The sequence below is a fragment of the Pseudarthrobacter quantipunctorum genome, from assembly GCF_045291495.1.
Lineage (GTDB): Bacteria > Actinomycetota > Actinomycetes > Actinomycetales > Micrococcaceae > Arthrobacter > Arthrobacter quantipunctorum.
This window is the reverse complement of record NZ_CP148033.1, coordinates 3,480,589-3,534,699: the sequence shown is the minus strand read 5'-3', so window position 1 is coordinate 3,534,699 and position 54,111 is coordinate 3,480,589. Positions and strand designations below refer to the sequence as shown.

Annotated in this window: 59 protein-coding genes, 1 tRNA gene, 1 other RNA gene and 2 pseudogenes (2 of these 63 cut by a window edge); 33 read left to right on the top strand and 30 right to left on the bottom strand. The window is 65.8% G+C overall.

Annotation, left to right across the window (positions count from 1 at the left end; genetic code table 11):
* The 5 genes from WHH00_RS16055 to WHH00_RS16035 all read right to left on the bottom strand — a co-directional run.
* Positions 1-458 carry the 5' portion of a MerR family transcriptional regulator gene (locus WHH00_RS16055; protein ID WP_406634309.1) on the bottom strand. Its footprint begins 328 nt before the window's first position, so 458 of the gene's 786 nt are visible here — the first part of the coding sequence; the start codon lies at positions 456-458; its stop codon lies off the left edge, out of view.
* Positions 459-491: 33 nt separating this feature from the next.
* Positions 492-845 carry a hypothetical protein gene (locus tag WHH00_RS16050; RefSeq protein ID WP_406634307.1) on the bottom strand — a complete coding sequence of 118 codons (354 nt, stop codon included), beginning with the start codon at positions 843-845 and terminating at the stop codon, positions 492-494.
* A gap of 144 nt (positions 846-989) precedes the next feature.
* The gene (locus WHH00_RS16045) at positions 990-1,193 is read right to left on the bottom strand and encodes a cold-shock protein (protein WP_013599688.1); all 204 of its coding nucleotides are present in this window, start codon (positions 1,191-1,193) and stop codon (positions 990-992) included.
* Between the two features lie 133 nt (positions 1,194-1,326).
* Complete coding sequence (locus tag WHH00_RS16040; RefSeq protein ID WP_406634304.1) at positions 1,327-1,953, bottom strand: response regulator; 627 nt, start codon at positions 1,951-1,953, stop codon at positions 1,327-1,329.
* Positions 1,950-3,206: a sensor histidine kinase gene (locus WHH00_RS16035; RefSeq protein WP_406634302.1), complete on the bottom strand. Its 1,257-nt coding sequence runs from the start codon at positions 3,204-3,206 to the stop codon at positions 1,950-1,952. The genes WHH00_RS16040 and WHH00_RS16035 overlap by 4 nt, the downstream gene beginning before the upstream one ends.
* A gap of 195 nt (positions 3,207-3,401) precedes the next feature.
* Between WHH00_RS16035 and WHH00_RS16030 the strand changes: the two genes are divergently transcribed.
* Both WHH00_RS16030 and WHH00_RS16025 read left to right on the top strand, forming a co-directional pair.
* Positions 3,402-3,971: a GlcG/HbpS family heme-binding protein gene (locus WHH00_RS16030; protein WP_406634300.1), complete on the top strand. Its 570-nt coding sequence runs from the start codon at positions 3,402-3,404 to the stop codon at positions 3,969-3,971.
* Positions 3,972-3,980: 9 nt separating this feature from the next.
* Positions 3,981-4,673, top strand: a complete 693-nt coding sequence (locus WHH00_RS16025; RefSeq protein WP_406634298.1) for an ankyrin repeat domain-containing protein — start codon at positions 3,981-3,983, stop codon at positions 4,671-4,673.
* A gap of 135 nt (positions 4,674-4,808) precedes the next feature.
* Here WHH00_RS16025 and WHH00_RS16020 read toward each other — a convergent pair whose 3' ends face one another.
* Genes WHH00_RS16020 through WHH00_RS16010 form a run of 3 tightly spaced genes read right to left on the bottom strand, consistent with a single transcriptional unit; the run spans position 4,809 to position 7,457 of the window.
* Positions 4,809-5,999, bottom strand: a complete 1,191-nt coding sequence (locus WHH00_RS16020; protein WP_406634296.1) for an acetyl-CoA acetyltransferase — start codon at positions 5,997-5,999, stop codon at positions 4,809-4,811.
* A complete protein-coding gene (locus WHH00_RS16015; protein WP_406634294.1) occupies positions 5,996-6,694 on the bottom strand; it encodes a CoA transferase subunit B in 699 nt (232 codons plus the stop codon). Before WHH00_RS16015 ends, WHH00_RS16020 begins: the two co-directional genes overlap by 4 nt.
* Before the next feature lie 31 nt (positions 6,695-6,725).
* Positions 6,726-7,457: a CoA transferase subunit A gene (locus WHH00_RS16010; protein ID WP_406634292.1), complete on the bottom strand. Its 732-nt coding sequence runs from the start codon at positions 7,455-7,457 to the stop codon at positions 6,726-6,728.
* A gap of 176 nt (positions 7,458-7,633) precedes the next feature.
* On the opposite strand from WHH00_RS16010, the gene WHH00_RS16005 reads away from it, so the two are divergent.
* Entirely contained in the window at positions 7,634-8,428 is a 795-nt protein-coding gene (locus WHH00_RS16005; RefSeq protein WP_406634290.1) for an IclR family transcriptional regulator, read from the top strand.
* 108 nt (positions 8,429-8,536) lie between these two features.
* On the opposite strand, the gene nadE is transcribed toward WHH00_RS16005, so the two are convergent.
* A complete protein-coding gene (gene nadE, locus WHH00_RS16000; RefSeq protein WP_231456935.1) occupies positions 8,537-9,391 on the bottom strand; it encodes an ammonia-dependent NAD(+) synthetase in 855 nt (284 codons plus the stop codon).
* Positions 9,392-9,465: 74 nt separating this feature from the next.
* Here nadE and pyrE point away from each other — a divergent pair, with 74 nt between their 5' ends.
* The 4 genes from pyrE to WHH00_RS15980 all read left to right on the top strand — a co-directional run bounded on the left by pyrE (position 9,466) and on the right by WHH00_RS15980 (position 12,802).
* Positions 9,466-10,050 (top strand): orotate phosphoribosyltransferase, encoded by a 585-nt coding sequence (pyrE, locus tag WHH00_RS15995; RefSeq protein WP_406634288.1) that lies wholly within the window; start codon positions 9,466-9,468, stop codon positions 10,048-10,050.
* 127 nt (positions 10,051-10,177) lie between these two features.
* Positions 10,178-10,945: a GAF and ANTAR domain-containing protein gene (locus tag WHH00_RS15990; protein ID WP_231456933.1), complete on the top strand. Its 768-nt coding sequence runs from the start codon at positions 10,178-10,180 to the stop codon at positions 10,943-10,945.
* Between the two features lie 111 nt (positions 10,946-11,056).
* Positions 11,057-11,677 (top strand): hypothetical protein, encoded by a 621-nt coding sequence (locus WHH00_RS15985; RefSeq protein ID WP_406634286.1) that lies wholly within the window; start codon positions 11,057-11,059, stop codon positions 11,675-11,677.
* An 84-nt stretch (positions 11,678-11,761) separates the two neighbouring features.
* A complete protein-coding gene (locus tag WHH00_RS15980; protein ID WP_406634284.1) occupies positions 11,762-12,802 on the top strand; it encodes an alpha/beta fold hydrolase in 1,041 nt (346 codons plus the stop codon).
* A 9-nt stretch (positions 12,803-12,811) separates the two neighbouring features.
* Here the strand turns inward: WHH00_RS15980 and WHH00_RS15975 are convergent, their stop codons facing one another.
* The gene (locus WHH00_RS15975; RefSeq protein WP_400517048.1) at positions 12,812-13,642 is read right to left on the bottom strand and encodes an HAD-IIA family hydrolase; all 831 of its coding nucleotides are present in this window, start codon (positions 13,640-13,642) and stop codon (positions 12,812-12,814) included.
* 52 nt (positions 13,643-13,694) lie between these two features.
* On the opposite strand from WHH00_RS15975, the gene WHH00_RS15970 reads away from it, so the two are divergent.
* The 4 genes from WHH00_RS15970 (at position 13,695) to WHH00_RS15955 (ending at position 17,094) form a co-directional block, all read left to right on the top strand.
* Positions 13,695-14,369: a TrmH family RNA methyltransferase gene (locus tag WHH00_RS15970; protein WP_406634281.1), complete on the top strand. Its 675-nt coding sequence runs from the start codon at positions 13,695-13,697 to the stop codon at positions 14,367-14,369.
* A 129-nt stretch (positions 14,370-14,498) separates the two neighbouring features.
* Entirely contained in the window at positions 14,499-15,446 is a 948-nt protein-coding gene (locus tag WHH00_RS15965) for a hypothetical protein (protein ID WP_406634279.1), read from the top strand.
* A gap of 205 nt (positions 15,447-15,651) precedes the next feature.
* Positions 15,652-16,671, top strand: a complete 1,020-nt coding sequence (gene fbaA, locus WHH00_RS15960; RefSeq protein WP_066273592.1) for a class II fructose-bisphosphate aldolase — start codon at positions 15,652-15,654, stop codon at positions 16,669-16,671.
* Positions 16,672-17,094: a DUF3151 domain-containing protein gene (locus WHH00_RS15955; protein WP_350000844.1), complete on the top strand. Its 423-nt coding sequence runs from the start codon at positions 16,672-16,674 to the stop codon at positions 17,092-17,094.
* Positions 17,095-17,246: 152 nt separating this feature from the next.
* On the opposite strand, the gene WHH00_RS15950 is transcribed toward WHH00_RS15955, so the two are convergent.
* Complete coding sequence (locus WHH00_RS15950) at positions 17,247-17,879, bottom strand: uracil-DNA glycosylase (protein ID WP_406634277.1); 633 nt, start codon at positions 17,877-17,879, stop codon at positions 17,247-17,249.
* Between the two features lie 329 nt (positions 17,880-18,208).
* Here WHH00_RS15950 and WHH00_RS15945 point away from each other — a divergent pair, with 329 nt between their 5' ends.
* The 6 genes from WHH00_RS15945 to WHH00_RS15920 all read left to right on the top strand — a co-directional run bounded on the left by WHH00_RS15945 (position 18,209) and on the right by WHH00_RS15920 (position 23,595).
* Complete coding sequence (locus tag WHH00_RS15945; protein WP_406634275.1) at positions 18,209-19,270, top strand: M14 family zinc carboxypeptidase; 1,062 nt, start codon at positions 18,209-18,211, stop codon at positions 19,268-19,270.
* 260 nt (positions 19,271-19,530) lie between these two features.
* Positions 19,531-20,820 (top strand): adenylosuccinate synthase, encoded by a 1,290-nt coding sequence (locus WHH00_RS15940; RefSeq protein WP_406634273.1) that lies wholly within the window; start codon positions 19,531-19,533, stop codon positions 20,818-20,820.
* A gap of 204 nt (positions 20,821-21,024) precedes the next feature.
* On the top strand, positions 21,025-21,387 hold the full coding sequence (locus tag WHH00_RS15935) for a YegP family protein (RefSeq protein ID WP_406634271.1): 363 nt from the start codon (positions 21,025-21,027) through the stop codon (positions 21,385-21,387).
* Between the two features lie 292 nt (positions 21,388-21,679).
* Entirely contained in the window at positions 21,680-22,228 is a 549-nt protein-coding gene (locus WHH00_RS15930; RefSeq protein WP_406634269.1) for an RNA polymerase sigma factor, read from the top strand.
* Positions 22,225-23,100, top strand: coding sequence for a hypothetical protein (locus tag WHH00_RS15925; protein WP_406634267.1), 876 nt, complete (start codon positions 22,225-22,227; stop codon positions 23,098-23,100). Before WHH00_RS15930 ends, WHH00_RS15925 begins: the two co-directional genes overlap by 4 nt.
* A 69-nt stretch (positions 23,101-23,169) precedes the next feature.
* The gene (locus WHH00_RS15920; protein WP_066273609.1) at positions 23,170-23,595 is read left to right on the top strand and encodes a CoA-binding protein; all 426 of its coding nucleotides are present in this window, start codon (positions 23,170-23,172) and stop codon (positions 23,593-23,595) included.
* A 13-nt stretch (positions 23,596-23,608) separates the two neighbouring features.
* Here WHH00_RS15920 and WHH00_RS15915 read toward each other — a convergent pair whose 3' ends face one another.
* The gene (locus WHH00_RS15915) at positions 23,609-24,637 is read right to left on the bottom strand and encodes an isopenicillin N synthase family dioxygenase (protein ID WP_406634264.1); all 1,029 of its coding nucleotides are present in this window, start codon (positions 24,635-24,637) and stop codon (positions 23,609-23,611) included.
* 45 nt (positions 24,638-24,682) lie between these two features.
* Between WHH00_RS15915 and WHH00_RS15910 the strand changes: the two genes are divergently transcribed.
* The 5 genes and pseudogenes from WHH00_RS15910 (at position 24,683) to WHH00_RS15890 (ending at position 27,380) form a co-directional block, all read left to right on the top strand.
* Positions 24,683-25,090, top strand: a complete 408-nt coding sequence (locus tag WHH00_RS15910) for an MmcQ/YjbR family DNA-binding protein (RefSeq protein WP_350000833.1) — start codon at positions 24,683-24,685, stop codon at positions 25,088-25,090.
* Entirely contained in the window at positions 25,083-25,637 is a 555-nt protein-coding gene (locus WHH00_RS15905; RefSeq protein ID WP_406634262.1) for a DUF1990 family protein, read from the top strand. Before WHH00_RS15910 ends, WHH00_RS15905 begins: the two co-directional genes overlap by 8 nt.
* Positions 25,634-25,951 (top strand): putative quinol monooxygenase, encoded by a 318-nt coding sequence (locus tag WHH00_RS15900; protein WP_231455482.1) that lies wholly within the window; start codon positions 25,634-25,636, stop codon positions 25,949-25,951. Before WHH00_RS15905 ends, WHH00_RS15900 begins: the two co-directional genes overlap by 4 nt.
* Before the next feature lie 75 nt (positions 25,952-26,026).
* Positions 26,027-26,319, top strand: a pseudogene (locus WHH00_RS15895) (DUF503 domain-containing protein).
* A 458-nt stretch (positions 26,320-26,777) separates the two neighbouring features.
* Positions 26,778-27,380 carry a hypothetical protein gene (locus tag WHH00_RS15890; RefSeq protein WP_406634260.1) on the top strand — a complete coding sequence of 201 codons (603 nt, stop codon included), beginning with the start codon at positions 26,778-26,780 and terminating at the stop codon, positions 27,378-27,380.
* Between the two features lie 124 nt (positions 27,381-27,504).
* On the opposite strand, the gene purL is transcribed toward WHH00_RS15890, so the two are convergent.
* Genes purL through purS form a run of 3 tightly spaced genes read right to left on the bottom strand, consistent with a single transcriptional unit; the run spans position 27,505 to position 30,840 of the window.
* Positions 27,505-29,814: a phosphoribosylformylglycinamidine synthase subunit PurL gene (purL, locus tag WHH00_RS15885; RefSeq protein WP_406634258.1), complete on the bottom strand. Its 2,310-nt coding sequence runs from the start codon at positions 29,812-29,814 to the stop codon at positions 27,505-27,507.
* A complete protein-coding gene (gene purQ, locus WHH00_RS15880; RefSeq protein WP_406634256.1) occupies positions 29,811-30,587 on the bottom strand; it encodes a phosphoribosylformylglycinamidine synthase subunit PurQ in 777 nt (258 codons plus the stop codon). Before purQ ends, purL begins: the two co-directional genes overlap by 4 nt.
* Before the next feature lies 1 nt (position 30,588).
* Entirely contained in the window at positions 30,589-30,840 is a 252-nt protein-coding gene (gene purS, locus WHH00_RS15875; RefSeq protein ID WP_045730009.1) for a phosphoribosylformylglycinamidine synthase subunit PurS, read from the bottom strand.
* Positions 30,841-31,142: 302 nt separating this feature from the next.
* Between purS and WHH00_RS15870 the strand changes: the two genes are divergently transcribed.
* Together WHH00_RS15870 and WHH00_RS15865 are read left to right on the top strand one after the other, a co-directional pair.
* Positions 31,143-31,328, top strand: coding sequence for a hypothetical protein (locus WHH00_RS15870; protein ID WP_231455478.1), 186 nt, complete (start codon positions 31,143-31,145; stop codon positions 31,326-31,328).
* Positions 31,329-31,695: 367 nt separating this feature from the next.
* Positions 31,696-34,740, top strand: coding sequence for a S8 family serine peptidase (locus tag WHH00_RS15865; protein ID WP_406638642.1), 3,045 nt, complete (start codon positions 31,696-31,698; stop codon positions 34,738-34,740).
* A 76-nt stretch (positions 34,741-34,816) separates the two neighbouring features.
* Here the strand turns inward: WHH00_RS15865 and WHH00_RS15860 are convergent, their stop codons facing one another.
* The 4 genes from WHH00_RS15860 to WHH00_RS15845 are packed head-to-tail and all read right to left on the bottom strand — an operon-like array spanning position 34,817 to position 37,136.
* Positions 34,817-35,164: a serine protease inhibitor gene (locus WHH00_RS15860; protein WP_350000823.1), complete on the bottom strand. Its 348-nt coding sequence runs from the start codon at positions 35,162-35,164 to the stop codon at positions 34,817-34,819.
* Entirely contained in the window at positions 35,161-36,099 is a 939-nt protein-coding gene (locus tag WHH00_RS15855; protein ID WP_406634253.1) for a 3-methyladenine DNA glycosylase, read from the bottom strand. Before WHH00_RS15855 ends, WHH00_RS15860 begins: the two co-directional genes overlap by 4 nt.
* Positions 36,071-36,643 (bottom strand): SSI family serine proteinase inhibitor, encoded by a 573-nt coding sequence (locus WHH00_RS15850; protein ID WP_406634251.1) that lies wholly within the window; start codon positions 36,641-36,643, stop codon positions 36,071-36,073. The genes WHH00_RS15855 and WHH00_RS15850 overlap by 29 nt, the downstream gene beginning before the upstream one ends.
* Positions 36,644-36,647: 4 nt before the next feature.
* On the bottom strand, positions 36,648-37,136 hold the full coding sequence (locus tag WHH00_RS15845; protein ID WP_406634249.1) for a MarR family winged helix-turn-helix transcriptional regulator: 489 nt from the start codon (positions 37,134-37,136) through the stop codon (positions 36,648-36,650).
* Positions 37,137-37,213: 77 nt separating this feature from the next.
* Between WHH00_RS15845 and WHH00_RS15840 the strand changes: the two genes are divergently transcribed.
* A complete protein-coding gene (locus WHH00_RS15840; protein ID WP_350000817.1) occupies positions 37,214-37,456 on the top strand; it encodes a hypothetical protein in 243 nt (80 codons plus the stop codon).
* A gap of 121 nt (positions 37,457-37,577) precedes the next feature.
* Positions 37,578-37,793 (top strand): hypothetical protein, encoded by a 216-nt coding sequence (locus WHH00_RS15835; protein ID WP_350000815.1) that lies wholly within the window; start codon positions 37,578-37,580, stop codon positions 37,791-37,793.
* A 96-nt stretch (positions 37,794-37,889) separates the two neighbouring features.
* On the opposite strand, the gene WHH00_RS15830 is transcribed toward WHH00_RS15835, so the two are convergent.
* The 5 genes from WHH00_RS15830 to WHH00_RS15810 all read right to left on the bottom strand — a co-directional run bounded on the left by WHH00_RS15830 (position 37,890) and on the right by WHH00_RS15810 (position 44,320).
* Positions 37,890-39,248 (bottom strand): aspartate kinase, encoded by a 1,359-nt coding sequence (locus WHH00_RS15830; protein ID WP_231455472.1) that lies wholly within the window; start codon positions 39,246-39,248, stop codon positions 37,890-37,892.
* A 257-nt stretch (positions 39,249-39,505) separates the two neighbouring features.
* Positions 39,506-40,105, bottom strand: a complete 600-nt coding sequence (gene recR, locus WHH00_RS15825; protein WP_231455471.1) for a recombination mediator RecR — start codon at positions 40,103-40,105, stop codon at positions 39,506-39,508.
* 103 nt (positions 40,106-40,208) lie between these two features.
* Positions 40,209-43,802, bottom strand: a complete 3,594-nt coding sequence (locus WHH00_RS15820) for a DNA polymerase III subunit gamma and tau (protein ID WP_406634245.1) — start codon at positions 43,800-43,802, stop codon at positions 40,209-40,211.
* A gap of 51 nt (positions 43,803-43,853) precedes the next feature.
* Positions 43,854-43,950, bottom strand: an RNA gene (gene ffs / locus WHH00_RS15815) — signal recognition particle sRNA small type.
* Between the two features lie 40 nt (positions 43,951-43,990).
* Entirely contained in the window at positions 43,991-44,320 is a 330-nt protein-coding gene (locus WHH00_RS15810; protein ID WP_406634243.1) for a hypothetical protein, read from the bottom strand.
* Positions 44,321-44,655: 335 nt separating this feature from the next.
* On the opposite strand from WHH00_RS15810, the gene WHH00_RS15805 reads away from it, so the two are divergent.
* Positions 44,656-44,740 (top strand) — tRNA-Ser (locus WHH00_RS15805).
* 61 nt (positions 44,741-44,801) lie between these two features.
* Here WHH00_RS15805 and WHH00_RS15800 read toward each other — a convergent pair.
* Positions 44,802-45,722: an oxygenase MpaB family protein gene (locus WHH00_RS15800; protein ID WP_406634241.1), complete on the bottom strand. Its 921-nt coding sequence runs from the start codon at positions 45,720-45,722 to the stop codon at positions 44,802-44,804.
* Between the two features lie 231 nt (positions 45,723-45,953).
* Complete coding sequence (locus tag WHH00_RS15795) at positions 45,954-46,094, bottom strand: hypothetical protein (RefSeq protein WP_406638715.1); 141 nt, start codon at positions 46,092-46,094, stop codon at positions 45,954-45,956.
* On the opposite strand from WHH00_RS15795, the pseudogene WHH00_RS15790 reads away from it, so the two are divergent.
* The 4 genes and pseudogenes from WHH00_RS15790 to WHH00_RS15775 all read left to right on the top strand — a co-directional run.
* Positions 46,042-46,725 (top strand): annotated as a pseudogene (locus WHH00_RS15790) (M23 family metallopeptidase); the annotation flags it as partial. The gene WHH00_RS15795 and the pseudogene WHH00_RS15790 sit on opposite strands and share 53 nt — an antisense overlap.
* Before the next feature lie 113 nt (positions 46,726-46,838).
* Complete coding sequence (locus tag WHH00_RS15785; protein ID WP_406638713.1) at positions 46,839-47,393, top strand: hypothetical protein; 555 nt, start codon at positions 46,839-46,841, stop codon at positions 47,391-47,393.
* Positions 47,394-47,687: 294 nt separating this feature from the next.
* Positions 47,688-48,200, top strand: coding sequence for a glutathione peroxidase (locus WHH00_RS15780; RefSeq protein WP_406634239.1), 513 nt, complete (start codon positions 47,688-47,690; stop codon positions 48,198-48,200).
* 164 nt (positions 48,201-48,364) lie between these two features.
* Entirely contained in the window at positions 48,365-49,294 is a 930-nt protein-coding gene (locus tag WHH00_RS15775; protein WP_231455467.1) for a phosphodiesterase, read from the top strand.
* Between the two features lie 85 nt (positions 49,295-49,379).
* Here the strand turns inward: WHH00_RS15775 and WHH00_RS15770 are convergent, their stop codons facing one another.
* Together WHH00_RS15770 and WHH00_RS15765 are read right to left on the bottom strand one after the other, a co-directional pair.
* Positions 49,380-51,017: a stealth family protein gene (locus WHH00_RS15770; protein WP_406634236.1), complete on the bottom strand. Its 1,638-nt coding sequence runs from the start codon at positions 51,015-51,017 to the stop codon at positions 49,380-49,382.
* Between the two features lie 62 nt (positions 51,018-51,079).
* A complete protein-coding gene (locus WHH00_RS15765) occupies positions 51,080-52,009 on the bottom strand; it encodes a hypothetical protein (RefSeq protein WP_406634234.1) in 930 nt (309 codons plus the stop codon).
* A gap of 158 nt (positions 52,010-52,167) precedes the next feature.
* Between WHH00_RS15765 and WHH00_RS15760 the strand changes: the two genes are divergently transcribed.
* Positions 52,168-52,467: a type II toxin-antitoxin system VapB family antitoxin gene (locus tag WHH00_RS15760; protein WP_102976783.1), complete on the top strand. Its 300-nt coding sequence runs from the start codon at positions 52,168-52,170 to the stop codon at positions 52,465-52,467.
* Positions 52,460-53,131 carry a LytR C-terminal domain-containing protein gene (locus tag WHH00_RS15755; RefSeq protein ID WP_406634232.1) on the top strand — a complete coding sequence of 224 codons (672 nt, stop codon included), beginning with the start codon at positions 52,460-52,462 and terminating at the stop codon, positions 53,129-53,131. Before WHH00_RS15760 ends, WHH00_RS15755 begins: the two co-directional genes overlap by 8 nt.
* A gap of 15 nt (positions 53,132-53,146) precedes the next feature.
* Here the strand turns inward: WHH00_RS15755 and WHH00_RS15750 are convergent, their stop codons facing one another.
* Together WHH00_RS15750 and WHH00_RS15745 are read right to left on the bottom strand one after the other, a co-directional pair.
* A complete protein-coding gene (locus WHH00_RS15750; RefSeq protein ID WP_350000793.1) occupies positions 53,147-53,797 on the bottom strand; it encodes a TetR/AcrR family transcriptional regulator in 651 nt (216 codons plus the stop codon).
* A 57-nt stretch (positions 53,798-53,854) separates the two neighbouring features.
* A protein-coding gene (locus WHH00_RS15745; RefSeq protein WP_406634230.1) for a DsbA family oxidoreductase crosses the window boundary here: on the bottom strand, positions 53,855-54,111 show its 3' end. The gene runs 442 nt beyond the window's last position; the window shows 257 of its 699 coding nt (coding positions 443-699); its start codon lies off the right edge, out of view; it ends in the stop codon at positions 53,855-53,857.

Here is a 54,111-nt window from a genome sequence, read left to right as displayed (position 1 = left end):
TCGCTTTTCGCGTAGGCGTCCTTGCCCCAGCGCCCTTCCACCTCGTCTTTGTACTGCGTGTGGTCGAACCCGTCGAACATCTTTTCCGCCACCATGTCGCCTCCGCCTTTCACTGTTTCGATTGTTTGCCGGACGGATGCCATTTGCCGCGTGAGCCGTTCCTGCTCCTGCGCCAGCCACTCCAGGTGCCGGGTCAAGGCCTGCACTGCATCTGTCTGCTGGCGGAAGACCTCGGCAATCGCCGGCAGGCCCAGGCCAAGCTCCCGAAGCAGGAGGATTCGCTGCAGCTGCAGGAGGGTGGCGCCGTCGTAATAGCGGTAGCCGTTGCTGCCCACACGGCTGGGCTTCAGCAGCCCAATCTCGTCGTAATGCCGCAGCGTGCGGCTCGTGGTGCCGGCAAATCGTGCCACGTCCTGGATGGACCAGTCAGGGGCCGGCGTCGCATCTGTTGCATCCATGATCCGAGCGTAGGGGTTGACGCTGCGTCAAGGTCAAGCAGGTTTTTCCGGGAAGCCGTGACCCCGTGGACGGCGGTGTCCGGAGCGGTTCCGGGCCTGTGCCACGAGGCGCCTGAAGGCGAAAATGAACACTGCCTCAATGGCCAGCATCAGGCCCACGAGCAGCCACTGCCCCCGGGCAGCGAAGACAATGCATCCGGTCACCGCCAGGACAGTTCCCAGCGCAAGCGTGTAAACGGCAAAGCCAACGGCGACGCGCGCGCTGCGGACGCCGGTCCGGAACCCGAAGCCCAGGGGTTCACCGCCGGGGTGCCCGGGAACCCGGTCGGGCGCGCCCGGCCCCAGTCTGTCGAACTCTTCCCAAGGGTCCTGGTCCTGTCCCGTCACTCTCCAATTGTCCCAAATCCGGAACCGCACGGGTGGGTGGTCAGGGGAGGCGGGCAACAAAACAGCGGCCCCTCCAGCAAAATGCTGGAGAAGCCGCTGCAGGATACGGGGTTCCGCCGGCGCGGGCCGGCGGTCACCTAAGCCTTAGAGCGGGCGGATGTTCTCCGCCTGCGGGCCCTTGGGGCCCTGCGTCACATCGAATTCAACCTTCTGGTTCTCATCGAGTGAGCGGTATCCGCTGCTGGCGATTGCGGAGTAGTGGGCGAAAACGTCAGCGGACCCGTCATCGGGGGCAATGAAGCCAAAACCCTTTTCGGCGTTGAACCATTTAACTGTGCCTGTTGCCATGGCTGCATTCCTTCGTGTGACTCTGATTCTCTCCCCGTGCCATCGGCCCGGAGTGCGAGGAGAACGTCCCCCGCAGTCCCCAACGTACGGGGCGCAGGCCGTGCTTGCAAGGGTTAGGCAACATTTGGCGAGGTCAGCGCATCCCTTCACGGCGGATTGCGGTGGCTATTGCGGCCGCCCTGGTCTCAACCCCGAGCTTGGCGTAGATGTGGGCAAGATGCGTTTTTACCGTGGCTTCGGAGATGAAAAGGCGCCGGCCCAGTTCGCGGTTGCTCAGCCCTTCGGTGAGGAGGCTCAACAGTTCTGCCTCTCGCGGAGTGAGGATTTCTTCGGGATTGCGCAGTTGCTGGAACAACCGCGATGCCACCGGCGGGCTCATGACGCTCTTGCCTTGTACGGCACCGCGGACGGCGGAAAAAATTTCCTCGGGCGCGGCATCCTTCAAGAGGTATCCCATGGCGCCGGCATCCACCGCCCGCACGATGTCCGCGTCCGAGTCGTACGTTGTGAAGACCAGGATCGCCTGGCCCCGGTTGCGCTCGCGGATTCTGCGGATTGCCTCAATTCCGTCCATCCCGGCACCCATGGCGAGGTCCATGACCACCACGTCGGGGGAATGCTCCTGGACCCGGTCCATGGCTTCTTCCCCGGATGCGGCCTCGGCAATGACGTGGAGGTCCTTCTGCGTTCCCAGCAGGGCCCGCAACCCACTCCTCACCACCAGATGGTCGTCCACCAGCAGCACCGTGATCGGGCTCATGCCGGTGTTCCCTGCCCGCGGTGCCCGTCGGAGGGCACCGGCAGCTGTGCTGCAACGATGGTCCCTTCCCCGGGTGCGCTTTGCACGGAGAAGGTGCCGCCCAGCTGCTCCACGCGCTGCCGCATGGCGCGCAGCCCATAGCCGCCGGCGTCCGACGGCGCTGCTGCCGCCGCCGTATCAAAGCCCGCGCCGTCGTCGTAAATGTCCAGAGTGACCGCCTCCGGAAGGAATCCGATTGTCACGGTGGCGGCGCCGGCAGAGGCGTGCAGACGGATGTTGGAGGCAGCGCTCTGCACCACCCGCAGCAGGGCGTGCCGGAGTTCGGCGGGGACGGGCCGGGGCTCCCCGGTCACCAGGAGCCGGGCTTCGGGGACGTACTGCCGGGCCGCGAGGAGCAGCGCGTCAGGAAGCGGGGAGCCCTCCAGCCCGGGAGAGGCAAGCTCGTGCACCAGGGCGCGGGTTTCGGCCAGGTTGTTCCGCAACAGCGCAGTGGCTTCAAGGAGGCCGGCCCGGGCTGAATCGTGCGGCCACGACCGCCCTGACGCTTCGAGCAGCAGCAGGCTGCTGGCCAGTCCCTGGGTCACGGTGTCGTGGATTTCCCGGGAAACCCGCTCCCGTTCGGCAATGGTGCCGGCGCGGCGTTCACTGGCTGCCAGCTGTCCCTGCGCCAGGGAGACCACGGCGTGCAGGTGGCGCTGCTCCTCGGCGTCGTGCTGGATCCGGTCATAAATCAGCGTCAGCATGACGCCCACTGCCAGGGGCCCGAGGAGCATCGCCAGGTCCGTGCCGTTGCTCAGCCGGAACAGCCCGGCAGCAGTGGCTGCGGCTGTGACCCCGGCTGCGGTGTAGGCCGCCGCGCCTGCCAGGGCACTCCGGCTGAGGAAGAAGAGCGCAAACGAGCACCAGGCAAAGCTCGGCGCTGCGACCACCAGGACAGCCCAGACTGCCACCAGGGCAACCATCCACGGCACCCCGGGCCGCGCCCGCCGGGCCAGCACTGCAACGACGGCGTACAGCAGGCAGGCGGCTGCGGCCAGGCCGAGGACCATGAGGTTGTCAGCGGGGCTGTGCCGCATGACGTACCGGACCAGCGAGGCCACCAGGAGCACGGCGAACCCAAGATGTACGGCCATATCGATGCCGGCCAAGGGGGAACGGCCCGGAGCCGTAGGGGCGGAGTCCGTGCCCGGGGACGGGGCTGGGCCCTCCACGACGGCGTCGTCAGGGGTACGGGCGGAGGCTCGGGTAGGCATGGGATTTCCGGTTCGGGTGGGGGAAGGCTATCCCCAATGCTATTGCTCCCGCCTTCCCGCGTCTCTCAGCCTTTTGGCTGATACGGCTGGCCTTGTGGCGCAGGACGTAACAGCCAAACGCCCGATGGCAGGGCCGGCCGGCGCCGGAAGGATGGAACCGTACCCGAACCGAACATTGCCCATGAAGGAAACACCATGAAGAAGTCCACAAAAGCCCTTGCCGCCGCAGCTGCCGGTGCGCTTGCCCTCACCGCCGGCGTGACGGCCGCCGCGAATGCCGGGCCCGGTCCAGCTCCGGCAGCAGTCCCTGCGGCAGACATCCAGCCCGTGCCGGAAAACGTCGTGCAGCAAAACCGCATATCGGCAGGCGCTTCTGCCCGGGCCGTGCAGGCGGCCCTTGCCAAATGCCAGGCGGACAAGCTGCCGTTCGTCACGGTTGCGCTGGTGGACCGTTTCGGGACAGTGCAGGCGCTGCTGCGCGGGGACAACGCCGCCGAACACACTATCGAGGCCGCCCGGCAGAAGGCCTACACTGCTGCGGCCTTCGGAACCCCCACCAGTGAACTCGCCAAGCGGATCAACGGAACTGGCCCCAGCATTGCCGACCTTCCCGGCACGCTCTTCCTTGCGGGCGGCGTCCCCCTCAAGGTCAACGGGGCCTCGGTGGCCGGCATCGGCGTCGGCGGCGCTCCCGATGGGGCCTTGGATGAGGCCTGTGCTGCGGCCGGCGCGGATGCCATCGCGGTGCCCGGCGCAGCCCAGTAGGCTGGGCACATGCGGTGGTTCGGGGCCCTGTGTTCGGTCCTTGTCCTTGCCATCTCGGTGACAGCGTGCCAGGCGGGAAGCGGGGGACCGCAGCCTCCGGCGGCTTCTCCGCCGTCGGCCCTGGCCTCAGGTGATGCGCACGCGTCCAGCGGGTCCACAAACCCGATGCCGCCGCCAGCCACTCCGCCGAGGCTTTCCTCTGAAGCCCAGGCGCAGCTCGACCAGGAGCTGATTGCCGCCGCCAAGGCCAACAATGAACTTCTGGTTGGTGAGCTGATAGGCCGCGGGGGCAACGTGAACTCCAAGGACGCAATCCAGGACTCGGCGTTCCTCTACGCGGGCGCCGAAGGGTTCAACGGGGTGCTCCGGCTGACGTTGGCCGCGGGGGCGGACGTCGCCAGCACCAACCGGTACGGCGGCACCGCGCTGATACCTGCCAGTGAACACGGCCACGTAGAGACGGTGCGGATCCTGATCGACGCCGGAGTGCCGGTCAACCACGTCAACAACCTGGGCTGGACGGCCATGCAGGAAGCCGTTGTGCTCAATAACGGCGGCCCACGGCAGCAGGAAGTGGTCCGGCTGCTCCTCGACGCCGGTGCCGATCCAAACATCCCGGACCGGGAGGGCAGGACGGCATTGGAGAACGCCGAACGGCTGGGCTTCGCTGGGATTGCTGCCCTGATCCGGTCCCGCGGCTAGGGGGCCGCCTGCCGCAGGCTGTAGCAATCCCCGCCGTCGTGGGGCACATCGGCGCGGAAACGCCGGTGCTAAGGCTCGTTCCAGCCGAAACCGGCCTCAAAGCAGCCCACGACGGCCGTGCACGGCCGCGTGCCCCTAGACGGCTTCGAGGATGCTCACGTAGTTGGCGATGCCCACGCCGCCCATGTTCTGGACGGCGGCACGGCGGGGGGTGGCAAGCTGCATTTCACCGGCGGTTCCGGTGAGTTGCATCGCGGAGATGACGTGCTGCGATACTCCCGTGGCGCCAACCGGGTGGCCCTTGGCCTTCAGCCCGCCTGAGACGTTGACGGGCAGCTTGCCGTCTTTGTACACCCAGCCTTCTTCAATGGCTTGGGCGCCCTGGCCTGGCCCGGTCAGGCCCATGGCCTCGTACATGAGCAGTTCCGCGATGGTGAAGCAGTCATGGACCTCGGCGAAGTCCAGGTCCGCCAGGCCGACGCCGGCCATCGCCAGCGCGCGCTGCCAGGAGACGCGGGTAGCTTCGAACGCCACCGGGTCGCGGCGGGAGGCCGGGAAGAAGTCGTTTGCCTGGCCGAACCCGGCGAGCCGGACAGGCGCAACGGCACTTCCGGCCGGGGACGTGGACAGCACGACGGCGGCCGCCCCGTCCGAGACGGGGGAACAGTCCGTGCGGCGTAGGGGATCGGCCACCATGGGGTTCTTGTCCGAGACCGTGCGGCAGAACTCCTCGCCGAGGTCCTTGCGGAGCTGGGCGTACGGGTTGTCCACGCCGTTGCGGTGGTTCTTGGCGGCGATGGAACCCAGGACATCCCCCAGGTTTGTATCGCCGTACCGCTTTCCGTAGTGCTTGGCCACGTCGGCGAAGAGCCCGGTGAAGCCCGTGGTGGAGGACTTGCCGGCCATGTCGTAGTCGGCGCCCAGCAGGCCGGCGCCCACCACGTCGGCCCCGGCGTGCGTCATCTTCTCCGCACCGATCACCAGCACCGTTTTCGCCGTTCCCGCGAGCAGGGATTTGGTGCCCTGCTGGAACGCGGCGGAGCCTGAGGCGCAGGCGTTCTCCACGCGCGTTGCTGGAACGTTGGCAAGGTCCGCAGAGACCTGCAGTGCCAGCGACGACGGGAACGCCAGCGGCATCATGCCGGAGTTGAACTGCCCCAGGTAGATTTCGTCGATCTGGCCTGGCTCGATCCCGGCATTCGCAATGGCCTCGGTGGCAACCTGGACGATCAGGGACTCGAGGGTCTCCTCTGCCAGCTTGCCGAACCGGCTGTGCCCCCAGCCGGTGAGCAGGACATCCTTGCCAAACTGGTCCTGCAGGCTCATGCCGTAGCTCCTTCCAGGGCTGGTTCCGCCAGCGCCACCGTGAATTCCGCCTCCGTCTTCTCGCGGATTTCTTCTACGGTGACTCCGGGTGCAAGGCGGGTGAGCGTGAGCTGCCGCCCGGCCGTTTCCTGGCCGCTGTCCACTTCGTCCTTGACCAGGTCAAACACCGCGAGGTCGCTGATGATCCGGTCCACCACCCCGAGCCCGGTCAAGGGAAGCGTGCATTCCCGCACGATCTTGGCGCTGCCGTCCTTGGCGTTGTGCTCGGTGAGGACCACCACGCGCGGCGTCCCGGCCACAAGGTCCATGGCTCCGCCCATGCCCTTGACCATTTTGCCGGGGATGGTCCAGTTGGCCAGGTCCCCGCTGCCGGAGACCTGCATGGCCCCGAGGATGGCTACTTTGACGTGCCCGCCCCGGATCATGCCGAAGGACGTGGCCGAATCGAAGATGCTTCCGCCGGGCAGCACGGTGACGGTCTGCTTGCCGGCGTTGATCAGGTCGGCGTCCTCCTCGCCCTCATAGGGGAAGGGCCCCATGCCCAGCAGGCCGTTCTCGCTCTGCAGCACCACCCGCACGCCGTCCGGCAGGTTATTGGCCACCAGCGTGGGAATGCCGATCCCCAGGTTCACGTAGTCGCCGTCGTTCAGTTCTTCGGCCGCAATCGCAGCCATTTCATCCCTGGTCCAGGCCATGGGGTTCTCCTTCGGGTAAGTAGGGTAGCGGTCAGGCCGGTACGGCTTCGGACGCGGGCAGGTTTGAAGCCGGGCGCACCGTGCGCTGCTCGATGTCCTTGACCCGGTCCCTGGCCTGCACGAGGCGCTGCACGTACACGCCGGGGGTGACGATGTGGTTGGGATCCAGTTGGCCCGGTTCCACAATCACTTCCGCTTCGGCGATGGTCAGGACGCCGGCGGTGGCAACAACGGGGTTGAAGTTCCGGGCGGTGTAGCGGTAAATGAGGTTTCCGTCCGTGTCCGCGGTGTGCGCGTGCACAAGCGCGACGTCGGCACGGATGGCGCGCTCGCGGACGTACGTTTCGCCGTCGAACACCTCGTGCGGCTTGCCTTCGGCAACCAGCGTGCCCACCCCGGTCCTGGTGTAGAAGGCGGGGATGCCGGCACCACCGGCACGGAGCCGCTCGGCCAGGGTGCCCTGCGGGGTGAACTCCACCTCCAGCTTGCCGGCCAGGTACTGCTCGGCGAACAGCTTGTTCTCGCCAACATAGCTGGCAATGACCTTCCGCACCCGGCCCGCGTCGATCAGGATGCCCAGGCCTTTGCCGTCCACGCCCATGTTGTTCGAGACCACCGTCAGGTCCTTTACCCCCGAGTCGCGGACGGCCTCAATCAGGTCCGCGGGGATTCCGCTCAGGCCGAACCCGCCCACCGCGAGTGTCATGCCGTCCTGCAGCACGCCTTCCAGCGCAGCGGCGGCAGTCGCTTGAAGCTTTGTCATGAAGTCTCCTCATCGAGCATCCGGGGTAATCCACTTTGTGGACTCATGTTCTGGAAATGGACACTATGAGGGATCCCTAGGCATGTCAAGGAGCCTTTTTATTGCCCAAAACCGCGCATTTCATACTGTGGACGGTAGTATAGGCGCAATCCATAATGTGGACATAAGGGGAGAATATGAACACTTCACCGGTGCAGGGAGCCCAAGTGGTGAGCCGGATTGCAGGTTTGTTACGGCTCGTGGGCCGGAGCGCAGAGGGCATGGCCCTCGCCGGCCTCGTCAAGGAATCCGGCCTTACCCGGCCAACCGTTCACCGCCTCCTGTCGTCACTGGCGTCGGAGGGGCTGCTGGACCACGACCCCGTTTCCGGCAACTGGGTGCTGGGTCCGGAGATCCTCCTGATGGGGTCGGTTGCATCGGCGCGGTTTCCCCTTGAGGACATCGCCCGGCCCAGCCTCCGCCGGCTTGCCGAAGCTACCGGCGAGAGTGCCTTCTTTTCCATCCGCCGTGGTTCCGAAACCGTGTGCCTGCTGCGCGAAGAGGGGAGCTTCCCGGTCCGGTCCTTTGTCCTGCACGAGGGGGTGCGGTTCCCGCTGGGTGTCGCCTCGGCGGGCACCGCGATCCTGGCCTTCCTGCCGGAGGCAGAGCAGGAAGAGCTGCTGGGGAACTGGGCAGGGCACGCGGGGGCTTTCGCTGCGTCACACACCAGGGAGCTGGTCCGGGCCAACCTCGCCCGAACCCGGTTGTCCGGCTACTCAGTGAATCCAGGCCTCGTCCTGGAAGGGAGCTGGGGGATGGGCGCGGCGGTGTTCGATGCCGCCGGCAGGCCCGCCTGGGCGCTTTCCCTGACCGGCATCGAGCCGCGTTTCAAGCCCGAACGGCAGGAGGAACTGGGCGGCCTGCTGATGGCCGAGGCGCACCGCATCACCCAGCAGCTCGGCGGGGAAGGAAAGGCGACGCGGCCCCGCTGAGCCGCCCCGCCTGTGCCGGGAAAGCACGACGGCGCGCCCACCTTCCAGGTGCGGCGCGCCGTCGTGCGTCCCCAAAGGCGGGGAATTCAGCGGTGCATCAGCTGGTTCCTACAGCCCGGTCCGCGGTTCCTCCGGGCCTTCATGCTTCCACCAGGTGTCGAAAATGCTGACAGGGACGGTGCGCTTGTGGCGCGTCCGCAGGTATTTCTCCTCGATTGACGCAGCCACGGATTCAGGCACGTCCCGGCCTTCGAGGTAATCGTCGATCTGGTCGTAGCTCAGGCCCAGCTCGTCCTCGTCGGTGCGTCCCGGCCTGTCGTCCAGGAGGTCCGCCGTGGGCACCTTCTCCCACACGCGGGCGGGCGCTCCCAGTTCGGCCAGCAGCGCCCGGTTCTGCCGCTTGTTCAGGCCGAACAGCGGAAGGATGTCCGCGCCGCCGTCGCCGTACTTTGTGAAGAAGCCCGTCACCGACTCTGCGCCATGATCCGTGCCGATCACCAGGTAGTTGTGTTCTCCCGCCAGCGCATACTGGGCGATCATGCGGGTCCGTGCCTTGGTGTTGCCTTTGTGGAAGTCGGAGATTTCAGTGCCCACGGTCTTCTCGAACTCATCCTCGAAACCGTCCACGGCGGCGGAGATGTTGAAAGTCCACTCGGTCTTGGGCTTGATGAAGTCGAGGGCTGCCTGGGCGTCTTCCTCGTCATGCTGGACGCCGTAGGGCAGGCGCACCGCCACGAAATTGGCTTCCACTCCTTCGGCTTCAAGCTCCTCGACAGCCAACTGGGCCAGCTTTCCGGCGAGGGACGAGTCGAGGCCTCCCGAAATGCCCAGGACGAAGCCCTTGGTGTGGGTGGCCTTGAGGTAGTCCTTCAGGAATGTGACGCGCTTGCGCACCTCCCCGGCGGGGTCGATCCGGGGCTGAACGCCCATTTCTTCAATGATCTTTGCCTGGAGTTCGCGCATGAGGTCCAGACTAGCCAGCTGCGGCGACAGGCCTCAAGCATCCACACCGGCCCGCCCGCACTAAACTGGAAACCATGACTTCCCCCAGTGACACTGCAATGGATACTGCAGCCGCCCGCGCCCGACTGCTGGAACTGATCAAGGAACTCGCCGTGGTCCGCGGCAAGGTAATCCTCTCCAGCGGAGCCGAGGCTGACTACTACATCGACCTCCGCCGGATCACGCTGCACCACGAGGCTTCAAAGCTGGTGGGCCAGGTGATGCTGGCCCTGGCGGACGACGCCGGCATCGACTTTGAGTGCGCCGGCGGGCTCACCATGGGCGCTGACCCGGTAGGTACCGCGGTCATGCACGCCGCCGTGGATGCCGGGCGGACCGTCGATGCGTTTGTGGTCCGCAAGGCCCAGAAGTCCTACGGCATGGGCCGCCAGGTGGAGGGCCCGTCCGTGGAAGGCCGCAACGTCCTGGTCCTGGAGGACACATCCACCACCGGAGGCTCTGCGCTGACGGCAGTGGAAGGCGTCCGGAAAGCCGGAGGCAACGTGGTGGCTGTAGCCGTCATCGTGGACCGCGACACCGGAGCAAAGGAAAAAATCGAAGCAGAAACCGGTGTGCCCTACCTGTTCGCGTTCGGCAAGGACGAGCTCGGCTTGTCCTGAGCCGCTTTCGCCGCCACGCCACGCAGGTCCAACAGGCCGGCTGCCCCGCAGCGGCCTGTTGGACCGCAACGCGGGGCTGTTCTATCATGTGCGATAACCCCTTTTTCCCGTACGGAGAACGTGCACCATGCTCCCCCCTGAACAACCCCTGAGCACAACCGACCAGGTCCAGAACCTCATTTTGGAAAGTGCCGACTTCGAGGACTTCCTTAACGAACTGGCACGTTTTTCCGCGCACCAGATGGCCGGCGACGGCGACGACGCCCTGTGCGGCATCACCCTGCTCCGCGACCGCAAGGCCGCCACCATCGGCTGGAGCAGCGATTCGGCCCGGGAAGTGGACGAGATCCAGTACTCCCTTTCGCAAGGACCTTGCCTCACGGCGGCCAAGGAGGAACGCGAAGTCAACGTTCCGGACCTGTTTGACGAGAACCGCTGGGGCCCTGACTACGCTGCAGCCGTGGCCTCCCACGGGCTGCGCTCGGTACTGTCCCTGCCCTTCAACCTCCAAGGGGAGGCAAAGGCGGCGCTCAACCTGTACTCCGACGCTCCGCACAAATTCGATGAGCGTGCCGTTGCCCGTGCCCGTGAATTCACCCGCGAGATCTCACAGGCGCTCCGCCTGGCGGTGCGCTTCTCGCTCCACACCGACAGCGCCGCCAACCTCCGCGCCACCCTGGAGTCCCGGACCATCATCGACCTCGCCATAGGCATCGTGATGGCCCAGAACAGGTGCAGCCAGGAGGCGGCAGTTGCCATCCTCACCGAGGCCTCAAGCAACACCAACACCAAGCTCAGGGACATCGCCAAGTCCCTGGTGGACTCGGTGGGAGGCACCGGTAGCCGCACCCACTTCCAGGAGCCGGGAAAGCGGCAGGCTGACCAAAGCGCCTAGCCGGCAACCGGCACACCTCGTTGTTACTGGCGGGTTGTGCCCGGCTTCCGTGGGGGGTTACGCTTACGGAGGTTGAGCCGTCGGCCATAGACACCCTCTTTTGGAGTACCTATGGACCGCGCGTTAAATGCATTTGTTAACCTTGATGTCCCCGCCGACGTCGTCCGCGTTGATATCAGGGGCACCTTAAACCAAAGCTCCCGCCCTGAACTCGTGCACATCGTCCGGCGCGTCCGGCGGATGGGCATCCGCTCCCACATCCGTGTTGACCTCTCCGATGCTGGGAAGGTGGAGTCTTCTGCCCTTGCCGGCCTTCGGAGCGACCTCAACGCCATCGACAGCGATACGCTGCCAGGAATCTATGGCAACGGCGTTTCATTGGCCTTTTCCCCAAGCGCCGATGGATGGGCCGCCAAGCCGGATCCGGCCCAGCCGCCGCTGGCACTCATCGACGTCCTCACCGACCTGACGGAGGACGGAGAAGACTTTGCCGATGGCTACCCGCTGGTTCCGACCGGACGCCTGGAAGAGTTGTGCGGCCGTCCGCTGGAGGAATACTCGGATGCGGAACTGCTGACTGCAAGCGACTGGATTTTCGGCCTGCTGGACACCCCCAGTACCTTCGCCGGCCCGGACCTGCTGGGACGGTACAACGACATTGGACTGGAGTTCCGGAGGCGCCGGCAGCAGGCAGCGCCCCTTCCCGCCTCGGAGGACCAGGCCGCCAGTTGAGAGGGCCCTGCTGGCCCCGGCGTCACCCAATGGTTACACCGGGATTCTTGCGGCGGCGTCTTCGGGTGTGCCTACGGTAGAGCCGTGCCGTATGAGGGGGAGGTAAGTCCACAGGGCCGGCCCGGGGTCCCGGGGGCCCGGCTGCTGGCAGAAGGTGCTGCCCTTAAACAGTTCTCGCGGCGGGGATTCCTGGCGGGGACCGGTGCGGCCGGCCTGCTCGCGGCAGACATGCTGCTGACCCGGCAGGTGCAGGCCCAGCGCCGCACGGACCGGATCCTCCCCGTTGCCGACGATTTCGCCGATGCCTACTATCCGGATGCCAGCTGGTTCCTGTTCCCCGGATACAAGACCAGCTGGGAGGAAGCGCAATGGATCCTCAACTCCCTCCGGGGGGCCCTCAACAAGCGGGCGCGGCTGGCTGCCGTGGGGTACTCCAACCAGGGCCTGGACATTGACGACATCGTTATTGCCGTCATCGAATACGTCAGGGCCCAGAAACTCACCAAGCTGTTTTTCTACGGCCACAGTTTCGGCGGGATGGTGGCCACCCAGGTTGCTGCGCGCCTCCTGGAAATCCACGGTGTGGAGGTCCAGTTCATCGTGCTGGACTCAAGCCCCTACAGCAAGCACGATGTCCTGGACCAGAGCTGGTTCGACGGCGTGGTGTTCCTCTACGAGCGGGGCTTCCGGTTCCCGTCCACACTGCGCGGAGGGTACGAACTGGGGGAGCGGGTCATCCACAAGGACGAACGGAGCTGGCGCCAGATCCTCGACCAGACCCTCGAGCAGCTTTCCCCGATTGCCCCCTCAAGCCTGCTGATCCAGTCCGAATCTGCCTATATCTACTACTTCGACGGCAGCAGGTTCGCCGGGAAGCTGGGGGGTGCCAAAATGGCCTACATCGGCAACCCCCGGGACCGCACCGTCCGGTACCAGACGGCCGTGGAGGCGTGGGCCGTGGCGTTCAAGGCCAATATGGTCGCGAGCAGCCTCCACACCGAAGGCGCCAGGCCGGCCCACGCAAGCCCCGGATGGAACCCCAACGTGTACCGGCCGGTCCTTGAACAGCTGCTGGACGAGCACTTCCCGCTTCCGCGCGGCGGATCCCGGGTAACGGTTTTCTAAAGGCTCCTGTTAAATCTGGTTCTTCAGGTCGGCCACAGAGTTCAGGACCTGGTTGGGCCGGAACGGGTACGAGGCAATCTCCTCGCGCTGGGTGATGCCGGTCAGGACCAGGACGGTGTGCAGGCCGGCTTCCATGCCCGCGATAATGTCCGTGTCCATCCGGTCCCCGATCATCGCCGTGGTTTCGGAATGGGCGTCAATCTGGTTCATGGCCGAGCGGAACATCATCGGGTTGGGCTTTCCCACAATGTAGGGCTCGCGTCCGGTTGCCTTGGTAATGAGCGCGGCAATGGCCCCGGTGGCCGGCATGGGGCCGTCCTTGGACGGCCCGGTGGCGTCCGGGTTGGTGGCGATGAACCGGGCGCCTGCCAGGATGAGGCGGATGGCCATGGTGATCGCCTCGAAGGAATAGGTGCGGGTTTCGCCGAGCACCACGAAGTCCGGATCCTGGTCGGTGAGGATGAAGCCTGCCTCGTGCAGCGCCGTCGTAAGTCCCGCCTCACCGATGGTGTACGCGCGGTTCCCGGACCCCGAACCTTCCACCTGGTTCTTCAGGAACTGGGCGGTGGCCAGGGCCGAGGTCCAGATGTTCTCCTCCGGGACCTCCAGCCCGGAAGCGCGCAGCCTGGCAGCCAGGTCCCGCGGGGTGAAGATGGAGTTGTTGGTAAGCACCAGGAAGCGCTTGGAAGTGTCCACCCAGCGCTGGATGAGCTCGGCGGCGCCTGGGACTGCCTGGTTCTCGTGGACCAGGACACCGTCCATGTCCGTAAGCCAGCACTCGATCTCCTGGCCGCTGCGGTATACCGCCGGGTTTCCTGCTACCTGGTCTGCTTCTGCCACGACTACCTCCACGGGTGATGAATGCTCCAGTGGTCCAGTCTAGTGTTGAGGGGTGAACCAAGCGCCCGGCCTCCCAGACGAACCCGACCCCCAGCCTGAGGGGGCCGGCCCGCACACGGTGGAGGTCGGCGTCGGGCCCTGGGAAGGCGAACTTCCGGAAGGGGACCACTGGGATCCGGATCTCCTCGCCGACGGCGACCGCCGCAACGTCCTGGACAAGTACCGGTACTGGAAGCACGAGGCGATCGTGGCGGAACTCGACTCGCGGCGCCACACCTTCCACGTCGCCATCGAAAACTGGCAGCACGACCTGAACATCGGCACGGTGGTGCGGACCGCCAACGCGTTCCTCGCCAAGGAAGTCCACATCATCGGACGACGCCGTTGGAACCGGCGGGGCGCCATGGTCACCGACCGCTACCAGCACGTCCGCCACCACCCCACGGTTGAGGACTTCGTGGCCTGGGCGAAGGGGGAAGGGCTGGCGATCATCGGGATCGATATCTTCCCCGATTCGGTTCCGTTGGAAACCTACGAGCTGCCCAGGGACTGCGTCCTGGTGTTTGGCCAGGAAGGGCCCGGGCTGACGCCGGAAGTCCACGAGGCCGCCGTGGCCACCCTGTCCATCGAACAGTTCGGCTCCACCCGGTCCATCAATGCGGCTTCCGCCGCCGCCATCGCCATGCATGCCTGGGTGCGCCGGCACGTGTTCAACCAGCACGTCTAGCTCCGCGAGATGGCACTTGACGGCAGTCCGAGCGGCCCGCACTGCCGTTAAGTGCCATCTCGCGCGGGGTGAGGAGGCCCAGGCTGTGGATAACTCAGATCGTGCACCACTAACGAGCCAGAATGAGGGATGCGCAGGGCCATCCTTCCCGACCATTTGAACAGTGGTTCGTTCTCCCTCCGGGCCTCGGACAAGGCGGGAGTCACCCGGACCCGGACGGCGGCAAAGGACCTGGTGACCGTCTCGCGCGGGATCCGGGTGCCGGTGCATTCCGGCGCCACGGGATCAGCAGCTTTGCGTGCGTACACGGACCTTGACGACACCTCCATCCTCACGTCATTATCGGCGGCGCATGTCTGGGGCGCGCCCCTATCGGCCCGATGGAGCGGCGACTGGAGGATCCACCTTGCCCGGCGCCGTGGCTTCAGCTTCCCGCGACGGGCCAACGTCATAGGCCACCTGCTGACCTTCCTCCCGGGCGAGGTGGTGGAGTACGACGGCGTCCGGCTCACTTCGCCCGCGCGGACGTGGCTGGACCTTGCCGGCCTGCTGACGGTGGAGGAGTTGGTAGCCGTTGGTGACCATCTGGTCTGCTGCCATGGGCCCGTGTTCCCCCTGCCCAGGCAGGCCATGTGCGGAATTGATGAATTGCGGGACATCATCGGCCGGCACCGGGGAATGCGGGGCGTCCGAACAGCGCGGGAGGCAGTTGAGTTGATCCGCGTGGGCAGCGACTCGGCCCCTGAAACCAGGATGCGTCTTGCGCTCGTTGATGCGGGGCTGCCCGAGCCGGTGCTGAACCACGTGCTGTTCGACGGCCGCGGCGTCCCGGTCCTGTGGCCGGATGCGGCTTATCCGCGCTGGGGCATTGCGTTGCAGTATGACGGCGGACATCATGCAGGCGAGGAGCAGCACTTGCGGGATATTGACCGGCAGGATCGGACCGACGTATACGGCTGGCTGGAGGTCAGGGTTGACAAACATCACCTCGAAGGTGACCGTCCCGCCGTCGTATCCAAGGTCCGGAGGGCATTGCAGAGCCGGGGATGGACGCGAGATGACACATCACAGCAATAGATGGCAGCAACACTGCTGTGAAGTGCCATCTCGGGTGTGGGCCGCCCACGCCTGCCGGGTCCCCTGGGCGCATGCCCGCCAAGTCGGGGTGCGGGCGGGGCGTAACCCAGAACACGCCCGGCCCGGAAATGACTAGGATGGTGCTAGCCGTAAGCGGTACTCCAGGGTTACCAGCCCACAGACGAACCTCAGCATAGGAGTCAGCATGCCCATTGCAACCCCAGAGATCTACTCCGAGATGATCGACCGCGCAAAGGCGGGCGGCTTCGCATTCCCGGCCGTGAACGTGACGTCCTCCCAGACGCTGAACGCGGCCCTGCGCGGCTTCGCCGAAGCCGAGTCCGATGGCATCGTCCAGGTCTCCACCGGCGGTGCAGCCTACTGGTCAGGCGCCTCCACCAAGGACATGGTTGCCGGTTCCCTGGGCTTCGCCGCGTTCGCCCGCGAAGTTGCCAAGAACTACGGCGTCAACATCGCCCTGCACACGGACCACTGCCCCAAGGACAAGCTGGACGGTTTCGTCCTGCCCCTGCTGGCTGCTTCCGAGGCTGAGGTCAAGGCCGGGCGCAACCCGATCTTCAACTCGCACATGTGGGACGGCTCCGCCGAGACCCTGCAGGAAAACCTGCGCATCGCCCGCGAACTGCTGGAGCGCACCGCTGCCGCCAAGATGATCCTCGAGGTCGAAATCGGCACCGTGGGCGGCGAGGAAGACGGCGTTGAGAACGAAATCAACGAGAAGCTCTACACCACCGTGGAGGACGCCCTGGCCACCATCGACGCACTGGGCGCCGGCGAGAACGGCCGGTACATCACGGCCCTCACCTTCGGCAACGTCCACGGCGTTTACAAGCCCGGCGGCGTGAAGCTGCGCCCGGAGATCCTCAAGGACATCCAGGCCCAGGTGGGAGCGAAGATCGGCAAGGACAGCCCGTTCGACCTCGTGTTCCACGGCGGCTCCGGCTCTTCGGACCAGGAAATCGCGGACGCAGTCTCCTACGGCACCATTAAGATGAACATCGACACCGACACCCAGTACGCCTACACGCGCCCGGTTGCGGACCACATGTTCAAGAACTACGACGGCGTCCTGAAGGTCGACGGCGAAGTGGGCAACAAGAAGACCTACGATCCCCGCGTCTGGGGCGCCTCCGCCGAAGCCGGCCTGGCAGCCCGCGTGGTGGAAGCCACCAAGCAGCTCGGTTCGGCCGGAAAGACTTTCTAGATGTCGGACGAGTTCCGCCGGAACCTGATGGGCCCGGAGCCCACGCTCCTGCCTGCCGAGACCGAGGTCTACCAGCAGCTGGACGCGGGCCAGGAAGCCCTGGACCTCGTGGCCAAGCACCCCACTTCATCGCTGTTGTGGGCCGTGCTGGCCGAGGAGGCCTGGGCTGAGGGCCGCACCATCGATTCCTACGCCTACTCCCGGGTGGGCTACCACCGGGGGCTGGACTCGCTCCGCCGCAACGGCTGGCGAGGCGTGGGGCCCATCCCCTGGGAGCATGAGCCCAACCGGGGGTTCCTGAGGGCCCTTTACTCGCTGGGCCGGGCTTCCGCCGCGATTGGCGAGGCAGAGGAACCGGAGCGGATCGAGAAGTTCCTCAACGATTCCGATCCCTTGGCCAAGGCTGCGATCGAGGCGAAGTAACAAGCGCAGGTTAAAGCGCGACGGCGGGTGGTCACCTTTTTGAAAAAGGTGACCACCCGCCGTCGTTCTCCCGGTAGTTTTTGTCCAGATATGCAGCCTGGGACGCCATTTTGGGCTGCGTATCTGGACAAAAACTCAGAGCGGTGGGGGAGTTAGCTGGCTTTCTGCAGGCCCGTCCGTGCCATGGCGTCGGCGTAGGCCACGCGCATGTCCTCGAGGTACTCCTCCTGGCGGGCGGGCGAACCGGCGAACGCGCGGCCGCTGAGGGAACGCACCTTGTAGGTCTTCAGGCCACGGCGCCACAACAGCGGCACTTCGGTCTTCAGCAGCAGGTTGGCGAGGCGGTTGGCCTCTGTGCCATGCGCCACAATGACTGAGGCGCGGGGGACAAGCGCAAGGAACTTGAGCAGCGGCTTGAGGCCGGCAGAGATCTGGTCCGGAGTGAACTTGCCGTTGGGCTCGCCGGGCAGGTGCCACGGGTGGACGTTCCACGGCATCACGAACTCGGGGCGCAGGCCCAGCTTCCACTGGATACCCAGCATCCGGGTGGCGGCGTCGTGGTCCCCGGGGGTGATGAAGCCGGACTTGTCCGCCTCCCCGATGTTCGAATACAGGCTGATGATGCGGCACTCGTCCACATCGTGCATCGGGTCGACGTAGGGCACCTCGGTGCCGGGCTTGGCGTCCCGCAGGGAATCGCACAGTTCATTGACGGCCGCGACGTTGGGCTCGTAGCGGCGGCTCAGGAGTTGCTCATGGAAAGATTCGGGTGCCAGGGCTGTCATGTAGTGCTTGATCTCCTGCGGGGATTGTTGTTGCTTCCGCCGGTGAAAATGGGCGCACGATGGCACAGCTCATCAACGGCGGTTAATTGGGGTGGGCCGATTCCTGGTCGACCTCTTTCAGTTTAGCAAGCCCCGCAAAACGAAACGCCGGGCCGGGCCACCCAATAAGAGCGCGGGCGCATAGTTTCGCAACGTAATAACTGACTGCAGATTACTGTCACGTCCATTGACAGCAAACGTTGAGGTTGGTTGGCTTTTGTCACAGCCTGCACATGGGGGATCACCGCCGGCTGGACACACCCCAATGCACTCGAAAGAGGTACCGCACCGTGAGAAAAACCCTGGCAACCTTCAGGACCCTGGCACTAACGGGAGCCCTGGCACTGGCAGCAGTGACCGTCCCGGCACCGGCCCTCGCCGTGGGCGAAGGCCCCAACTATGACGGCAACGGCCAGATCACCACGTCGAAGCTTGCCACGTACGACCAGATGGTTGAGTTCCTCAAGGACCAGGACGCCCGCCAGCCCGCCATGGAGCTGGAAGTCATCGGCCAGACGGTCAAGGGCCGCGACATTCACCTGGTCAAGTACATTTCGGACCCGGCCAAGCCCACCATCCTCTACCTGACGCAGCAGCACGGCAACGAACAGCTCACCACCGAAGGCGCCCTGGAATTCGTCAAGCACCTCGGCACGGGCAAGTCAGGGGGCATCCTTGGCGGAGTTAACATCCTGGTTGTTCCCATGCTCAACGCCGACGGTGCCATGGGGGACGTGAACTTCTCCCTGGACGATTACCTGGCCAAAGGCGACCGCAACATGACCCGCTACAACGCCGAAGGCGTGGACCTCAACCGGGACCACGTGGCCAAGGTCCAGCCCGAAACCCAGGCCCTGCACAACAACGTGATGCGCAAGTACCAGGTGGACTACATGATTGACCTCCACCACCAGGGCACGCGCAGCGAACGCGACGGAAAGCTGGTTTCCGGCTCCATCCTGTACCCCACCACGCCCAACGCCGATCCGGCAGTGGTGGAGAAGTCCAAGCAACTGGGTGCCGTGGTCTTCGACAATGTCGACTCCACCGGCTGGGGCCACCTGGGCAAGTACGTGGGCGGCAGCGCCGAAACCATCAGCCGCAACGGCATTGCCGTGGAGTACGGCATTGCGACGCTGCTCTTTGAGATGCGCGGCATGTCCGACCACTACCTTGACGGCTATGCGCTGGGGCTGCGGAGCAACGGCTACCTGATCAAGCAGACGGTCACCACCCTGACCGCCACCGCCGCCGCCATCGCTGACGGTTCAATCGCCGACGCCGACACCTCCTTCTGGGACAGTCTTGCCACCCAGACGTCCCGGCCGGGAGAGGAAGCCGACGACGAGTAGCAGCACCCGCTGACGGCCCGCCGCGGTTCCGTCCTGCACCAGCCCCCGGGCTGCAGGAAGGGGCCGCGGCGGACCAACGAGTGGACAAAGTCGCCCATCGGCTAAACTTGGGTGGTAAGGGCCCCGGAACTCTTGCGTCGCTGTGCCTCCTTCGGACCAGTGGCAGCCGGTACATTCGGGGCATTCTCATGAACGGCGCTGCGCAGGACCGCCACAGTGTGGCCGGAACCGGGCAGCCCGAACGAATGGGGGAGGATCCCATGCCAGCAATCGTGATCGTAGGAGCCCAGTGGGGCGACGAAGGAAAAGGCAAGGCCACCGACCTGCTCGGCGGCCGTGTTGACTACGTCGTCAAGCCGAACGGCGGCAACAACGCCGGGCACACCGTCGTCGTAGGCGGTGAAAAGTACGAACTCAAACTGCTGCCGGCAGGTATTCTCAGCCCCAACGCGGTGCCCATCATCGGCAACGGCTGCGTGGTCAACCTAGAGGCCCTCTTCCAGGAAATTGAGGGCCTGCAGGCCCGCGGCGCCGACACCTCAAAGCTCCGTGTCTCCGCCAACGCCCACCTGGTGGCCCCGTACCACCAGGTCCTGGACAAGGTCACCGAGCGCTTCCTGGGCAGCCGCGCCATCGGCACCACCGGCCGCGGCATCGGCCCGGCCTACATGGACAAGGTGGCCAGGCTGGGCATCCGCGTGCAGGACGTCTTTGACGAATCCATCCTGCGGCAGAAGGTGGAAGGCTCCCTCCGCCAGAAGAACGAACTCCTGGTCAAGGTCTACAACCGCCGCAGCGTGGTGGTGGACGAGATCGTGGACTACTTCCTGTCCTTCGCCGACCGGCTCCGCCCGCTGGTCATCGACAGCACCCTGGTACTGAACACTGCCCTGGACGAGGGCAAGGTGGTCCTGATGGAAGGCGGCCAGGCAACGTTCCTGGACGTGGACCACGGCACTTACCCGTTCGTGACCTCCTCCAACCCCACCGCCGGCGGCGCGTCCGTTGGCTCGGGCATCGGGCCCACCCGCATTTCGCGCTCCATCGGCATCATCAAGGCCTACACCACCCGCGTTGGTGCCGGGCCGTTTCCCACGGAACTCTTTGACGAGATGGGCATGTACCTGCAGAAGACCGGCGGCGAGTTCGGCGTCAACACCGGCCGGCCGCGCCGCTGCGGCTGGTACGACGCCGTCCTGGCACGGCACGCCTCGCGGGTCAACGGCTTCACGGACTACTTCGTCACCAAGCTGGACGTGCTCACCGGCATCGAGCAGATCCCGGTCTGCGTGGCCTACGACGTGGACGGCGTCCGGCACGACGAAATGCCCATGACGCAGACCGAATTCCACCACGCCGTACCGATTTTCGAGTACTTCGAAGGCTGGACCGAGGACATCACAGGCGCCCGCGCACTTGCGGATCTCCCGGAGAACGCACGCAACTACGTCCTGGCACTCGAGAAGCTGTCCGGGACACGCTTCTCCGCCATTGGCGTGGGCCCGGACCGGGACCAGACCATCGTGGTGAACGACCTCATCAACGACTGACCGGTCCGCAACCGGCGGCCAAAAAAGGCCAAGCATTTTCGACGGCGGCGGGGCACCCTTGCAAGAGTGTCCCGCCGCTTTTGTGCGCCCGGTGGAAGCGCCTTGCGGCAATTTACACAGGGTTAACGTGGGTGGTCTTGTGAGGCTGCCGGGAAGCCAGCAAGACTCGTCTGTACACCCTGTGACTGCGAGGAAGGACTTGCCATGGCCGGGAAATTCGAGGCATTTGTGGACTCTGATTCGTCTTTCAGGTTCCGGCTCCTGGCCCCTGACGGCGCAGTCATGGCTGTCTCCGGCCCCTACCCGAACAAGGCCGCCCTTGCTGCCGGCATAGCCGCCGTCCGGGAGTGCGCCGGCACCGGCCTGGTCACCGATCTTTGTCCTGCCGGTGTTGCCGCCCGGCCGGCCCCTGCCCACGTCCCTGCGCCGGCGGAGGAACCGGCCACGGCCGCCGCACGAACGGAATGTGAGGACCAGCGCGTCCCCGCCGGAGGGCACACGTTCGTTTTCGCCAAGGGACTGCGCCGCCAAGGCACCCGGCCCCGCTGGACTGCCGCCGCCCGCTGAGCCGGGCAAAAAGTTTTCAAAAGTTTTTCCGTCCAGGCGTAACCCTTTGCGTGCCCCCAGCGATTACCCCTATGTAGCGCCGGCCTGGAACTTGTCCCCCATCACGTTCCAGGCCGGCTCTTTCACTTTCCGACGGCAGGGGCAGCTGCCAGGTCGGACCGGCAGCAAACGCGTGGCGGTCCCGGGCGGTGGTTACTGGGCGGTAAAGTGATGCACGGAAAAGGCGTTCCGCAGGCCGGGCGGCTTTCCTCTTCGCAGACACCCCCAATCTTTGACCGAAAGCCCCACGTCCGTGACTGATGCCCTGACAGACGAGGCCCTGGATGGCCCCGCCGGGACAGCAGCGTTCAGCGTTGTCTACCGGACGTATGCAGCACAAGTCCTGGGCTATTTGACGGCCCGGGGAGTCGAGGATCCGGAGGCGGCCATGCAGGAAGTGTTCCTCTCCGTCCTGCCGCGTCTTGGATCGGTGCACGGGGGAGACGCCGGGCTCCGCACTTTCATTTTTTCGGTGGCGCACGCCCGCATGGTGGACGACCACCGCCGCCAAAGCCGCTCTCCCGCCAGGCTCCCGTTTGAACCCGAACTGGACCAGCGCGAAGATTCGTCGGCTGAAACGGAAGCGCTGGAACGGATAGCGCCGCAGGAGGTCCTTGGCCTGCTGGATGCGCTGCCGCAGGACCAGCGCGAGGTACTGGCCCTTCGCCTCGTGGCCGGGCTTACCGTGGAGCAGTCTGCCGAAGCCATGGGCAAGAGCGAGGGCGCCGTGAAGCAGCTGCAGCGCCGGGCGCTCCTGAAACTGCGCGAACTTGCGGACGTGAAGGAATACCTGAAGCCATGACACCACAAACGCACCACACAGCGGTCGCGGTGGAGGAGATGCTCCTCGATGCCGGCATGGGCCGGGACGCGGACCTGCGCCGGGACCTCCTGGCCGTGGGCTCTTTGGCGGACCTGCCCGTGCCGGAACCCACGGGTCAGCTCGCTGCCCTGCTGGCCGCCGGTACCCGCGGGGTGCCCGCGAACGTCCCGCACAGCAGCGCCACGGAGAGCGCCCCGGGCGACGAACTCGGACGGCGCCGCCGGCTGCGTACGCACCGGCCTACCGTCGTCGGGCTTGCCCTGGTGGCGGGCATGGGGATGGGTGTGGGCACCGTGGCGGCCAGCTCCACCGGTCCTGCCCACACCGGCACCACCTCCGTCCAGCAGCTGCTCGAAGACTGGTCGCCGTCCTGGACCATCCGCACGCCCCAGGCCGCCGCACCCGGACCACTTCAGGACGGCATCGACGACGCTGCCGTCCGGCAGGATCGCAGCGGGCCGGCAGGCGGCAGCGATACCCCCGGCGGCGAACCGCCGGTGACGCAGCAGACCGTGGAGGGGTCCGGGCAGGCACCAGCCTTCCAGCCCCCCGGCCGGGGCCGGGAAGAACCCGGAGACGTTCCTGCGGCTGACGGACGGGACCGGACGGGTGAACCGGAAAGTCACGGCCACGCACCTGAGCAGGAGGTGGAGGCAATGATGGAACGGACAGGCGTGCCCGACTCCGGGACCAGCAACGCCGCCGATGCGGAAAAGCCAGGGCAAGGGCCAGGCGACGATTCTGGCTTGCCGAAAGAAACCGCACAGGGAGCAAAAGGGCAGGGAGCCGGCCCTGCCGCCGGAGGAAAACCGGTCCCCGGTGCCAAGTGGCTGGACAAGTTCGTCCGCTAGGTGTTTCGCCCAAGTGCCCTGCCTGGCGGGGTTCACGCTGACGGCGTTCCCTCCGCGTAGGCTGAACCCATGGGCCACACGAACGATCCTGCAGTCATAGAACGCCTGATGCGCACCAAGGGACGCTGGGCCATCGTCGGCCTGAGCACCAACGAATGGCGTGCAGCCTACGACACCTCGCTGTTCATCCGGGACCGGATGGGCATGGAAATCATCCCCGTCAACCTGCCCGGTGACCCCGTCCACGGCGAACCCGGTTACCGCAGCCTCCTGGACATCCCGGCCGCCAAGCAGCCCATCGACGTCGTGGACTGCTTTGTGAATTCCCACAAAGTGGGGGACGTCGTGGACCAGGCGATCGCGGTGGGCGCGAAAGCCGTATGGATGCAGCTGGGAGTCGTTGATGAGGCTGCGGCCAAGCGGGCCAAAGAAGCGGGACTGGACGTGGTGATGGACAGCTGTCCCGCCCAGCAGGCCTGGAAGTTCAACCTCTGACAGGCTTTCAGCCTCAGCGCTTCAGCAGCTCCGGATAGTGCCGCTCGGTGACATCCGGGTGGGCCCGCATCCTGCCTTTGAGCATGTTCATCCCAAATGAGGCCAGCAGGGGGTTGGCCGGGTCATCCGTGATTCCCCTCGCCGCTGCCTTCAGCTCCGGCGGCAGCGGCACCGGCTCGATCACCGCATCCAGCCTTGGGGACCAGAAAAACGGAACGGAGTACCGGTCCACCCCCGGCGGCGGTGCCTGCACCCGGTGGATGGTTGCCGCCAGGTAGCCTTCCGTGGCCACTTCAAGCATTTCACCCAGGTTCACCACCAGTGCCCCCGGGATGGGTTCCACCGGAACCCATCCCGCCGCTCCGGGCGGCAGGACCTCCAGGCCGCCTACGTCGTCCTGAAGCAGCAGCGTGACGAATCCGTAGTCCGCGTGCGATCCCACCCCCTGGTCTCCGGCGGCCTCCACCACGCCGCCTACGTAGTGAACCAGCTTGCCCATCCATGCCGGTGACCCCCGGAACGGCTCGTCGAAGTAGTCCTCTGGCAGCTGAAGGGAAACAGCAATGCCCCTGAGCAGCTCCATCCCCACCCTGGACATCAGTTCGGCCCAGGCCATGGCCACCGGGCGAAGCTCGGGGAACGATGCGTCAGGCCAGAGGTTGGGGCCCTGCAGCAGCCAGAACGGCTGGTCCTCCGGATAATCCGTGACAGGCTGCCGCTCCGGCGAGTAGTCGATCTGTTCCCGGGCGTCCGCCCTTCCCTGGGTAACCTCGGTGCCCATCCGGGTGTAGCCGCGGAAATGCGGCGACAACCGGTTATCCAGCTTCAGCCGTTCCTCGAGTGGAAGGCTGAAGAAGCGCCTGATGGTGTCCAAAAGCTGTTCCGGTTGGCCTGGGGCCGCACCGTAACCGGTCACTTGGAAGAAGCCCACGTTGTGCGTGGCGTACCGCAACTGCCCGATGAAATCCGGGCTGAAGGACCCGTCAGCCTGCCGGGCCGTGCCCAGGTCCAGAACAGGTATGGACCCCTGATCGCGTGCCATCCTCGCAGACTAGCACCGGAGGCGATGGCTTTATAGGCTTCGTGGATGGACCCAGACGCACTGCGGAAAGTTTGCCTCTCCTTCCCCGGCGCGTACGAGGATTATCCCTTCGGGCCGGAGACCGCCGTCTTCAAGGTAAGCGCCGGCGGTTCCCAGAACCAGGGCAAGGTTTTTGCCTTGTCATCGATGAGCCCGGACGGATACGTGAACCTCAAGTGCGAGCCGGGCCTGGCGGTGCAGCTCCGCGCCGCGCACCCTGAAATCACGGGGGCGTGGCACATGAACAAGACCCATTGGAACGGTGTCCGGCTGGATGGGGGACTTCCCGACGACATGGTCAGGGACATGGTGGAGGACTCCTACGACCTCGTGGTGGCAGGCCTGGGCAGGAAACAGCAGGAGCAGCTGGGATGGGCGCGGCTGAGCGGATCGGCAGGTGGAGCACGTGGCTGAGAAAAGGCTGGCCGCGAGCGGGCTCAACTATCCCGGGATTGGCAGCACCGAACGGGGCACCGCCCCGGCAGGGTACCCGCGTGTCCTGGAGGAAACGTTTCTGGGCACGGGCATGGAGGTGTACCGGCGGGTGGCTGCAGGCATCCTGGGTTGGGAACTGCAGCGGCGGGCAGGGCTCCGCGTCGGTGCCGATTCACCCGTGGCGGTGCCGGGAGCGCGGGTGGTCAGCGGCTTCGGCGCGGGGCCTTTCCGGCTGAACGCACCCTGCGAGGTCGTGTGGGTCCGCGAACCTGCGCCCGGGGGGATGCCGCAGTCAGCAGGATTCGGCTACGGCACGCTGCCCGGGCATCCGGCCCGGGGCGAGGAATCCTTCGAAGTGGAGATCAACGGCCGCGGGGAAGTGTTCCTGCGGATCCAGGCGTTCAGCAAACCAGCCAACTGGTTCTACGCTGCCGGCGGACTGGTCACCCGTGCCGCGCAGCGCCACGTGACGTCCCGGTACATTGAAGGGGCACGCACTCTCGCCTCGGAAGGAATGCCCACGTGATCTTCATTGTCGTCAAGTTCAAGGTCAAGCCCGACTGGTCGGAGCGTTGGCTCGACCTGGTGGCCGACTTCACCCAGGCCACGCGGCAGGAACCGGGAAACCTGTGGTTCGACTGGTCCCGCAGCGTGGACGATCCCAACGAGTTCGTCCTGGTTGAAGCTTTCAAGGACGACGCCGCCGGCGACCACGTCAACAGCGCCCACTTCAAGCAGGCCATGGCGGACATGCCCCAGGCCCTGGCCGAGACACCCAGGATCATCAGCCGCCAGCTCGACGGCGAAGGCTGGGACCGGATGGGCGAACTGACCATCTGAGCCCATCGATTGCTCCGTACCTGCCGTTTTGAACGCCCTAAACGACAGTTACGGAGCACTCGATAGCATGAAGGCATGTGGATCGGCTGGATCGAATTCGACATCCTCCTGGGCGACGTTCAAAGCCTGAAGGAAAAGCGCTCCGTGGTCAGGCCGCTGCTCGCCGAGATCAGGCGGCGGTTCGACGTCTCCGTTGCCGAGGTGGGGGACCACGACCAGTACCGGCGTTCGCAGGTGGGTGCGGCCTGGTGGCGGCCGACCGAGCCCACCTCGTGGAGGTGCTGGACGCCGTCGAGCGTTTTGTGGCAGCCAGGCCGGAGTTCGAACTCCTCAGTGCCCGGCAGCGTGACCACCACAGCGAGGACTAACCGCTCATCCATTGCTCCGTACTTGTCGTTTTCACCCGCGAAAACGACAAGTACGGAGCAATCGATGATGGGTGTGGATAACTTCTGCGGTCTTTGCCCGATTCTGGTCTCATGGACCGATGAAGACGCCTCGCCCGTTGCCGGACGAACTCCGGACCCGCCCCTTCACCATTGCAGATGCGGCCCTAGCCGGGGTCTCCCCACGGCGCTGGCGGCACGGTTCGTTGGAACGCCATGGCAGGGGCGTCCGCATGGAATATACGACGGCGGACCTCCCTTTGAGTGCCAGGGTGCGGCCTTTCATTGAGGTCAACGAGCGATGCGCCGCATCGCACCTCACTGCGGCGGAGCTCCTTGTCCTGCCGCGACGCCAGCAGAAAGGGGGCCCGGAAATGTTCCATATCATCAGGCCCGAGGGTGCGGCCCACCTCAACAGGCCCCATGTCATAGTGCACAGAATGAAGCTCTACAGCGACGAAGTCACCACGGTCGATGGAATTCCTGTCACCACCCCGGAGCGCACGTGGCTTGATATGGCAGAGATGCTGACCCTGGACGAGCTCGTGGTCATGGGGGACAGCTGCGTCCGGGTGCCGCGGGAGGCTTTTGAGGAAAGGGACGTGCCCCTGTGCAGCATTGCTGACCTTCAGCGCATGATCGACAGGCACAAGGGAAAGCGCGGACTGCGGAAAGCCAAGGAAGCCATCAAGCTGGTCCGCATTGGCTCCGACTCGCCCCAGGAAACGCTGCTCCGTCTGGCAATAGTACGGGCCGCGATGCCGGAGCCCGAGCTGAACGTTTCCATCATCTCTGAAGACGGGACACGGCACCACGAGCCGGACCTCTCCTACCGCAAGTACCGGATCGGGATCGAATACGAAGGCGAACACCACGGTGAAGCAGGACAGATTGTGCGGGACATAGACCGGTCGGAGCGCTACGCCGCCCTGGGCTGGACCGAAGTCCGGATATCCAAACGCCATATGCTCAACGACGCCAAGTCTGCTGTCATGAAGGTGCGCAGTGCGCTGGTCCAGGCCGGCTGGCGGCGGGGTGGTTAATAATCGATTGCTCCGCACTTGTCGTTCTGAGAGGTCAAAACGACCGGTACGGAGCAATCGATGGGTGGGCCCACGCCGCCAGGGTTCCCTGGCCGAGCTTGCGAGGCGAGGGTGGTGGTGGGGACTAGCCGAAGTACTTCGGCAGGGTCCCTTCGTGTGCTGCGCGGAGGGCGTCCAGGGACAGGCTCTCCACGCCGTTGATCTCCAGGGTGCCGCTGGCCGCATCCACCACGCCAATGCGGGTGTGGGCGAAGCCGCGGGCGGTGCACATGTCCGTGAAGCGGATTTCCTCGGAGCGGGGCACGCCAACAATGGCACGGCCCTGGGACTCGGAGAAGAGCGCCGTGAACAGGTCCACACCGTCCCGGTCCAGGACATCCTGCAGTGCGATCCGGGCACCCACGCCGTACCGCAGCGAGGACTCTACCAGCGCTGCGGCGAGGCCACCCTCGGAGAGGTCGTGCGCCGAGTCGATCATGCCGTCGCGTGAGGCGTTGATCAGGATCTCGCCCAGCGCGCGCTCGGCCTCAAGGTCAACCTTGGGCGGCTGCCCGCCGAGGTGGCCGCGCATGTTGGCCCATTCGGAACCGTCCAGTTCAGCGCCGGTGGTGCCCAGCAGGTAGATCGCCTGGCCGTCCTCGCGCCAGCCCGACGGCGTGCGGCGGGCAACGTCGTCGAGCTTGCCCAGAACTGCCACCACAGGGGAGGGGTGGATGGGCGTGGTGCCCGTCTGGTTGTACAGCGAGACGTTGCCGCCGGTGACCGGAATGCCCAGCACCATGCACGCGTCGGACAGGCCGCGGATGGCTTCGGCGAGCTGCCACATGACGTCCGGATCCTCGGGGGAACCGAAGTTCAGGCAGTCGCTGACGGCCATGGGCACGGCGCCGGAGCTGGCCACGTTGCGGTAGGCCTCGGCCAGGGCCAGCTGCGCGCCGTGGTACGGGTCCAGGTAGGTGTAGCGGCCGTTGGCGTCGGTGGCCAGGGCAACGCCGAGGCCGGTTTCCTCGTCGACGCGGACCACGCCGGCGTCGTCGGGGAAGGCCATGGCGGTGTTGCCGCCCACGTAGCGGTCGTACTGGTTGGTGATCCAGTCCTTGGAGCACATGTTCGGCGATGCCACCAGTTCGGTGACGGCCTTGGCCAGTTCCCCGGGCGCGGCCGGGCGGCCCGCGTCCTGGACGGAACCGGTGAAGGTGTCGGCCTGGACGGCGTCCTGCCACTCGGGCCGGGCGTACGGACGGTCATAGACGGGGCCGTCGTGTGCCACGGTGCGGGGATCGACGTCGACAATCACGTCGCCTTCCCAGGTGATGATCAGGCGGCCGGTGTCCGTCACCTCGCCCAGCCACGAGTACTCCACAGCCCACTTGTCCATGACGGCCTCGAACTCCTTGACGTTCTCCGGCGTGACAACGGCCATCATGCGTTCCTGCGACTCGGACATCAGGATCTCGCCCGGGGTGAGGGTGGGGTCGCGCAGCAGGACGGACGTCAGCTCAACCTGCATGCCGCCGTCGCCGTTGGAGGCCAGCTCAGACGTGGCGCAGGAGATGCCGGCGGCGCCCAGGTCCTGGATGCCTTCCACCAGTGAACCCTTGAACAGTTCCAGGCAGCACTCGATCAGGACCTTCTCGGCGAAGGGATCGCCTACCTGCACAGCGGGGCGCTTGGAGGGCTTGGTGTCGTCGAAGGACTCGGATGCGAGCACGGAGGCGCCGCCGATGCCGTCGCCGCCGGTGCGGGCACCGAAGAGGACCACCTTGTTGCCCTTGCCGGAGGCGTTGGCCAGGCGGATGTCCTCATGGCGCATGACGCCCACGGCCAGGGCGTTGACCAGCGGATTGCCCTGGTAGACGGAGTCGAACACCATTTCGCCGCCGATGTTCGGCAGGCCAAGGGAGTTGCCGTAGCCGCCGATGCCCGCGACGGCGCCGTGCATGACGCGTGCGGTGTCCGGGTGGTCGATGGCGCCGAAACGCAATGGATCCATCACGGCAACGGGGCGGGCGCCCATGGAGATGATGTCGCGGACAATGCCGCCGATGCCGGTCGCGGCGCCCTGGTAGGGCTCAACGAACGACGGCGAGTTGTGCGATTCGATCTTGAAGGTCACGGCCCAGCCGTCCCCGAGGTTGGTCACGCCGGCGTTTTCGCCGATGCCCACCAGCATGTCCTTCTTCATTTCCTCAGTGACCTTCTGGCCGAACTGGCGCAGGTGGTTCTTGGAGGACTTGTAGGAGCAGTGCTCGCTCCACATGACGGAGTACATGGCCAGCTCGGCGCCGGTGGGGCGCCGGCCCAGGACCTTGACGATCTCGTCGAATTCGTTCTGCTTCAGGCCCAGTTCAGCCCAGGGAAGCTCCGTGTCCGGAGTCTTCGCAGCATGCTCGACGGTGTCGATGTTGAACTTCTTGGTGGTTTCCGTGGTCACTTGGCGCCTCCCACAATCTTGTTCAGGACGGAGGTGAAGAAGCCCAGGCCGTCGGTGTCGGACCCGCCGATGCCATCGAGCGATTCGGGGCCGAAGCCAACTTCCACGGCATGCTCGGGGTGCGGCATGAGGCCCACCACGTTGCCGGCGGCGTTGGAGATGCCGGCGATGTCCCGGCGGGAGCCGTTCGGGTTGAAGCCCACGTAGCGGAACACCACGCGGCCCTCGGCCTCAAGGGCGTCCAGGGTCTTGTCGTCGGCGATGTACTGGCCGTCCTGGTTCTTCAGCGGGATGGTGATCTCCTGTCCCGCCTCGTAGTCCAGGGTCCAGGCGGTGTTGCTGTTCTCAACGCGCAGGACCTGGTCGCGGCACATGAACTTCAAGTGGTCGTTCTTGATCATGGACCCAGGCAGCAGGTGCGACTCGGTGAGGATCTGGAAGCCGTTGCAGATACCGAGCACCGGCAGCCTGGCGTCCGAGTTGGCGGCGTCGATGATTTTGGTCATCAGCGGGGCGAAGCGTGCGATGGCACCGGCGCGGAGGTAGTCACCGTAGGAGAACCCGCCGGGAATCACCACGGCGTCCACGTCGCCGAGCTCGGTGTCTGCGTGCCAGAGTTCGACGGCGGTGCCGCCGGCGAGGCGGACGGCGCGGGCGGCGTCGCGGTCATCAAGGGTGCCGGGGAACGTGACGACGCCGATCCGGGCGCCGGCGAGCCTCCGGGCGCCGGAGGCGTCGGCGGGTGCTTCGCCGATCAGGGGAAGTTCAGTCATGTCAGGCCTCGACGACCTCGACGTTGACGACGTCCTCGATCACCGGGTTGGACAGGAGGGTTTCCGCGGCATTCCGGGCCTGGGCCAGGATTTCCTCGGTCACCTCGCCATCGACCGTCAGTTCGAAACGCTTGCCCTGGCGGACAGAGCTGAAGCTGGTGAAGCCCAGGCGGGGGAGAGCGCCGACGATCGCCTTCCCCTGCGGGTCCAGAATCTCGGGCTTGGGCATGACGTCAACAACGATCCGGGGCATCCGGTAACTCCTGTGCGTGAGCTTGGGTAAGGGCGCAGCGGAGTGGTGCCGTCTCACGCCGTTCCGGGCCTGGGACACGTTGACTTGAACAGTTCAGGCCGTGAGTTCAGACAATGCGTTCAGACATGAGGACGGGCGCTCCGCGAGCTTGCTCGTCCATTCTACCGGCCGAAGGGCCGCAGCCTGTATTCGGCTGGTTCCGGCAGGACAGCCGCAGGAAGCCGGCTTGCCGTACGCCTGGCGGAGGAGCTTTCCGGCCCGGTGCTGTGGAGTTGGACGGGCGGCTTCACTAGGATTGCTGGATGGCTGAAAATTCGAAATCCGTGCTGTTGCCCATGGTCGCCGCCGCAGTGTTCGCGGGGCTGGGCCGCATGGTGTTCCAAAAGATCAAAGCCGACCGTTTCGCCCGGGAGAACAGGGTGGCGGGGCCGGTGGACGAAAAGACCCGGCAGTGGATCAGCGACGTCGTCCGCACACCACGCCAGTAGCGGCGGGCGCTGGCCTTCCCGCGTTTCAAGGGCGTCTTCCCGGGCGCCCTTTTTCGTGCCCATTTTCCCTGCCTTTCAGCTGCAGGCGGCGCCAGGGTGCCCGGTGTATGACTGGCGGAAATTTCCATTTTGTGTCCTATGTCATATTCAGCTATCAGTCTGTACTCTGTGAATCGGCTGGTCTCACGAAATGACAAGATCTGTAACTTCGCGTGCCATGCCGAGTCGTTTCGGGCCCCCACCCTGGCTGGGCCGGTACATCGTGAAAGGTTTGCATGTGAGATCTACTGGAAAGAGCCCCACGCGGGGCGGGGGATTCCGGAAGGCAGCGGCGCTTGCCGTGGGCTTGCCGCTCATCCTCACCTCGATGGCCATCACCCCCGCCACCGCGGCGCCGGCTGGACAGGACAAGGCAGTGACTGCCGCGGAAAACGCAGCCGCCGAGTTCAAGGACGGCCGCTACATTGTTGTCCTGGCGGGGGCGGCAGCGGCCGCCTATGAAGGGGAAACGCCCGGACTGGGGGCGACAAAACCCAACAATGGGCGGAAGCTGGATGCCGGCAGCGCCAACTACAGGGCCTACGATGCACACCTCCGCAAGCAGCAGCGGGAGGTTGCTGCCAGCCAGGGCGTAACCCCGGCCAAGCAGTACACCGCCGCCCTGAACGGCTTCGCGGCAGAACTCACTGCCGCCCAGGCCATGGAGCTGTCCAAAGACGACCGCGTGCTGGTTGTAGCCCCGGACGTGGAGAACGCCCCGGATTACACCACCACCGACTTCCTGAAGCTGACCGGCCCCGACGGGGTCTGGGCCACGCAGTTCGGCGGCGAAGCGAACGCCGGCAAGGGCGTGGTGGTGGGCGTCATCGACTCCGGCTACGCCCCGGACAACCCGTTCCTGCAGGGCGAGCCGGTCCAGCCGCTAAGCGGGCCTGCCCAGGTAGGCGTTCCCTACCGCACCGCCGAGGGCCGGATTGCCATGCTCAAGGCTGACGGCACCACCTTCGAAGGTGAATGCCAGAAGGGCCAGGGAACGGGGGCCTCCTTCGACGGCTCCCTGTGCAACTCCAAGGTCATCGGAGCCCGGTACTTCGCCGATACCTTCCTGCAGTATGTTGCCCCCGGGAACCGGGCGCCCGAGGAACTCATCTCGCCGGTCGACGTCGGAAGCCACGGAACACACACCGCCACCACGGCCGCCGGCAACGCCAACGTGGAGCAGGTGATCGACGGCTCAAGCTTCGGCAAGAGCTCCGGCGTTGCCCCCGCCGCCAAGGTCTCGGTGTACAAAGTCTGCTGGGAAGACACCAACCCCGATACCGGAGGCTGCTACTCCTCGGCGTCCGTCGAGGCAGTGGAAGCCGCCATCAAAGACGGCGTGGACGTCCTGAACTACTCCATCTCGGGCAATAACAACAACACCACCGACCCCGTAGCGCTGGCGTTCCTCAACGCCGCAGCTGCAGGCGTGTTCGTCTCCGCATCAGCCGGCAACTCCGGCCCCACCGCGTCCACTGTCAACCATGCCTCGCCGTGGCTGACCACGGTTGCCGCATCGACGTTCCCCAGCGACCTACTGGGCACCGTCAAGGTTTCGGACGGATCGCTGTACCGCGGAGCCTCCATCATGAAGTCGGAAGTGGCTGATACGCCTGTTGTGGTTGTGGTTGCGGCTGCGGCCGCAGCGGCGGGAGTAACCAATGCCAACCTTTGCGGCCCCGGCAGCCTGGATGCGGCCAAGGTGGCAGGCAAGGTTGTAGTCTGCGACCGCGGCGTGGTGGACAGGACTGCCAAGAGCCAGGAAGTCCAGGACAAGGGCGGCGTCGGCATGGTCCTGGTGAACCTCACCAGCAGCTCCGAAGACGCCGACAACCATGTGCTGCCCACCGTGCATGTCAATGCGCCCAAGAGCCTGGAACTGAAGTCCAAGCTGGAAGCAAACCCCGCTTTGACCGTCAGCCTGGTCAAGGGCGACCTGACCGGTGAACCGCCGGCCCCGGCGCCGCAGATCGCCGGCTTCTCCTCCCGTGGCCCCACCCTCGCCGCCGGCGGAGACCTGCTGAAACCGGACATCGCCGCGCCGGGCGTCAACGTCCTGGCGGGTGTATCCGCCATCGGCAACAACGGCGACCAGTTCGGCTTCATGTCGGGCACCTCCATGGCGGCCCCGCATATTGCAGGATTCGGCGCCCTGGTCCTCAGCAAGCAGCCCAGCTGGTCTCCCGCCATGGTGAAATCAGCCATGATGACCACCGCCTACCCGCTGGTCAACGCCGACGGCTCGCCCAACACCGACCCGTTCCAGGGCGGCGCCGGCCACATCGACTCAATCCGGGTCCTGGATCCGGGCCTGGTCTACAACTCCGGCATCAAGGACTGGCTGGGCTTCCTCAACGGCCAGGGTGTGGACACCGGCGCACCGCAGGCCGGCACCATCGCCGCCCGTGACCTGAACGTTCCGTCCGTTGCGCTTGGCAGCCTGGTGGGAGAAGTCCAGGTCAAGCGCCAGCTGACGGCACTGGTTCCGGGCATGTACCGGCCGGAGGTCAACATGCCCGGCTTCGACATCCAGGTGGAGCCGAAATCGCTGAACTTCGCCAAGGCCGGACAGACCCGCGAGGTCACCCTGACCATCCGGAACGCCAGCGCTCCGGTGGGCAAGTTCAGCACGGGCACCCTCACCTGGAAGGGCCCCCGCACTGTCAGCTCGCCTATCGCCGTCCGGCCCGTGGATGCACAGATCGCTCCGTCCTTCTCCTTCAGCTCGGCCACGGGCAGTGGGAGCGGCACGATGGAACTGGTGTCAGGTTCGGACAGCCCGATCAACGTGGGTGTAGAGGGCCTGGCGCCGCTGAGCCAGACCGCCATCACCAAGACTCCCGGTGAGTACGCGCCCCGGAACGACGACCACAACGCGCTCCTGCGGGTGACAGTTCCGGAAGGGGCGTCCTTTGCCCGCCTGGGCGTCCAGGCGGAGTCGGATGACGTCGACTGGGACATGGTGGTTTACGCGCCCAACGGTTCGGGCGGGCTGACAGCCACCCAGGTGGCGACGGCCTCCGCCAGCGAGTTCCTGGACCTGGAGTCTCCCCGCGCAGGAACGTACTACGTCGCGGTCAACCTGTACTCCACTCCGGACAACGGGCCGGCCAGCGCCTCCGTGCAGGCCGTGACGTTCGCCGGGGACGCGGGCAACCTCACCGTGGAACCCAACCCGATCGTGGCTCCCAATGGAACCGCCACCTCGGCCACTGTGTCCTGGACCGGTCTGTCCGAGGGCGCCTACCTTTCCCGGCTAAGCCTGGGCGGCAACGGCATCAGGACCTGGGTCAACGTCCAGGTGGGTTCTGCGCCTGTTGCCCCGTCCGGAGCCCCGCAGGTGGCGCTCGCAGACGCCGTACCCGCGGTGTAGCAGCCTGACGGCATAGAAAAAAGACAGGATCCCGGGCGGTTGAACCGCCCGGGATCCTGTCTTTTGCTCTCAGGGCTCAGGTGGCGCCGGATGCCCCGCCCCTGCCGCCGAGCAAAGGGGCCATGGCATTCCAGCGCGAGATTTCGCAGCCATCCGTGCGCGAGAACATGGAATCGACGGTGCGCCCATGGAAAGCGCCCGTGACCACAGCCACCTGGGGCCCGCCGTACTGCTGGGTGCAGAGCCGGGGTGGCCCAGGCTTGGGAAAGAAGACGTTCTCGCCGTACTTTTCCACGGCTGCCAGGGCCGCATCAGGGTCCGGCAGGGTGGTGGAGGGCTGGACGCGGCCGCCGTCGGCTACCAGCCGGAAGACGTGTTCGACGGCGTCAGGATCTTCCCGGAGCCTGACGGTCAGGTCGATCATGCCGGAACCGTCCTGGACAATACGTCCAGCTCAACGGCCAATCTCTCCCTGAGTGCTGCAGCTTCGGCGGCGAAGGAGCGCTGGTGCTCCACATACTCGGCCTTGCCCCGCGGCGTCTCGATGGGAATGGCGGGATAGCCCCACTCGGCGAGATCGTAGGGCGATGCCTGCATGTCCATGGCGCGGATCCGCCAGGACAGCTCGAAGCAGTCCATCACCAGTTCGCTGGGCAGGGCCGGCAGCAGCTTGTAGGCCCACTTGTACAGATCCATGTTGGCGTGGAGGCAGCCGGGCTGTTCGAGGCGGCGCTGGCTCTCCCGGCTCGGCGCCAATTCATTCAGCGGGACGGCGTCCGGCGTGTAGAAGCGGAACGCGTCGAAGTGGGTGCAGCGGATCCGGTTGTCCTCCACCACCTTGTCCGTGCCGGCTGATCCCAACCGCAGCTGCAGGTACTCGTGGCGGAGGTCGAACCTGTCCTGGTGGTACACCATGGCCCATTCGTGGAGCCCGAAGCAGCCGAACTGGGCGGGGCGGGCCGCAGTTCCGCGCAGGATGATCTCCGCGAAGGCGAGTGCCTCGCTCCGGTCGGCAAGAAAGGCATCCCGGTCAAAGGTGACCGCGGTGCTCCCTTCCGGAAGCCCCAGGAAGGCAAGTTCGCCGTCGTCGAGCATTCGGTAGTGCTTCCAGCCCTGGCGCCCGACCGCTTCCGCACCCAGCAGGACATGCCCGGCGCCGGGGTGCCACCGGCGCAGCTGGCCCGGCTTCTGGGTGTAGTAGGTGAAGAGGAAGTCTTCCACCGGATGTTTCTTGCCGGCTGACCTTCGCGCCAGGTAGGGGTCCGCGTAGCGGCTGACGCGCAGCTGGTGGGCCTTTTCCCGCTCCTGCCATTCGTCCGCCGCGAGGAGCCTAAGCTCCACCGGCAACACCCAGGACATCCCTCGCAGCATCCCAGGCACTTATTTCACAGCCATTGGTGCGCGAAAACGCCGTGTCAACGGAGACGCCGTCCACAACTCCCGTCACTGTGGCTTCCTGCGGGCCGCCCCACTGCTGTGTGCAGGCTTGTGCGGTTCCCGGAGTGTGCGGACCCAGCATCCCTGCGTTTTCCTTCAACGCCGAGCAGGCTGCATCCGCGCCGGGATGCACGCTCTCGGCGGCAGGGACCCCATCAACGCAGACCAGGGTGTAGCTCGCTTCGGGTTCTCCCTCGGCTGCGGTGACGATGATGGACAGTTCGGCATTGCCCTGGCCGGGACCGGAGGGTGCAGGCGAAGTTTCGGGAGCCGGTGCGGGGACGGAGGTTTCGGCGTCGGCGGACGGGCTGGCGGTGGGATCGGCGGTGGCGGAGGCTGTGGGCGTTGCGGAAGGTTCGCCGGAAGGGCTCCCGCCGCCCTGTTCGGGGGAGCACGCCGGGATCAGCGTTGCCGCCAGCAGCAGGGCGAGCGCCGTCTTCCTCATGGACCGTGGCCTGTCCGTCATCCCATCATTCTACTGCTGGTATTGGATCTGTCTCCTGGCCGGAGGTGGCCGCAATCAGCCCCATCATGGAGGTATGCAGTTCGGCCACCTGTGCGCGGGTCAACCCCAGGCGTTCCATCATGGTTCCCGGGACTTTGAGCGCCTCCTGCCGCAGCGCGGCGCCTTCGGCGGTCAATTCGACGGCCAGCGCGCGCTCGTTGCCGTCCACCCGCCGTCGCGTTATCAGGCCGGCAGCCTCAAGCCGGCGGAGCAGCGGCGAGATGGTGGCGGGTTCCTGGGCGAGGGCATCGCTGATGTTCCGGACGGTGCGCGGACTCGCTTCCCACAGGCACAGCATCACCAGGTACTGCGGGTGGGTGAGGTTGAGTTTCTCGAGGACGGGCTTGTAGGCGCCCACAACGCTGCGGGCAGCCACTGTAAGGGCGAAGCACAGCTGATGCTCCAGGAGCAGGTCTTCCTCCTGCCCGGTGTCGATACCGGCTGCCGTGGCCATGTCTCCTCCAATTGTTAGTGCACTAACTATTAGCGTACACTTCAGCTAGGAATCATGTCAGATAAGGAGCCGGTTTCATGGGTAAGGGCAACTCAGCAGGCGAGGAGAACGCCTCGCAGCGTTTCATGCGGGCCACCGGCAGGCTTCGGGCAATTTTTGGTCCGGCCAACCGCTCTTCCCTGGCCCACGACATGACGGAGGAAAACCGGAGGCTGCTGGCCCAGCGCGAAGCGGAGACCCAGCAGTGGGAGACCGTTACCCGGCCTGACGGCAGCACCTATGTCGTGCCCCGTAACCCGGAAGACAAGTCGCTGCGCTGAGCCTGCCAAAGTCGGGTACGGGCGGGAGCCTTTTCCTGCCCGCAGGCATAAAATAAGGGCACTGGCTCCAGCAGGAGGCAGGAGCTCTTTCCCCCGGACAGCCGGGAAGGGGGTGGAAACAGTGGCACATGTAGTCGACAGGTTCATGAGCCTGACCGACAGGCTCCGGTTCTTCTTTGGGCCGGCCACGCGGCTGGACTCCGAGTCGCCGGTGGTACACAAACACGACGCTTTCGAACAGGCCTCAGAAGAGGAACTCTCGCACTTCGTTGTGGAAACCGATGCTGCCGGCCATCACTACGCCGTACGCCGTGAAGACCTCGAAAAGCAAGGCTGATGGGGCTCCGGTCCCACCGGCATTCCCCTAGGCAGCACCAAAAAAGCCGGGCCCTTTTCCGGATGGACGGAAAAGGGCCCGGCTTTTCGCTGTCTCCTAGCGGCCGGTGCCGCCGTAGACGGTGGCTTCGTTTTCGCTGTCCAGGTCGAAGGCCTTGTGGATGACGCGGACGGCCTCATCCAGCAGGTCCGCGTGGGTTACAACGGAGATACGGATCTCGGAGGTGGAGATCATGTTGATGTTGATGCCGGCGTCGGAGAGGGCTTTGAAGAACGTCGCTGATACACCCGGGTGGGAGCGCATGCCCGCCCCGATCAGGGACAGCTTGCCGATCTGCTCGTTGTACTCAATGCTCTCGAACCCGATCTGGTCCTGCGCTGCATGGAGGGCCGCCAGTGCGTCGGCGCCTTCCACGATGGGAAGCGTGAAGGAAATGTCAGTCCGGCCCGTACCGTGGGTGGAGACGTTCTGCACGATCATGTCGATGTTCGAGTGGGCGTCGGCGATGACCTGGAAGATCGCTGCGGCCTTGCCGGGAATGTCCGGAACGCCCACAACGGTGACCTTGGCTTCGGAACGGTCGTGCGCAACGCCGGAGATGATTGGCTGCTCCAAGGCAACTCCCTCTTGTGTGGTGATCTTGTCTTCGGCGCTGGGGATGACCCAGGTGCCTTCGTGCTGGCTGAATGAGGAACGGACGTGCAGGGGAACGCCGAACCGGCGGGCGTACTCCACGCAGCGCAGGTGCAGGATCTTGGCGCCCGACGCTGCGAGCTCGAGCATCTCCTCGCTGGAAATCCGCTCGATCTTCTGGGCGGAGGGCACAACGCGGGGATCAGCGGTGTAGATGCCGTCCACATCCGTGTAGATCTCGCAGACGTCCGCTTCCAGCGCAGCGGCCAGGGCCACGGCAGTGGTGTCTGAACCGCCACGGCCCAGGGTGGTGATCTCATTGGTGGCGCGGCTCATGCCCTGGAAGCCGGCAACGATCGCGATGTTGCCCTTGTCCAGTGCGGTGCGGATCCGGTGGGGGTCGACGTCGATGATCCGGGCCTTGCCGTGGATGCCATCGGTGATCATGCCGGCCTGGGAACCGGTGAAGGACTGCGCGGAGGCGCCCAGCTTGTTGATGGCCATGGCCAGGAGCGCCATGGAGATGCGCTCGCCCGCGGACAGCAGCATGTCCATCTCGCGGGCCGGGGCGGAGTCCGTCACCTGCCCCGCAAGGTCCAGGAGTTCGTCCGTGGTATCACCCATGGCCGAGACAACAACCACAACTTCGTTGCCCGCCGTCTGTGCGTCCACCACCCGTTTAGCAACCCGCTTGATGCCGTCCGCGTCCGCTACGGAAGACCCGCCGAATTTCTGCACGATGAGCTGCTTGGTCACCGCACGGCCGGCAGGCGGCTCCTGCTGCTGCGTTGCGTTGTGCACTTCGGTAGTGGGCGTACTCATGCGCGTACCTTCACTGAATCAATTGGAATCCGGCCAGACAGCCTTAACGCTGTGCTGGCCCTGACGCTGGGAACTAACGCCGTCCATGGCGCGACTTCTTCCCCCAGTTTATCGCCGCCCGCTGCCCGGGGTTGAATTGTGACCATTTTCAGCCCGGGATGCAGCCCCTGGAAGGAACAGGCGCGCGTGCCCAGAGCGCAGCCAGGGTCCGAAATGGCGCTGCGGGCCCAGTCCGTGTTGTGCCGCGGTGTGCCCGGTCAGGCCAGGGCGTTGCGGCGGCCCTCGAAGGCGCGTCCCAGGGTAACTTCGTCCGCGTACTCCAAGTCCCCGCCAACGGGTAGGCCCGAGGCGAGGCGGGTCACTGTGATCCCGATGGTCTTGAGCATGCGCGCCAGGTAGGTGGCGGTGGCTTCACCCTCAAGATTGGGGTCCGTGGCGATGATGACTTCCTGGATGGCGCCGTCGTTGAGCCGGGTCAGCAGCTCGCGGATCCGGAGCTGTTCAGGTCCGACGCCCGCGATGGGATTGATGGCACCGCCCAGCACGTGGTACCGGCCCCGGAACGACCGCGTCCGCTCCACGGCCAGCACATCCTTCGATTCCTCCACGACGCAAATCACGGCCGGATCCCGCCGCGGATCCCGGCAAATATTGCAGAGTTCCTGCTCAGTGACGTTGCCGCAGACCGAGCAGAACTTGACCCTTTCCTTGACGGTGGTGATCGCCTCAACCAGCCGCTTCATATCCTGGGGGTCAGCCTCAAGAATGTGGAACGCGAGCCGCTGGGCGGACTTGGGACCCACCCCCGGAAGGCGTCCGAGCTCGTCAATCAGCTCCTGGACAGCACCTTCGTACACGTTTCCCTCTTTAGCTTGGTGTGGTTTTCGGGTTTAGCTTGGTGTGGTTTTCGGGTAAAGCAGGGACGAGCAGGTACGGCCCCCGCCTTACCCGGGGCCGCGGTCAGTACCGCGGCGTGATGGGGCTTCCGTCCGGGGTACGCTCCTCAATCAGCTTCCCGCCCAGAATACGCTCCACGGCCGCACGACCGAACACGCCAGACTCTTCGATCGTCTCGTCGTCGGCGCTGGGTATGTCCTGGACGTAGGTAGCAGCAGCAGCAACGGCCCTGGCCGGAGCCTTGGCACGTCCGGCCTCTGCTTCGGGGCTGTTGGACAGGCGCTGGTACAGACTCTGCCGCGCTTCTGCTGCCGCAGCCGAAGTTGACTGCGCAGGCTGAACGGGGTCGGCCTTCTTTGGGGCCGCCTGCGCAGGAGCAGCCGCCACCGAAACTGCCGGGGACACTGGTGCCATTGGCGACGGCGGAGTGGGCGTCGGTGCTGATGGGGCATGCGCAGCATGCGCCGACGAATCTGCAGCAGCGGAGGAGGCTGAAGCCATGGCGTACTCGGGCTCCCGCACGGGGTGCGTTGACGCAGGAGCCTGTCCGTAGTCACCGTTGCCGGTCCGTCCATTGCCTGGAGATGGTGCGGAAGGCGCGAGCCCCCAGTCCGGTCCAGGGCTGGAGCCAGCCTTGGTGACCGGGATGGAGGGCGGCACCTGGGCGGCAGCAGGTTCGTAGTGCGGCGTCGGAGCCAGCGGGTTGGGCGGATCTTCGGGCCCGCCAGCGGAGACACTCCTGCCCACGTTGCTCTCCTCGCCGACTACCCAGACCCCAGGTGCCTGTTCAACTGCACGGGTCCAAGGATCGCGGGGACTTCCGGAAACCGACGCCGGATCGGCGTCAGGCTGGCCGTTGCTGTAGGCGTCGGAGCCGGCCGGGGCGGAGCCGACCAATGACGAACCGACCAGTGACGAACCGGCCCTGCTGGACGCGGCACTGCCACCTGCGCCGCGGGAACCGGTGCTGGCTGAAGGCGCCGGGGGGCGGGACTGGGCGGAAGGGTCCCAGTCCATGGGAGGTTCCTCGTCCAGCGGCGGAGCGTCCTCGTCCCTGGCCGGTCCCCAGTCGTCGTCGGAATATGAGTAGTCGCCTGCCGTGGCAGCGTACGGAACCGGGGCGGCGGAGGCGTTTACGGCCTCAGGTACCTGCCCAGGCGTCTGTCCGGGGGCGGGCAGGCCCGCTCCCTTGTCCGGAAGCCGGCTTGCAGGGTTCGCCGGGACGGCCGCAGGTTCCGTCGCGGTTTCCGGGGCAGCGCCTGCATGGCCGGTGTTATCTGATGCGGGCACGGGGACCGTGCGCTGCTGTTGTGCGTCTTGAGCCGCGGTCTGCAGGGCCGTACTGTTCCGGTCAGCCTGACCTGGCAGATCGCTCTCCTGGGCGACCGCATTGGTGCGGCCTGCCGTTTCCGGCTGCGGCGCTGAGTCGTTGGGTGACGGCGACGGTGCAGGGGCCAGCCCCCAGGCGACGTCAGCCGACGTTGCCGGGGCCGCCCGGGTGGCGGGCACTTTTGGGTTTGGGTCAGAGCTCGCCTGCACGCCGCCGCCGGCTGATGCAGTGATCTGGCAGTCGATGCCCACGGTCTTGTGGATGGCCTGCCGCAGATTCTCTGAGTGGTCCGCCCGGCCGAAGGCGCCCGCAAGCCCGGAGGTGGTGAAGGCAAGGGTAAGGAGATGGCCGTCGAACGCGGCAACCTGCGCGTTGGGCTCGACGAGCGCCCAGGTGCTGCGCTTGATTTTGGACAGTGTTTGCAGGACATCCGGCCAGGCGCGGCGCAGGACCTCCACATCGCCCATGGATCCAGCGGCTGCGGAAGCCGCCGGTGCAGGGGCCGGCTGATCCTTGGCGGCATGAGCAGGAGCAGGAGCAGGAGCAGGCGTGGGCTGCGGCCCGGAGCCGGGCGACGGCCGGTGAACCGCTTCCTGCACCGCGTCCTGTCCCGGACCGGACGCCGGCGCGGAGTGGCCACCCTGTGCCTGGCCGGGCGCAGCGGACGCCGCCTCTGCTGAGTTGGCGTGGGGCACTTCGTCGCTGCGGTCACGGCGAATTGCGGCGTTGGATGAGGGGCCGTTCCCCGCCGCGTCCTCTACGGGCCAGTCATTGGTACTGACACGTGGAGCTGTAAGGGGGCCGCGGGCTGGGCCAGCGGGGGAGGGAGCGACGCCCCCGAGGCCGGCAGCAGGCGCTGCCGGCGTGGCTGGAGCCGCTGGAACCCCTGGAGCTGCCGTGGTGGTGGCGGCTGACGCCGGGACCGGCGTCGAAGGCGAAGCCGACAGCGCTGACGGTGCCGCAGCCGTGCCCGACGCGGCCGGCGCTGCAGCCACTGGCGGGCCAGCAGGCGTGCCGGAAGCCGCCTGCGCTGCGGCAGGAGAAGCCGGTTCCGCTGCGTGGGCGGGGGCCGGAAGCGCCGCGGTTTGGGGCGCGGGGGAGCCGTCAGCTGCGGTGCGGGGCGAACCTGTGGCGGCGGGAGCGCCGACGTCGTTACCGGCGTAGTTCAGCCTGCGTTCCACGCGGTCTATCCGTGCCGCCATGCCGCGTTCGTTCTGCTCGGAGCTGGGCAGCAGGATCCTGGCGCACAGCAGCTCAAGGTGCAGCCGCGGGGAGGTGGCGCCGGTCATCTCGGTCAGGGCAGTGTTGGTGACGTCCGCGGCTCGAGAAAGCTCGGCCGCGCCCAGGTTGTGGGCCTGGTTCTTCAACCGGGCAATCTGGTCCGCGGGCATGCCGCGAAGGATGGTCTGGGCGCTTTCCGGCATGGCCTGGACAATGATGAGGTCACGGAAGCGCTCCAGCAGGTCTTCCACGAACCGGCGGGGATCGTGGCCGGTTTGGATCACCCGGTCCACAGCCCGGAAAACGGTGGCGGCATCGGACGCGGCCACGGCTTCAACCACGTCATCAAGAAGCGAAGCGTGGGTGTAGCCGAGGAGGGCGACGGCGAGTTCGTAGTCCAGGCCGTTGGGGCCTGCACCGGCCATCAGCTGGTCCAGGACGGAGAGCGAATCACGGACGGAACCGCCGCCGGCGCGGATCACCAGCGACAGCACGCCGGGGGCAACCGGGACGTTCTCCTGGTTGCACAGCAGCTCCAGGTAGGCCATCAGCGGTTCCGGCGGCACCAGCCGGAAAGGGTAGTGGTGGGTGCGGGAGCGGATGGTCCCGATGACCTTGTCCGGTTCCGTGGTGGCGAAGATGAACTTGATGTGTTCCGGTGGTTCTTCGACGATCTTCAGCAGGGCGTTGAAGCCGGCTGACGTGACCATGTGGGCCTCGTCAATGATGAAGATCTTGTAGCGGTCACGCACCGGGGCGTAGGTGGCGCGCTCGCGGAGGTCCCTGGCGTCGTCCACGCCACCGTGGCTCGCGGCGTCGATCTCGATGACGTCCAGTGAACCTGAGCCGCCGCGGGCAAGCTCAACGCAGCTGGGGCAGGTGCCGCAGGGGGTGTCCGTAGGGCCCTGGGCACAGTTGAGGCAGCGTGCCAGGATCCGTGCGGAGGTGGTTTTGCCGCAGCCCCTGGGGCCGGAGAAAAGGTAGGCGTGGTTGACCCGGTTTTTCCGCAAAGCGGTCATCAACGGCTCGGTGACATGTTCCTGGCCGATAACGTCAGCGAACGAATCCGGACGGTATCTGCGGTAGAGGGCGGTAGTAACTGTCACAGAGAAAACCCTACCAATCCGGGCCGACATCCTGCCGCCCTGTGGGGGAATAGTAAAGACCCCCCATGCACCCGCCAGAGCCCGTTTACCCTTGCTACCTTCCGGTCCTGGGGGAGTTCAACAGGATGACGCCACATGAGGGGCCGTCAGACACTTTACCCGAACTTGCTGCCCGACTCGAATCGGCCTTATGGACGGCGCCAGCCTTCCACGGGCCAGCTCATAAAGGCAGGCTCCTCGTAAGGGTGCGTTGCGCGCAGGGCAGCGATGACCGCGCCCAGGAGGGGCTGTTCAACCACGCATTCGATCCTGTCCTCGGCGGCTTCCTCCGGCTTGCCGGTCCGTCCAAGGTACGGTTGGGCGCCGTCCTGGGGAGTGAAGCGGCCTGTTCCCGGCGTGACAAAGGAGCAGTGGGAGTACTTGCCGATCCTGCCTGCTCCGGCGTCCCCGATGGCCGCGAGGAGTGGTTCCGTATGTGATCGCGGGACGTAAACCACCAGGGCGTGCAGCTCGTTCATGGTTCCATCCTGCCGGAACCGGGCGGGGGAGTCGGGCGAAAGCCGTTGCTTATCCCGACGGCGCCCTTGATCATTGATATATACACCGATTGGGGCAATCTCAAGATTGTGAGCTGCGTGGCCTGGCTGAACGGGGCCGGACCCGGCAGCTCAACGGTGTCCGGGGAATGGGCGCGTTGGGGGCGTCCATTTCGTGGTTAAGGGGCAGTGCCCCAGGTGTGAAGTTGCCCGCCGGGAGTCCTGGCGGCTGTGCATGCAGCCGTGCAGAAGGGGCCAATTGGGCGATGCGGAAAACATCAGGTAATCTAGTATCTGCTTTTGATTCAGAAGCAGCTGGAGAATTCGCCTAGCGGCCTATGGCGCACGCCTGGAACGCGTGTTGGGTTAACGCCCTCGGGGGTTCAAATCCCCCATTCTCCGCCGGTTAAGAACCCGGCTCCGGCATTTGCCGGGGCCGGGTTCTTTCGTTTAACAGTTCCGGTCACGCGTCTGCGTCCGGCACGCCCAGCCGGCGGAGGCGTTCCCTGGCGGCCAGTTCGCTGGGACCCCTGGGCCCCAGCGCAAGGCGTACGACGCCGAGCACCAGTTTGGTGGCGAGCCTCACCGGCAGCGTCACGGGACCCAGCCGTGGAACAGCCAGTCCGAGCATCTGGCGGTACCTTGGCTCCAGGCTGTAGACCGCACCGGCAAACAGGATCCGGTAGCCCGGCCGCAGCATCCGGTTCAGGGGCGGGTTCCGGATGAACTCCACCGTCTCCGCCACCCGGGCATCGACGCGAAGCTCACCGCTGTTGTACCAGCGGTCCAGTTCCCTGTGCATCTCCGCCTCGCTCAGCGGCGGGTCCCCAACTCCCATCAGGCGGCCCGCCTGGGCCCACTCGCGAACATAGGCGTCCGGGCCTCCGGGTATGGCGCCACCCCAGATTTCGTGGGCGGTCAGGAACGCATCCGTGAAAGCAAGATGGATCCAGCTGGCCAGTTCCGGATCGTTGGCACTGTAGCCGCGCTGCGTACCAAGGTTGTCGCTGTATTTGCCCTGGACCGCCTCGTGCAGCCGGCGCACCCTGCGTGAGGCGTTCTCGGCAGTTTCGGTGGAACCGTAGGTCACGGTAAAAATCCAGCGGATAGTGTTGGCCAGCCTGCCCAGCGGATCCTCGCGGAAGTTCGAATGTTCGTGGACGCCAGCAAGTGCGCCGGGGTGCAGGGACTGCATCAACAGTGTGCGGATACCGGCCACAATGGGCGACATGGAACCATGCACTGCCCACACCGCGGAACCGGGCAGGTGGTAGCCGGCGTCATCCCCGTTTGCGAGATCGAGCTGCCACTGCGGAACGCCCTCGTGGCTGTTACTGAACGTCCGGACGAGGCGCTTCTTGAGGGGACTCAGGATGTTCTTCATGCTGCACGCTTCCTGTGGGAAACCCTGCTCTTGGGCTAATCGTAAGCACAACCCAGGCCGTCCGGGTGCGTGCACGGACAGGCTGGCGGCACCGACTGGACAGCGGGCATCCACAAAAAACCCGCAGTGTCCCGCTGCAGGGTTCCCAGCGTCCCGGCCCGTATGTTCCCATGGGAGATACCGTCATGACAGGGGCGGCCGGCCACGTCCTGGAGTCAGGCTCATGGGCAATCACGCGGTATCCGGGAAGGACGCCACAAGCCCCAGAGGGCTGTGCCTGCCCGCGGTGCGGGCTGCGGCCGCCAGCGGGGTGCTGGCCATGGCCGTCTGGGCTGTAAACCCTTCCGGCCCCGCACCTGAAGCAGGGACCATCACGGCCTCCGTTAGCCGTCCCGGCGCAGGCATGGGTGCCGTGGGGATTCCGGCTGGTACCAGTACCGGCAACACTCCGGACAGGAACGAAGGCATAGAAGCCGGCGTGCCGACCTTGGACGGCCTTGTTGCGGGCCCGCTGACCGCGGCGATCCTGAGCGATCCTGAGGTTGAGATCGCTTTTCCGCGTCCGGTGGTCAGTGGCCCCGGCGAGGAAGCCCCGCCATCCCTGGACGTGGAGCTGGCAGGGGTGAGCAGGCCGCCGTCGGGTTTCCTTATGGCTCCCCTCAAGCAGCTGGCTCCCTCCTCGTCCTTTGGATTCCGGGTAAGTCCGCTGTTCGGAACAGCAGGTGATTTCCACCTCGGCCAGGACTATGCGGCGCCATGCGGCACGCAGGTGTTCGCGGCTGACTCGGGCGTGGTCCGTGCCGCTGGCTGGCATCCCTGGGGCGGCGGCAACCGGGTTGAGATCGATCACGGCAACGGGCTCGTCACCACGTACAACCACCTGGCGTCCATTGCCGTCCGCAGCGGGGATTCCGTCTTCGCCGGCGAAGCCATTGCATGGGTAGGATCCACCGGATGGTCGACCGGCTGCCACCTGCATTTCGAAACGATCCTCGACGGGCGCCACGTCGATCCGCAGGAGTGGCGCCTGCTCCCGGTCCGGCCTGTCAGCGCCGGAGCGGGTGGCCTGCGGTCGTACCTGCCCCGGCCGGATGCTCCGTCCACCGGGCCGGTACCTTGGACTGTCCCCGTGGGCCAGGGCACCGAGCCTCCGCCGGTTCCCCGCTGGGTAAAAACACCGACGACGGCGAGCTCCTCGCCTTTCTGGCCGGCATCATCGCCTTCGCCATACCGGTCCGCGGACTCTGGCACGCCGTCGCCGACGGCATGGGCTGGGCAGGGAACACCGACGCCGTCTCCGTCCCCGACGGAGACGGAAACGGGTACGCCGACGCCGTCCCCGACGGAGACGGAAACGGGTACGCCGACGCCGTCCCCGACGGAGACGGAAACGGGTACGCCCACGCCGTCCCCGACGGAGACGGAGACAGGTACGCCGACGCCGTCCCCGACGGAGACGGGAACGGGGGCGCCAACGCCGTCCCCGACGGAGACGGAGACAGGTACGCCGACGCCGACGCCGGCGCCCGTCGAGCCTTCGCCGGTGGAACCCGCACCGATAGAACCAGCACCGACAGAACCCGCACCGATAGAACCAGCACCCGTGCCGGTGGAGCCTGCCCCGGTGGAACCGCCGCCTGCACCGCTCGAGCCTGCACCTGTTCCCGTTGAACCCGCACCGATAGAACCAGCACCCGTGCCGGTGGAGCCTGCCCCGGTGGAACCGCCGCCTGCACCGCTCGAGCCTGCACCCGGGCCAGTGGAACCTTCCCCGATTGAGCCTGCCCCGGCACCCACTGCGACCTACTCAGTAGAGCCGGGCCCGGCACCCACCGGGACGGCCGAACCTGAGCCGCTGCCAACCGGAACGTACGCAACCCCGCAGCCTTAGGACCCGGCCGGAAGTTCACCCAGGAAACTCCAAGCCGGACCAGTACAGTGGTCCGCCAGTAACGAATTCCAGGCATGAACAACTCTCCGAGGACGCAACCGGTAACACCCCTGTACCCCATCCCGCTGACCCTGAACGACGGTACCGCCACTGATTTCGGCATGTTCAAGGGAAAAGTGGTGATGGTGGTGAACGTTGCCTCCAACTGCGGTTTCACGCACCAGTACGCCGGGCTGGAGACGCTCTACGAGAAGTTCAAGAACCGCGGGTTCGAGATCCTCGGCGTTCCCTGCAACCAGTTCGCCGGGCAGGAACCGGGCAGTGACAGCGAGATCGCCGAGTTCTGCCAGCGGAACTTCGGGGTGAGCTTCCCGTTGACTGCCAAAGCAGATGTCCGTGGCAAGGGGCAGCACCCGCTGTACGCGGAGCTCACCAAGTACAAGACCGGGCTGCTGCCCGGACTGGTGAAATGGAACTTCGAGAAGTTCCTCGTCAGCCGGGAAGGCGAGATTGTGGGCCGCTTCGCTCCCACAGTGGAACCCGACTCGGCGGAGGTCATTGACGCCATCGAAAACGCCCTCGGTTAAAAAACCGCCGCTGCGCCGAACGCAGCCACGCAAAAGCGCAGTTCTTTCATCTTTTTCCACATCGGCCACGGCGATTTACCCAAAGTTTGCCAAATGTCTGATTGGATAAACCTTACTGAAGGGTACAAGGGAAGCGCCGTTTCCCACCGACCACAGAGGCAGCAATGGAGCACATCGAGGCCGAACATCCGCGGCCACGCCACTTCCTTCTCCACCTGAGCGATCCCCACTTGATGGGAGGTCCGGACCCCCTTTACGGCGTCGTTGACAGCGAAGCCCGGCTTATTCAGCTCTTCGAAGAGGTCAAGGCCTCCGGAGCCCGGCCCGAGGCCGTCATCTTCACGGGCGACCTTGCCGACAAGGGTGATCCTGAGGCCTACGTCAAACTCCGGGCCATCGTTGACCCCGCCTGCCAGGAGCTCGGTGCCAAAGTCATTTGGGCGATGGGCAACCACGATAACCGTGCCAACTTCAGGACAGGCCTGCTGGACGAGCCCGCCCATGACGGGCCGGTGGACAAGAGCTACTTCATCAACGGGCTCCGCGTCATCACCATGGACACAACCGTGCCCGGTTACCACCATGGCGAGCTGAGCACAGCCCAGCTGGAGTGGCTCACGCGGCAGCTGGACACCCCGGCCCCTGACGGCACCATCCTGGCGCTGCACCACCCGCCCGTTCCGTCAGTCCTGGACCTCTCCGTGCTGGTGGAGCTGCGGGACCAGGCCTCGCTGGAGGCTGTGGTCCGGAACTCGGACGTCCGCACCATCCTGGCTGGCCACCTTCATTATTCGACGACGGCGAGCTTTGCCGGCATCCCCGTCTCCGTGGCTTCAGCCAGCTGCTACACCCAGGACCTGAACGTCCCCGTCGGGGGCACCAGGGGCCAGGACGGCGGCCAGTCGTTCAACCTGGTCCATGTATACGAGCACACGATCGTGCACTCGGTGGTACCCATGGGGCGTTCGACGACGGTGGGGGAGTACGTCTCCCCGGAAGAGACAAAGCGGCGCCTGGACGCCGCAGGGGTCCGGATTCCGGAGAGCGCCAAACAGCGGAGCGGCGGGAAGCGCGGCCTGCCCACGAGCCGCTAGCGGAATAAGAGAGGGTCCGTGCCGCAGGCGGCACGGACCCTTCCTTATGGACATCCAGCCACTGCCAGGGCAGCGGCTGCTTGGCTTATTTTTCCCAGGGCGCCTTGATGGGGAAGTACTTGTCCAGGAAGTCGGTGACCAGTGCGGCGCGCTCATCGGCAGGCACTTCCGGGAAGCTGCCGTCATTCAGGCAGAAGAAGTCCATATTCCGCTTGGCCAGGAGCTTGGGCAAGTACTTCAGCCCCGACTTCATGGTGGTGTCAACGTAACGGACCTTCGCCGCCGTCTGGGTTACCGCGCGGCCGGTGAGCAACGCGTAGTAGTGGTAGAACGAGTTGGTGACGGAGATGTTGTCCGCAGCCCGGAAACGGCTGGCAGCGGTCTTCCGGAACTCTTCGGGGAACTCGCGCTCCATTTTCGCCACCACGCTGCGGCGCAGCGGGGCAGCGCAGTGCTCCAGGTGGCGGGTTGTGATCCGCCCGAACCGGTTCCACAGCAGCTTCCGGTTAACGCGGGCTGCGTTTTCGAAGCCGCTCCGCTCAACCGCGTTCTCACCCAGGCCGATGCGGGTTTCCGCCTCGACGAACTTGGTGATGCCGCCGGGCGTGAAGAACAGGTCCGGGCTGACCGGCCGGCCGAAGAACATGTCGTCGTTCGAATACAGGAAGTGCTCCGAGAGCCCTTCGATGTTGTGGAGTTGGCACTCCACCGCCTGCGAATTGTGCGTGGGAAGCACCGAGGGGTCCGAGAAGAACTCTTCGCTGCGGACAATCGTCACCGAGGGATGGTCCGCCAGCCATTCAGGGGCAGGCGAATCTGTGGCGATGAAGATGCGGCGGATCCAGGGCGCGAACATGTACACGGAGCGGAGTGCGTACTTGAGTTCGTTGATCTGCCGGAAGCGGGCCTCGTGGTCGTCGCCTTCGCCCAGCACAACGTCCTTCTGCTGGGCGCGCCGGGCGGCAATGTACTCGGGGGAGCTTCCGTCCACCCAGGAGAACACCAGGTCGATGTCGAAGCTGATGTCGCTGGCGTGGTCGGCGAACATGTTCTCGATGGTGGGCCAGGTGTGGCCGTACCGCTCCACGGTGCCGCGGACGGCATCCTGGCGGAGCAGGGTCCTGCGCGTGAGGGAGTTCTCGATCGGCAGGATGATTTCGTTGGCTTTGAAGGACCACAGCTCAATCTGCACACCAGCCGAAGATCCGAACTCGAAGCCGCCGTTGGGTTCCACGCGGGGGCGGTACAGGCGGAAGATGCGCGCCTGCCGGTTGGAGGAAAGCTCGCCGTCCGCAACCAGCAGCGAGGTCTTCTTCTTCGCATCCACAGTCATGGAGTAGAAAGGTTCGTCCCTGCAGGCCTCCACCAGGGCAGTCCGCAGCTTTTTCCGGTCCTTCCAGTCAAGGGCAATGACGGGTCGGTCATTGTTGCCCCTGACCAGCAGGTAGGCCAGGCCCGCGTTGGCCAGCACGTTGCGCACGAACAGCAGGTCCTCCACCATGGCCTGGTACGGGGTCCTGGTCTGGTTGATCAGCGCAATGCGGCCCTTATGCGTGATGACATCAGGGCGGGGGTTGAGCCGTTCTTCGGCTTCGGCGGACGTGATCTCCGCATGAAATTGTTCCTCTACGGATGCCTGGCCTCCGTAGTAGACCTCGTCTTGAACCGGTGCTTCTGTAATGGTCGTCTCCGTGCTCGTCAAAGTAAGCGTTCCTACCTGCATGATAGCCGGGCGGCCTAAACAGCAGGTTTCGGGCGTATTGCCCGGGGCCGGGGGGAACCGGCTTAGGCGCCCAGCGCCTCCCGCCAGCTGCGCAGGAAAGCCCCGCCGGCGTCGTCGTGGATAACGGAAGCCTCAAGCCCCAGGTCCTCGGCCGTCAGGACCGGGTACGGTTTCTCGGGAATTCCGTCGGCCGGCCGGACGTCCACGTGCTTGACCGGGTGGTCGTTGTGGTGGAGCCAATCGGCCATGGCGTAGTCGGTGCGCGAATCGCCCACTGTCCGCCAGGCGGCCGGGGTGATGCCCTGCGCGGCCAGCAGTTCCACTGCCCGGCTGGCGCCCAGGTCCTTCCCGAGCCGTACCGACTCGATGTCCGTGGAGATGATGGTGGGATCCACCCGGTAGTCCACCTCGTCGTCGGAATTGGGGGCATGGTGGTCCAGCCTCACTACGCCCAGCCCGTGGCGGGCCATCAGTTCCATCGCGTCGGCGTCGAAGAGTTTCTGCTCCGCGAGGTAGTCGGCACTGGGCACCTCGATGTGCTGTTCCACGGACACCATGGCGCGCTTGGTTTCATCAAAAAACATGTGCGCGGCGTAGTCCTCGGCCACCATGCGCCGGATGTCGTCCCCGTACGCTGCGGGCACGGCGAGTTCCCGGTCTACGTGGATGGGGCCGGGCCCGGCTGCGGTGTAGCTGAACCAGACGGCCCCCTTTTCGCAGATGGCATGGATGATGGTCCCGTCCGGAATTCCGGCGGCGATCATGGGCTCCATCACCTGCTCCCGGATGAAGGCGTCCGAGCGTCCCGTATTGAAAACGACCGGAATCCCCGCAGCTGCGAGCGCCACGAGGTCATCGATGATCTCCCGCTTCACGTCCCGCGTCACGGGGCTTGCCACCGGCCCGTCCACATCCAGCAGGAGTGCCAGCGGCGGCATGGCAGGCGCGTGGATTCCGGGTGCGGAAAAGGCAGGGGACTCGGATGTTGTCATGCAGCTATTCTGTCAGCTGAACCTTCCACGCCGCCCACGGCGGTCTGCGACGGCAACCGGCGGTGGGTGCAGCGGCTCATGGTCACTGTTTGGCCACAACATGCGGAGGGAACCGCCGGGTACTTTCGCTGGGCGTGCAGGATGCCTAGTGTGGCAAGGTGATATTTAAAGCTGTGGGCGAGGGCCGCCCTTACCCCGACCATGGTTACACGACGCCCAAGGAATGGGCTTCGCTTCCGCCGCGTCCGGTCCGGCTGGACGAGCTGGTGACCACCAAGCGCACCCTTGACCTCGAGGCGCTGCTTGCTGAGGATTCCACCTTTTTTGGTGACCTTTTCCCGCACGTGGTGCAGTACCAGGGAACCCTCTACCTGGAGGACGGGCTGCACCGCGCCGTCCGCACCGCCCTGCACCAGCGCACCGCCATCCACGCCCGCGTCCTGGTGATAGATGGCTAGGAAGAGACAGCAGGACGTCAGCGTCCTCCACGGCCACCACGTAGTCACCGGCCCGGAACTTCGTGCCACTTTTGCGGCAGCCCGGGCCGACCAAACAGCCCGCGTGCGCCGGCGCGTGCTGCACGGGATTGTCCTGGTCCTCCTGGCGGGCCTCATCGCGGCGGCCATCATCACGGCCTTGGCGATCATTAACGGGCAGCTGAAGATCCCCGCCGCGGCGCCTGCCGAGGAAGCCGTCTCCACCTGCCCCGCCGCAACGTTCGATTACACCCCGAATGAGCAGATCAACCTGAACGTCTACAACTCCACCAGCAGGCCCGGGCTGGCCCGTTCAGTGGCGGACGAGTTCCTGGCCCGGAAGTTCGTGGTGGGCGCCGTGTCCAACGTTGACGCCGGCTACCGCGGTGCTGCCGCCGTGATTTCGGGAGCCGCCGGGCAGTCGGCCGCGTTCAGTGTCCAGCGGAACCTTCCGGGTTCGGACTACTTCCAGGACAGCCGGACGGACGGGAGCGTGGACGTGATCCTTGCCCAGGACTACAAGGCGCTCACGCCGCCTGACCTCGTTGACCAGACTCCGGGAACCCTCAGCTGTCCGCGGGAAAGCCGCCGCGTTGCCGACGACGACAAATGGCCAGTCCTCCCGTCGGCCGCGCCCGCTTCCTGAAGTTTCGCAGGCCAGTCAGCCGGCCACGGCCGGAAGGTGGCTTACCCGGACGGGACGGCCGTCGTCGTCGAACCTGGCGCCGGCACCCAGCTGGATGAAGCGCACTGTCCTGGCCACCCGCGCCTCCAGCTCGGCGGGCTCATCGCTGCCCCTGGCCGCGCTGGAGGACAGCGTGCCCAGAATGAGCTGTGCCTGCTGGTTGATGTCCGCTGCCGGGAGGTAGCCCTGCTCCATTCCGTCCCGCAGGATGCCCTGCAGCAGGATGCTCAGCTCGCCAACGTGGTCCGCGAGTTTGGCAAAGGACGACGGCGACAGGACGGCTCCCATGGCGGGTCCCGGCGGCAGGTGGCGGCGGCTGAGGTCAACGACCTGGGCGCGGACGTACAGCGCGAGCCGGTCCACCGGATTGTCCAGCTGGCCCAGTGAGTCCCGCAGTTCGGAGAGGAACTTCTCCGTCTCATCCAGGGCGTAGGAGATCAGCAGCTCCTCGATGTCCGCGTAGTAGTTGTACACGGCGGTCCGGCCAACGCCCGCGTGCCGTGCCACATCCGTCATGGTCAGGCCGGGCAGGCCATGGGAGAAGAGGAGTTCGCCGAAAGCCGTAAGAATGCGGCGCTGGGTGTCCGCTCGCTGCTCGGCGTTGCTGGCCGCTGAAATCCTGGGCATACAGACACTTTACCGCGATGTGTCAGCAAACACCCTGCCCATTGTTTGGGCGGTTGCTTAGGCCGGGCAGCCGTCCGGTCCGCAGGCCGCGCCGTCCGCAGAATTGACCAGCACCAGCGGGTTGGCCTCCTGCCATGCCTGGTCCAGGGCGGCCGAGAACGTCTCCACAGGCTGGGCCCCGGAGAGTCCGAATTTCCGGTCGATCACAAAGAACGGGACTCCGCTGATGCCCAGGGACCGTCCCTCCTCAAAGTCGAAGCGGACGTCATCTGCGTACTTGTCGGTGGTGAACAGCTCATCCACCTCGGCCCGGC

Coding starts and splice junctions, on each gene's coding strand:
- WHH00_RS16045 (WP_013599688.1), bottom strand. CDS start 1,193: ATGGCAACAGGCACAGTTAAATGGTTCAACGCCGAAAAGGGTTTTGGC.
- WHH00_RS16040 (WP_406634304.1), bottom strand. CDS start 1,953: ATGAGCCCGATCACGGTGCTGCTGGTGGACGACCATCTGGTGGTGAGG.
- WHH00_RS16035 (WP_406634302.1), bottom strand. CDS start 3,206: ATGCCTACCCGAGCCTCCGCCCGTACCCCTGACGACGCCGTCGTGGAG.
- WHH00_RS16030 (WP_406634300.1), top strand. CDS start 3,402: ATGAAGAAGTCCACAAAAGCCCTTGCCGCCGCAGCTGCCGGTGCGCTT.
- WHH00_RS16025 (WP_406634298.1), top strand. CDS start 3,981: ATGCGGTGGTTCGGGGCCCTGTGTTCGGTCCTTGTCCTTGCCATCTCG.
- WHH00_RS16020 (WP_406634296.1), bottom strand. CDS start 5,999: ATGAGCCTGCAGGACCAGTTTGGCAAGGATGTCCTGCTCACCGGCTGG.
- WHH00_RS16015 (WP_406634294.1), bottom strand. CDS start 6,694: ATGGCCTGGACCAGGGATGAAATGGCTGCGATTGCGGCCGAAGAACTG.
- WHH00_RS16010 (WP_406634292.1), bottom strand. CDS start 7,457: ATGACAAAGCTTCAAGCGACTGCCGCCGCTGCGCTGGAAGGCGTGCTG.
- WHH00_RS16005 (WP_406634290.1), top strand. CDS start 7,634: ATGAACACTTCACCGGTGCAGGGAGCCCAAGTGGTGAGCCGGATTGCA.
- nadE (WP_231456935.1), bottom strand. CDS start 9,391: ATGCGCGAACTCCAGGCAAAGATCATTGAAGAAATGGGCGTTCAGCCC.
- pyrE (WP_406634288.1), top strand. CDS start 9,466: ATGACTTCCCCCAGTGACACTGCAATGGATACTGCAGCCGCCCGCGCC.
- WHH00_RS15990 (WP_231456933.1), top strand. CDS start 10,178: ATGCTCCCCCCTGAACAACCCCTGAGCACAACCGACCAGGTCCAGAAC.
- WHH00_RS15985 (WP_406634286.1), top strand. CDS start 11,057: ATGGACCGCGCGTTAAATGCATTTGTTAACCTTGATGTCCCCGCCGAC.
- WHH00_RS15965 (WP_406634279.1), top strand. CDS start 14,499: ATGCGCAGGGCCATCCTTCCCGACCATTTGAACAGTGGTTCGTTCTCC.
- fbaA (WP_066273592.1), top strand. CDS start 15,652: ATGCCCATTGCAACCCCAGAGATCTACTCCGAGATGATCGACCGCGCA.
- WHH00_RS15955 (WP_350000844.1), top strand. CDS start 16,672: ATGTCGGACGAGTTCCGCCGGAACCTGATGGGCCCGGAGCCCACGCTC.
- WHH00_RS15950 (WP_406634277.1), bottom strand. CDS start 17,879: ATGACAGCCCTGGCACCCGAATCTTTCCATGAGCAACTCCTGAGCCGC.
- WHH00_RS15940 (WP_406634273.1), top strand. CDS start 19,531: ATGCCAGCAATCGTGATCGTAGGAGCCCAGTGGGGCGACGAAGGAAAA.
- WHH00_RS15935 (WP_406634271.1), top strand. CDS start 21,025: ATGGCCGGGAAATTCGAGGCATTTGTGGACTCTGATTCGTCTTTCAGG.
- WHH00_RS15925 (WP_406634267.1), top strand. CDS start 22,225: ATGACACCACAAACGCACCACACAGCGGTCGCGGTGGAGGAGATGCTC.
- WHH00_RS15920 (WP_066273609.1), top strand. CDS start 23,170: ATGGGCCACACGAACGATCCTGCAGTCATAGAACGCCTGATGCGCACC.
- WHH00_RS15915 (WP_406634264.1), bottom strand. CDS start 24,637: ATGGCACGCGATCAGGGGTCCATACCTGTTCTGGACCTGGGCACGGCC.
- WHH00_RS15910 (WP_350000833.1), top strand. CDS start 24,683: ATGGACCCAGACGCACTGCGGAAAGTTTGCCTCTCCTTCCCCGGCGCG.
- WHH00_RS15890 (WP_406634260.1), top strand. CDS start 26,778: ATGAAGCTCTACAGCGACGAAGTCACCACGGTCGATGGAATTCCTGTC.
- purQ (WP_406634256.1), bottom strand. CDS start 30,587: ATGACTGAACTTCCCCTGATCGGCGAAGCACCCGCCGACGCCTCCGGC.
- purS (WP_045730009.1), bottom strand. CDS start 30,840: ATGCCCCGGATCGTTGTTGACGTCATGCCCAAGCCCGAGATTCTGGAC.
- WHH00_RS15870 (WP_231455478.1), top strand. CDS start 31,143: ATGGCTGAAAATTCGAAATCCGTGCTGTTGCCCATGGTCGCCGCCGCA.
- WHH00_RS15865 (WP_406638642.1), top strand. CDS start 31,696: ATGGCCATCACCCCCGCCACCGCGGCGCCGGCTGGACAGGACAAGGCA.
- WHH00_RS15860 (WP_350000823.1), bottom strand. CDS start 35,164: ATGATCGACCTGACCGTCAGGCTCCGGGAAGATCCTGACGCCGTCGAA.
- WHH00_RS15855 (WP_406634253.1), bottom strand. CDS start 36,099: ATGTCCTGGGTGTTGCCGGTGGAGCTTAGGCTCCTCGCGGCGGACGAA.
- WHH00_RS15850 (WP_406634251.1), bottom strand. CDS start 36,643: ATGACGGACAGGCCACGGTCCATGAGGAAGACGGCGCTCGCCCTGCTG.
- WHH00_RS15845 (WP_406634249.1), bottom strand. CDS start 37,136: ATGGCCACGGCAGCCGGTATCGACACCGGGCAGGAGGAAGACCTGCTC.
- WHH00_RS15840 (WP_350000817.1), top strand. CDS start 37,214: ATGGGTAAGGGCAACTCAGCAGGCGAGGAGAACGCCTCGCAGCGTTTC.
- WHH00_RS15830 (WP_231455472.1), bottom strand. CDS start 39,248: ATGAGTACGCCCACTACCGAAGTGCACAACGCAACGCAGCAGCAGGAG.
- WHH00_RS15810 (WP_406634243.1), bottom strand. CDS start 44,320: ATGAACGAGCTGCACGCCCTGGTGGTTTACGTCCCGCGATCACATACG.
- WHH00_RS15800 (WP_406634241.1), bottom strand. CDS start 45,722: ATGAAGAACATCCTGAGTCCCCTCAAGAAGCGCCTCGTCCGGACGTTC.
- WHH00_RS15795 (WP_406638715.1), bottom strand. CDS start 46,094: ATGGTCCCTGCTTCAGGTGCGGGGCCGGAAGGGTTTACAGCCCAGACG.
- WHH00_RS15780 (WP_406634239.1), top strand. CDS start 47,688: ATGAACAACTCTCCGAGGACGCAACCGGTAACACCCCTGTACCCCATC.
- WHH00_RS15775 (WP_231455467.1), top strand. CDS start 48,365: ATGGAGCACATCGAGGCCGAACATCCGCGGCCACGCCACTTCCTTCTC.
- WHH00_RS15770 (WP_406634236.1), bottom strand. CDS start 51,017: ATGCAGGTAGGAACGCTTACTTTGACGAGCACGGAGACGACCATTACA.
- WHH00_RS15765 (WP_406634234.1), bottom strand. CDS start 52,009: ATGACAACATCCGAGTCCCCTGCCTTTTCCGCACCCGGAATCCACGCG.
- WHH00_RS15755 (WP_406634232.1), top strand. CDS start 52,460: ATGGCTAGGAAGAGACAGCAGGACGTCAGCGTCCTCCACGGCCACCAC.
- WHH00_RS15750 (WP_350000793.1), bottom strand. CDS start 53,797: ATGCCCAGGATTTCAGCGGCCAGCAACGCCGAGCAGCGAGCGGACACC.